Annotated in this window: 58 protein-coding genes and 2 pseudogenes (1 of these 60 cut by a window edge); 36 read left to right on the forward strand and 24 right to left on the reverse strand. The window is 38.0% G+C overall.

Annotation, left to right across the window (positions count from 1 at the left end):
• The first annotated feature begins 82 nt into the window (after positions 1-82).
• The 6 genes from AC07M3_RS08135 (at position 83) to AC07M3_RS08160 (ending at position 5696) form a co-directional block, all read left to right on the forward strand.
• Entirely contained in the window at positions 83-673 is a 591-nt protein-coding gene (locus AC07M3_RS08135; RefSeq protein WP_003653797.1) for a LemA family protein, read from the forward strand.
• 24 nt (positions 674-697) lie between these two features.
• Positions 698-1777, forward strand: coding sequence for a TPM domain-containing protein (locus AC07M3_RS08140; protein WP_494566982.1), 1080 nt, complete (start codon positions 698-700; stop codon positions 1775-1777).
• Positions 1771-2331 carry a TPM domain-containing protein gene (locus AC07M3_RS08145; RefSeq protein WP_005044019.1) on the forward strand — a complete coding sequence of 187 codons (561 nt, stop codon included), beginning with the start codon at positions 1771-1773 and terminating at the stop codon, positions 2329-2331. Before AC07M3_RS08140 ends, AC07M3_RS08145 begins: the two co-directional genes overlap by 7 nt.
• Before the next feature lie 341 nt (positions 2332-2672).
• Positions 2673-3158, forward strand: coding sequence for a pilin (locus tag AC07M3_RS08150; protein ID WP_307012272.1), 486 nt, complete (start codon positions 2673-2675; stop codon positions 3156-3158).
• 77 nt (positions 3159-3235) lie between these two features.
• Positions 3236-3970, forward strand: coding sequence for a TfpX/TfpZ family type IV pilin accessory protein (gene tfpZ, locus AC07M3_RS08155; RefSeq protein WP_307012270.1), 735 nt, complete (start codon positions 3236-3238; stop codon positions 3968-3970).
• Between the two features lie 97 nt (positions 3971-4067).
• Positions 4068-5696 (forward strand): PglL family O-oligosaccharyltransferase, encoded by a 1629-nt coding sequence (locus tag AC07M3_RS08160; protein ID WP_307012268.1) that lies wholly within the window; start codon positions 4068-4070, stop codon positions 5694-5696.
• A gap of 44 nt (positions 5697-5740) precedes the next feature.
• On the opposite strand, the gene bfr is transcribed toward AC07M3_RS08160, so the two are convergent.
• The 7 genes and pseudogenes from bfr to gmk all read right to left on the reverse strand — a co-directional run bounded on the left by bfr (position 5741) and on the right by gmk (position 10687).
• Positions 5741-6205: a heteropolymeric bacterioferritin subunit Bfr gene (gene bfr / locus AC07M3_RS08165; protein ID WP_005038304.1), complete on the reverse strand. Its 465-nt coding sequence runs from the start codon at positions 6203-6205 to the stop codon at positions 5741-5743.
• 245 nt (positions 6206-6450) lie between these two features.
• Entirely contained in the window at positions 6451-6645 is a 195-nt protein-coding gene (locus tag AC07M3_RS08170) for a bacterioferritin-associated ferredoxin (RefSeq protein ID WP_004639703.1), read from the reverse strand.
• A gap of 219 nt (positions 6646-6864) precedes the next feature.
• Complete coding sequence (locus AC07M3_RS08175) at positions 6865-7248, reverse strand: RidA family protein (protein ID WP_002116996.1); 384 nt, start codon at positions 7246-7248, stop codon at positions 6865-6867.
• A gap of 143 nt (positions 7249-7391) precedes the next feature.
• Positions 7392-9497, reverse strand: coding sequence for a RelA/SpoT family protein (locus AC07M3_RS08180; RefSeq protein ID WP_004639700.1), 2106 nt, complete (start codon positions 9495-9497; stop codon positions 7392-7394).
• Positions 9498-9536: 39 nt separating this feature from the next.
• A pseudogene (locus AC07M3_RS08185) lies at positions 9537-9626 on the reverse strand (hypothetical protein); the annotation flags it as partial.
• 80 nt (positions 9627-9706) lie between these two features.
• Complete coding sequence (gene rpoZ / locus AC07M3_RS08190; protein WP_002116990.1) at positions 9707-9985, reverse strand: DNA-directed RNA polymerase subunit omega; 279 nt, start codon at positions 9983-9985, stop codon at positions 9707-9709.
• Between the two features lie 72 nt (positions 9986-10057).
• Positions 10058-10687 carry a guanylate kinase gene (gene gmk / locus AC07M3_RS08195; RefSeq protein ID WP_003653783.1) on the reverse strand — a complete coding sequence of 210 codons (630 nt, stop codon included), beginning with the start codon at positions 10685-10687 and terminating at the stop codon, positions 10058-10060.
• 122 nt (positions 10688-10809) lie between these two features.
• Here gmk and ispH point away from each other — a divergent pair, with 122 nt between their 5' ends.
• Entirely contained in the window at positions 10810-11760 is a 951-nt protein-coding gene (gene ispH, locus AC07M3_RS08200; protein ID WP_003653781.1) for a 4-hydroxy-3-methylbut-2-enyl diphosphate reductase, read from the forward strand.
• Here ispH and AC07M3_RS08205 read toward each other — a convergent pair.
• Positions 11726-12026 (reverse strand): annotated as a pseudogene (locus AC07M3_RS08205) (hypothetical protein); the annotation flags it as partial. The gene ispH and the pseudogene AC07M3_RS08205 sit on opposite strands and share 35 nt — an antisense overlap.
• Here AC07M3_RS08205 and AC07M3_RS08210 point away from each other — a divergent pair.
• The 11 genes from AC07M3_RS08210 (at position 11932) to rplS (ending at position 21686) form a co-directional block, all read left to right on the forward strand.
• Positions 11932-12378 (forward strand): pilus assembly FimT family protein, encoded by a 447-nt coding sequence (locus AC07M3_RS08210; RefSeq protein ID WP_494566981.1) that lies wholly within the window; start codon positions 11932-11934, stop codon positions 12376-12378. The pseudogene AC07M3_RS08205 and the gene AC07M3_RS08210 overlap by 95 nt on opposite strands.
• Complete coding sequence (pilV, locus tag AC07M3_RS08215; RefSeq protein WP_419296081.1) at positions 12375-12896, forward strand: type IV pilus modification protein PilV; 522 nt, start codon at positions 12375-12377, stop codon at positions 12894-12896. Before AC07M3_RS08210 ends, pilV begins: the two co-directional genes overlap by 4 nt.
• A 1-nt stretch (position 12897) precedes the next feature.
• Positions 12898-13926, forward strand: a complete 1029-nt coding sequence (locus tag AC07M3_RS08220; RefSeq protein ID WP_494566980.1) for a PilW family protein — start codon at positions 12898-12900, stop codon at positions 13924-13926.
• Complete coding sequence (locus AC07M3_RS08225) at positions 13926-14672, forward strand: PilX N-terminal domain-containing pilus assembly protein (RefSeq protein ID WP_494566979.1); 747 nt, start codon at positions 13926-13928, stop codon at positions 14670-14672. The genes AC07M3_RS08220 and AC07M3_RS08225 overlap by 1 nt, the downstream gene beginning before the upstream one ends.
• A gap of 24 nt (positions 14673-14696) precedes the next feature.
• Positions 14697-18389: a PilC/PilY family type IV pilus protein gene (locus tag AC07M3_RS08230; RefSeq protein ID WP_494566978.1), complete on the forward strand. Its 3693-nt coding sequence runs from the start codon at positions 14697-14699 to the stop codon at positions 18387-18389.
• A 9-nt stretch (positions 18390-18398) separates the two neighbouring features.
• Positions 18399-18899 (forward strand): type IV pilin protein, encoded by a 501-nt coding sequence (locus AC07M3_RS08235; RefSeq protein WP_494566977.1) that lies wholly within the window; start codon positions 18399-18401, stop codon positions 18897-18899.
• Positions 18883-19332 (forward strand): type IV pilin protein, encoded by a 450-nt coding sequence (locus AC07M3_RS08240; protein ID WP_494566976.1) that lies wholly within the window; start codon positions 18883-18885, stop codon positions 19330-19332. Before AC07M3_RS08235 ends, AC07M3_RS08240 begins: the two co-directional genes overlap by 17 nt.
• Positions 19333-19478: 146 nt before the next feature.
• The gene (rpsP, locus tag AC07M3_RS08245) at positions 19479-19730 is read left to right on the forward strand and encodes a 30S ribosomal protein S16 (protein ID WP_000260334.1); all 252 of its coding nucleotides are present in this window, start codon (positions 19479-19481) and stop codon (positions 19728-19730) included.
• A 21-nt stretch (positions 19731-19751) separates the two neighbouring features.
• Positions 19752-20300 (forward strand): ribosome maturation factor RimM, encoded by a 549-nt coding sequence (gene rimM / locus AC07M3_RS08250; protein ID WP_003653772.1) that lies wholly within the window; start codon positions 19752-19754, stop codon positions 20298-20300.
• Between the two features lie 42 nt (positions 20301-20342).
• The gene (gene trmD / locus AC07M3_RS08255) at positions 20343-21098 is read left to right on the forward strand and encodes a tRNA (guanosine(37)-N1)-methyltransferase TrmD (RefSeq protein ID WP_494566975.1); all 756 of its coding nucleotides are present in this window, start codon (positions 20343-20345) and stop codon (positions 21096-21098) included.
• 219 nt (positions 21099-21317) lie between these two features.
• On the forward strand, positions 21318-21686 hold the full coding sequence (rplS, locus tag AC07M3_RS08260) for a 50S ribosomal protein L19 (protein ID WP_003653770.1): 369 nt from the start codon (positions 21318-21320) through the stop codon (positions 21684-21686).
• Positions 21687-21737: 51 nt separating this feature from the next.
• On the opposite strand, the gene AC07M3_RS08265 is transcribed toward rplS, so the two are convergent.
• Both AC07M3_RS08265 and AC07M3_RS08270 read right to left on the reverse strand, forming a co-directional pair.
• On the reverse strand, positions 21738-22679 hold the full coding sequence (locus AC07M3_RS08265; protein ID WP_209734529.1) for a lipase family alpha/beta hydrolase: 942 nt from the start codon (positions 22677-22679) through the stop codon (positions 21738-21740).
• A 115-nt stretch (positions 22680-22794) separates the two neighbouring features.
• Entirely contained in the window at positions 22795-23826 is a 1032-nt protein-coding gene (locus AC07M3_RS08270; RefSeq protein ID WP_494566974.1) for a lipase secretion chaperone, read from the reverse strand.
• Positions 23827-23979: 153 nt separating this feature from the next.
• Here AC07M3_RS08270 and truB point away from each other — a divergent pair, with 153 nt between their 5' ends.
• The 3 genes from truB to AC07M3_RS08285 all read left to right on the forward strand — a co-directional run bounded on the left by truB (position 23980) and on the right by AC07M3_RS08285 (position 26337).
• Positions 23980-24885 carry a tRNA pseudouridine(55) synthase TruB gene (gene truB, locus AC07M3_RS08275; protein WP_494566973.1) on the forward strand — a complete coding sequence of 302 codons (906 nt, stop codon included), beginning with the start codon at positions 23980-23982 and terminating at the stop codon, positions 24883-24885.
• A gap of 19 nt (positions 24886-24904) precedes the next feature.
• Positions 24905-25681, forward strand: coding sequence for a sulfite exporter TauE/SafE family protein (locus AC07M3_RS08280; protein WP_133747429.1), 777 nt, complete (start codon positions 24905-24907; stop codon positions 25679-25681).
• Positions 25682-25893: 212 nt separating this feature from the next.
• Positions 25894-26337, forward strand: coding sequence for a hemerythrin domain-containing protein (locus AC07M3_RS08285; RefSeq protein WP_003653765.1), 444 nt, complete (start codon positions 25894-25896; stop codon positions 26335-26337).
• Between the two features lie 7 nt (positions 26338-26344).
• Here the strand turns inward: AC07M3_RS08285 and AC07M3_RS08290 are convergent, their stop codons facing one another.
• The 3 genes from AC07M3_RS08290 to serA all read right to left on the reverse strand — a co-directional run bounded on the left by AC07M3_RS08290 (position 26345) and on the right by serA (position 29516).
• Positions 26345-27208, reverse strand: a complete 864-nt coding sequence (locus AC07M3_RS08290; RefSeq protein ID WP_005038341.1) for an EamA family transporter — start codon at positions 27206-27208, stop codon at positions 26345-26347.
• A 92-nt stretch (positions 27209-27300) separates the two neighbouring features.
• Complete coding sequence (locus AC07M3_RS08295) at positions 27301-28185, reverse strand: EamA family transporter (RefSeq protein ID WP_198078151.1); 885 nt, start codon at positions 28183-28185, stop codon at positions 27301-27303.
• Positions 28186-28283: 98 nt separating this feature from the next.
• Positions 28284-29516 (reverse strand): phosphoglycerate dehydrogenase, encoded by a 1233-nt coding sequence (gene serA / locus AC07M3_RS08300; RefSeq protein WP_042895382.1) that lies wholly within the window; start codon positions 29514-29516, stop codon positions 28284-28286.
• A gap of 365 nt (positions 29517-29881) precedes the next feature.
• On the opposite strand from serA, the gene AC07M3_RS08305 reads away from it, so the two are divergent.
• Positions 29882-31291, forward strand: a complete 1410-nt coding sequence (locus AC07M3_RS08305; RefSeq protein ID WP_375037622.1) for an FAD-binding oxidoreductase — start codon at positions 29882-29884, stop codon at positions 31289-31291.
• A gap of 64 nt (positions 31292-31355) precedes the next feature.
• Here the strand turns inward: AC07M3_RS08305 and AC07M3_RS08310 are convergent, their stop codons facing one another.
• Positions 31356-32144, reverse strand: coding sequence for a xanthine permease (locus AC07M3_RS08310; RefSeq protein ID WP_494566972.1), 789 nt, complete (start codon positions 32142-32144; stop codon positions 31356-31358).
• A gap of 187 nt (positions 32145-32331) precedes the next feature.
• Between AC07M3_RS08310 and AC07M3_RS08315 the strand changes: the two genes are divergently transcribed.
• Complete coding sequence (locus AC07M3_RS08315; protein WP_209734346.1) at positions 32332-32700, forward strand: hypothetical protein; 369 nt, start codon at positions 32332-32334, stop codon at positions 32698-32700.
• Positions 32701-32745: 45 nt separating this feature from the next.
• Here AC07M3_RS08315 and AC07M3_RS08320 read toward each other — a convergent pair whose 3' ends face one another.
• Both AC07M3_RS08320 and AC07M3_RS08325 read right to left on the reverse strand, forming a co-directional pair.
• On the reverse strand, positions 32746-33060 hold the full coding sequence (locus tag AC07M3_RS08320) for a putative quinol monooxygenase (RefSeq protein ID WP_494566971.1): 315 nt from the start codon (positions 33058-33060) through the stop codon (positions 32746-32748).
• A 13-nt stretch (positions 33061-33073) separates the two neighbouring features.
• Complete coding sequence (locus AC07M3_RS08325) at positions 33074-33661, reverse strand: NAD(P)H-dependent oxidoreductase (RefSeq protein WP_494566970.1); 588 nt, start codon at positions 33659-33661, stop codon at positions 33074-33076.
• Positions 33662-33902: 241 nt separating this feature from the next.
• On the opposite strand from AC07M3_RS08325, the gene AC07M3_RS08330 reads away from it, so the two are divergent.
• Both AC07M3_RS08330 and craA read left to right on the forward strand, forming a co-directional pair.
• Complete coding sequence (locus AC07M3_RS08330; protein ID WP_494566969.1) at positions 33903-34268, forward strand: hypothetical protein; 366 nt, start codon at positions 33903-33905, stop codon at positions 34266-34268.
• 362 nt (positions 34269-34630) lie between these two features.
• Positions 34631-35860 (forward strand): chloramphenicol efflux MFS transporter CraA, encoded by a 1230-nt coding sequence (gene craA / locus AC07M3_RS08335; protein ID WP_494566968.1) that lies wholly within the window; start codon positions 34631-34633, stop codon positions 35858-35860.
• 39 nt (positions 35861-35899) lie between these two features.
• Here the strand turns inward: craA and AC07M3_RS08340 are convergent, their stop codons facing one another.
• The 5 genes from AC07M3_RS08340 to AC07M3_RS08360 all read right to left on the reverse strand — a co-directional run bounded on the left by AC07M3_RS08340 (position 35900) and on the right by AC07M3_RS08360 (position 41402).
• On the reverse strand, positions 35900-36436 hold the full coding sequence (locus AC07M3_RS08340; protein ID WP_494566967.1) for a hypothetical protein: 537 nt from the start codon (positions 36434-36436) through the stop codon (positions 35900-35902).
• Between the two features lie 25 nt (positions 36437-36461).
• Positions 36462-38612 (reverse strand): YccS family putative transporter, encoded by a 2151-nt coding sequence (gene yccS, locus AC07M3_RS08345; protein ID WP_198497010.1) that lies wholly within the window; start codon positions 38610-38612, stop codon positions 36462-36464.
• A gap of 203 nt (positions 38613-38815) precedes the next feature.
• Complete coding sequence (gene sodC, locus AC07M3_RS08350) at positions 38816-39391, reverse strand: superoxide dismutase [Cu-Zn] SodC (RefSeq protein WP_494566966.1); 576 nt, start codon at positions 39389-39391, stop codon at positions 38816-38818.
• 123 nt (positions 39392-39514) lie between these two features.
• A complete protein-coding gene (locus tag AC07M3_RS08355) occupies positions 39515-40633 on the reverse strand; it encodes an AI-2E family transporter (protein ID WP_494566965.1) in 1119 nt (372 codons plus the stop codon).
• Between the two features lie 124 nt (positions 40634-40757).
• Entirely contained in the window at positions 40758-41402 is a 645-nt protein-coding gene (locus tag AC07M3_RS08360; protein ID WP_017390979.1) for a ParA family protein, read from the reverse strand.
• Positions 41403-41561: 159 nt separating this feature from the next.
• Between AC07M3_RS08360 and AC07M3_RS08365 the strand changes: the two genes are divergently transcribed.
• On the forward strand, positions 41562-42029 hold the full coding sequence (locus tag AC07M3_RS08365) for a Holliday junction resolvase-like protein (RefSeq protein WP_003653742.1): 468 nt from the start codon (positions 41562-41564) through the stop codon (positions 42027-42029).
• A gap of 138 nt (positions 42030-42167) precedes the next feature.
• Positions 42168-42731 (forward strand): hypothetical protein, encoded by a 564-nt coding sequence (locus tag AC07M3_RS08370; RefSeq protein ID WP_133747439.1) that lies wholly within the window; start codon positions 42168-42170, stop codon positions 42729-42731.
• Positions 42732-42781: 50 nt separating this feature from the next.
• Here AC07M3_RS08370 and AC07M3_RS08375 read toward each other — a convergent pair whose 3' ends face one another.
• Complete coding sequence (locus tag AC07M3_RS08375; protein WP_133747440.1) at positions 42782-43315, reverse strand: hypothetical protein; 534 nt, start codon at positions 43313-43315, stop codon at positions 42782-42784.
• A gap of 25 nt (positions 43316-43340) precedes the next feature.
• Positions 43341-44129, reverse strand: a complete 789-nt coding sequence (locus AC07M3_RS08380) for a class I SAM-dependent methyltransferase (RefSeq protein WP_494566964.1) — start codon at positions 44127-44129, stop codon at positions 43341-43343.
• Between the two features lie 127 nt (positions 44130-44256).
• Here AC07M3_RS08380 and AC07M3_RS08385 point away from each other — a divergent pair, with 127 nt between their 5' ends.
• From AC07M3_RS08385 to astE, 8 genes are all read left to right on the forward strand, one after another.
• On the forward strand, positions 44257-45534 hold the full coding sequence (locus AC07M3_RS08385; protein WP_494566963.1) for a hypothetical protein: 1278 nt from the start codon (positions 44257-44259) through the stop codon (positions 45532-45534).
• Between the two features lie 413 nt (positions 45535-45947).
• Entirely contained in the window at positions 45948-47381 is a 1434-nt protein-coding gene (locus tag AC07M3_RS08390; protein WP_494566962.1) for an amino acid permease, read from the forward strand.
• A gap of 1032 nt (positions 47382-48413) precedes the next feature.
• Positions 48414-49685 carry a Glu/Leu/Phe/Val family dehydrogenase gene (locus AC07M3_RS08395; protein ID WP_004639628.1) on the forward strand — a complete coding sequence of 424 codons (1272 nt, stop codon included), beginning with the start codon at positions 48414-48416 and terminating at the stop codon, positions 49683-49685.
• A 136-nt stretch (positions 49686-49821) separates the two neighbouring features.
• Positions 49822-51036: an aspartate aminotransferase family protein gene (locus AC07M3_RS08400; RefSeq protein ID WP_494566961.1), complete on the forward strand. Its 1215-nt coding sequence runs from the start codon at positions 49822-49824 to the stop codon at positions 51034-51036.
• Between the two features lie 17 nt (positions 51037-51053).
• Entirely contained in the window at positions 51054-52085 is a 1032-nt protein-coding gene (gene astA / locus AC07M3_RS08405) for an arginine N-succinyltransferase (RefSeq protein WP_494566960.1), read from the forward strand.
• Positions 52085-53554, forward strand: a complete 1470-nt coding sequence (astD, locus tag AC07M3_RS08410) for a succinylglutamate-semialdehyde dehydrogenase (protein WP_494566959.1) — start codon at positions 52085-52087, stop codon at positions 53552-53554. The genes astA and astD overlap by 1 nt, the downstream gene beginning before the upstream one ends.
• 17 nt (positions 53555-53571) lie before the next feature.
• Positions 53572-54915, forward strand: a complete 1344-nt coding sequence (gene astB / locus AC07M3_RS08415; protein WP_016140063.1) for an N-succinylarginine dihydrolase — start codon at positions 53572-53574, stop codon at positions 54913-54915.
• Positions 54916-54927: 12 nt separating this feature from the next.
• Positions 54928-55902 (forward strand): succinylglutamate desuccinylase, encoded by a 975-nt coding sequence (astE, locus tag AC07M3_RS08420; protein ID WP_494566958.1) that lies wholly within the window; start codon positions 54928-54930, stop codon positions 55900-55902.
• Positions 55903-55962: 60 nt separating this feature from the next.
• Here the strand turns inward: astE and AC07M3_RS08425 are convergent, their stop codons facing one another.
• Positions 55963-56787, reverse strand: coding sequence for a hypothetical protein (locus AC07M3_RS08425; RefSeq protein ID WP_494566957.1), 825 nt, complete (start codon positions 56785-56787; stop codon positions 55963-55965).
• Between the two features lie 593 nt (positions 56788-57380).
• On the opposite strand from AC07M3_RS08425, the gene AC07M3_RS08430 reads away from it, so the two are divergent.
• Positions 57381-57671: the 5' portion of a hypothetical protein gene (locus AC07M3_RS08430; protein WP_494567119.1), read on the forward strand. It continues 18 nt past the right edge of the window; the window shows 291 of its 309 coding nt (coding positions 1-291); it begins with the start codon at positions 57381-57383; its stop codon lies off the right edge, out of view.

Raw genomic sequence — 57671 nt, forward strand, 5'->3', positions numbered from 1 at the left:
AGCAACACAATAATGCCAAAATCATCATACAATCGAGGAAAGAGGTTAAAAATATAAAGAAAAACTTGAGGATAATGTGACGATGAAAACATTGAAACAACTCGCGATCGCGACGACACTTGCCAGTACCTTATTGTTTTCAGGGTGTGGCTATAACACTTTACAAGTCAAAGATGAAGCAGTAACGGCAGCTTGGTCTGAAGTTCAAAACCAATATCAACGTCGATCAGATTTAGTACCAAACCTTGTGAATGTTGTAAAAGGTTATGCTAAGCATGAAGAACAAGTATTAACCGAGGTTACACAGGCACGTTCGAATGTTGCTGGTTTGAAGGTTGATAAAGAAGTTCTAGAAGACCCAGCTTTACTTGAAAAATACCAACAGGCTCAAAGTCAATTAACAGGGGCTTTATCTCGTCTAATTGCTGTTTCTGAAAATTATCCAGATTTAAAAGCCAATACCCAATTCCAAGAACTGCAAGTTCAACTTGAAGGAACAGAAAACCGTATTGCGGTGGCTCGTAATCGTTATATTACAACAGTGCAAGATTACAACGGATATGTACGCCAGTTCCCGCAAGCAGTGACTGCAAAAGTAATTGGTATGCATCCAAAAGCCAATTTCTCTGCAGAAGCATCTGCACAGCAGGCACCAAAAGTTTCTTTTGATTAATTTTAAGAATCAAAGGAGTGCTGCATGAGAAATAATATATTGCTTCAGCTTAAGCAAATTAAGGTATTTGTTATTACCTTAATTTTGCTCTGTTGCGGTGTTCTTTTTCAGAATGCGGCATGGAGTGAAACTAATATTGCAACCGCTACTGATGAAACTGACACCATCGTAACGGGCAAAATTATTCAGAAGCAGCAGGCTCAAGCTTCCGCTTCTAAAAGTGAGCAGTCTGCTTCTGGCGTAGCTCCCCAAGCTCAAGTCGCCAACGATATGGCAGATGGTGAATCGATTCGTGGTTTGCCAACCTTAAATCAGCCTGTTATTGATCAAGCAAATATATTAAGCGAAGCAGAGAAGCAGCAGCTCGACCAAAAAATTCTAAGTTTATATCAACAAGGCAAAGCACAAATCGGTATTGTTATTGTTCCTACAACAGGGCAAGAAGATATCTTTGATTATGCATTGCGTGTAGGTGAAAAATGGCAACTTGGTTCAGCGAAGCGCGATAATGGATTGCTCATTGCGGTTGCGGTAAATGACCGCCGTATACAAATTTTAACCGGATATGGCTTAGAGGGCGTATTACCAGATATTGTCTCGAGTCGAATTATTAGAAACCAAATTACACCCTATTTTAAACAAGCCCAATATGCTAAAGGTTTAAATGCAGGCGTTGATGAAATCGGAAGAATTCTTAATCTTGATCCAGAAGTTGCTCAGCAAGCTGCTCAAGATTTAAAAGAACGACAACACCAAGCCGCAGAAGAACAACAGGCCAAACAGACAACGCTCACAATGGCTCTATTTATTCTTGTTGCCGGAATTGTGGGGTCATTTATTGTAGGGCGACCTCTTAGTGCATCTACTGCGGGCGTTGCTGCTGCGGTAGCAGGTTTTGTAAATGGTGCAGGTCTAGTGACTAGCTTATTACTTGGTTTTGGAATCTTCTTTTTACTCATTACCTCAATTGCTCAACTTATTTTACAGGCCATTCTGAGTGGCTCTGGTGGTGGTGGACGTGGAGGAGGCTTCGGTGGTGGCGGCGGAGGCTATGGAGGCGGTGGAGGTCGTTTTGGCGGTGGAGGTGCTTCAGGCTCATGGTAACAACATCAGAAACAACACAAATTATTACTCAGCCAAAAATTGAGGAATCTGTAGAGCCAAGTCTAAAACGCTGGTTTAAACATTTCTGTTACTTGCCAGCCAGTAGCCGTTATTTTTCAAAACAAGATAAGCAGACGATTGCTGATGCGGTACAACAAGCAGAACATGGACATGTTGGTGAAATACAGGTTGTAATTGAAGGCCATATTCCATGTTCACAGGCCTATAGACAAAATACCCGATTGAGAGCGCAACAATTGTTTGCAGAGTTAGGGGTCTGGGACACCGCGTTAAATAGTGGAGTACTACTTTATTTAAACTTATGTGAACGTACAGTAGAAATTATATTTGACCGCGGTATTAGAAATGCCACTAATGATCAAGTCTGGCAACAGATTTGTGATTCTATCGTGCAACAACTTAAACAAAAACAATATCAGCAAGCTGTAGTGATTGGTGTTCATCAAATTGGAGAGGTAATGTCACATTTTTATGATGAAAACATGCCAGATCAATCCAATGAATTGGGAAATGCTCCAATTATTATAAATTAAGTTATTGTCTAAAATTTCTATATCTCATAGTTTTTATTTTTTAAAGGTGATTGACAAAAAATGTCACCTATTTATTTATTTTTAAAGAGAATTTGTTCACAAAAACAAATATAAACTTTGATAAGTTTGGTTTACTTTTTTTGATGTGTGATGTGTTGTAGTGAAAAGATATATGACAATTTTTGTCAGTTATTTACAGCGATTTTATATTTATTAAATTGAAAAATTAATATAAGTTTTTGTTTTATAAGTAAAATAAAAGTTGGCATGGTTGCTGCAATATAGTTGATAGCTGAAAAAGCTTATATAAAAACATACATACAATCTTTGGGGAAAAGGCTATGAATGCACAAAAAGGTTTTACATTAATTGAACTTATGATCGTGGTTGCGATTATTGGTATTTTGGCGGCAGTTGCTTTACCTGCATATCAAAACTATACAGTTAAAGCGCGTGTTTCTGAGGTTATTTTAGCTGCATCATCATGCCGTAGTACAATTACAGATATTGTTCAAAATTCACCAGTTGCAAACTTGGGTACAGCTTTATCTACAAGTTGTACAATTTCTCCGACTAAAATGGTGACAGGTGGTTCCGCTGATGCTAATGGTGTTATCACTGTTGTTGGAAATGCAACAAGTTTAGGCGGGGAGACATCTGATACTGCGAATTCTATTATTTTAACCCCTATGATGAGCGCTACTGCTGAATTAACAGCGAATAATGCTGGTGGTCAAACGATTCAAGGTTGGAAATGTGGTCCTAAGACTGGTACTAACCCTATGCCAAACAAATATTTGCCAGGTTCTTGCCAAGGTACTTATTAATAAATAGGTAATTTAAAAAAGACTGGTTAGCCAGTCTTTTTTATTTAAACTATAAAAATCAGCATGAGTTTCTCAAGATGAACAAACGCTTTATATTTTTTTTAAGTCATTTCTCTATTTCTATTTTACTGGCTTTAATAATTATTGCTTGGGTTTTTCTTATTTGGTATCCGCAACCATTAGCTCAAGCGGTTGGTGTTACTCATATTTTTTTAATGATGGTTGCCATAGATGTTGTATTGGGTCCTATTCTTGGATTTTTTGTCTATAAAGAAGGCAAAAAAACACTTAAATTTGATCTCTCGGTTATCATTTTAATTCAACTTTCTGCATTGGGTTATGGTTTGTATAGTATTGCACAAGGCCGTCCTGTATGGTTGGTGTATAATGTAGATCGATTTGAACTAGTGCGCAATAATGAAATTATTGATACTAATACTCAAAAAGTTCAAGCACAATTTAGGAATCCTTCATGGTTTAAACCAAAGTTTGCAGCTGTCCAAATAGCTAAAAATAGTGAAGAGCGTAGCAAGAACATGTTTGAAGAGCTACTTGGTGGTGTTTCTTTAGCACAACGACCAGAGCGTTACGTAGGCTTAGCTCAAGTTAAACCACAAATACAAAAACGTGCTCAAAACTTAAATGAACTAGAAAAATATAATTCTAAGCAGCAAGTAAAAACAGTCCTAAAAGAATATCCATCAGCCGATGCATGGGTTCCTTTAAAAGCGAATGCTATAGATATGGTCGTGTTGATGAATAAGAACTCAGCTCAGGTTGTTAAAATTGTAGATTTAAGACCTTGGAAGTAAAAGTCAGAGATGTGGTGAGAGGATACAGATAGAACTTAATTCTTATTATCCTCTTCCATGTATAATTCTCTCAAGTTCTAGTCTCTAACCTTTTACTATGCAAGTATTCTTCCTATTCCTCGCTGCAATCCTGTTAGGTTTTGCATGGTTGTCTCCATTTCACTATAGCCCTTGGGTCATGTTTTCGAGTGAAGTGAGTACTTTTGGGGCTGGATTATGCGTATTAGCTGCTCTAATTCAGCAAAATATTAAAATTCCTAGGGCGCAACTATTGTTGCTGCCATTTACTTTAATTCCAATAGTGCAGTGGGGTTTTGGTTTAGTTTTTGATTTGAGCACAGCCTTATTGAGTTCATTTTACTTATTAGGTTTTTGGTTTATGGTATTGGCTGGCTACAACCTGTCTTTAGATCAACAAAAGCGAGATCAAATCTTTTCTGGTTTTAGCCTACTTGTAATTATTGTATCGCTTATTACTAGTTTCATTGCAATTTGCCAATGGTTGAATATCGAGTCTCATATTCCTTATGTGCTTAAGTTGCTGGGTAATCGTCCTTACGGTAATTTTGGTCAACCCAATAATATGGCGACCTTTTTAATTATTGGATTATTAGGGTGTTTGTATTTATATGAAAAGAACAAAGTAACTATCTGGTTGTTATTACCTTCAGCGCTCATTATTTTATTTACGGTCGCATTGAGTCAGTCAAGAACTTCATGGATAGTTTTTCCATTTTTACTCATCTATTGGGTGATTAAGCAGTTTAAAAAGCAAAAAAGATTTGGACTTGCTCAAGGCTTTTTGTGGTGCTTAACATTTTTTTTAATTGCTGGCTTAATCTTACCCTATATCACTCAATTCATCGAATTCTCTACAAATACAGAGATTACTGAAACGAGTACGTTTGTTGCTCGGGCAGGTTCAGGGCATGAGCGTGTAGGTATGTGGATACAAATATTGCATGCTATAGCTCAGCAACCATGGGCTGGGTATGGGTGGAGCCAAACTAGTGTTGCTGTAGTCGATAGTATTCAATATGGAACTGTACATGTATGGTTTAATAGCGCCCATAATGTATTGCTTGATTTAATTATCTGGAATGGTATTCCATTAGCTGCTGTAATCATTGCTTACTTTGCGTGTTGGTTCCTTTGGTTAAATCAACAGGCTAAAGAAACCATCTCAATTATAGCGATTATGATGGTGTGTGCGGTGTTTATTCATGCCATGTTCGAGTTCCCACAACGCTATGCTTATTTCTTGCTTACCTGTGGTTTTTTACTTGGTATTGTTCAGGCGCAGACTCCAGTACTCAAAGGAGTTGTACTTAATAAGCAACTTTTTCGCTTAATATGGATAGTTAGTTTACTGCTTATTATTGCGATTTTACGTGATTACAATGTCTATGTTCTGAATAGTAATTTACTTTATAAGAATAAAAAGCCAAATGCAGAGTTCATGGGAAGCAGTAAAATTTTTGTTTTAACGCAGTTTGAAGAGCGTTTAAAATGGATTGAACTTAATCCAGAAACTAAATTACCTGAAGCTGATTTAGTTGAGTGGGGAAATTCAGTAAAGAATAAAGCGACTCCCTATAATTTACGTAAATATGCAAAATTGCTGGCTTATAATGGAAAAATAGAGCAGGCGCAGCGCCAAATATTAATTTTAAAGCATCTCTATAAGCAAAAAATAACGCTACCAGATTTATTAAAAGAAAAGTAATAAAAAAATCCCCTTATACTTAAGGGGATTTTTTTTATGAGAAATTACATCTGACTCTGGATGTAATTTTCAATGCCAACGTTGCCGATAAGGTCAATCTGAGTATCTAACCAGTCCCAATATTCTTCTTCTTTTTCTAAAATTTCTTGAACGAGATCACGAGTCACATAGTCTTGCTCAGTTTCAGCTAAAGCTACTGCTTGCTGAATCGCTTCTATATTTTCTTTCACTTTACGAATGTCACAGTGTAGAACTTCTTCTGTGTGTTGACCAATGTAAAGTTTACCTAAATGCTGAAGATTAGGTAGGCCTTCTAAAAACAAAATACGTTCAATAATTTTGTCTGCATGCTTCATTTGACGAATTGATTCTTTATATTCGGCAGAACCTAGCTGCTCAATTCCCCAATCATTAAACATGCGTGAATGCAAAAAGTATTGATTAATTGCAGTTAAATGATGATACAGCACTTGGTTAAGCTGATTAATGACATCACGATTGCCTTTCATTGTAGCTACTCCAAAACAATTTCTGCCTTAATCCAATTAAGGCAATCTATAAAAACATTTTAGTGAACAATCATGGATATGGCGAGTAGTTTATGGAACAGCAAATGAAAATCGCAATCAAAAACAACACAATATTAGGAAAGAAGAGTTTCTAACCAAAAAAAACCGCTTGAATGAGGAACTATTAACGTTCCGCAAAAAGCGGTGGAGGAGCTAATAAATACGGTTAAATGTTTATAATTCTTTTACGCAGCTACGGAAATACGAGCAGCGATTTCTGATAATTCTTCACTAATAATAGCACGTGCTTCTGGTGCACAGCGTCCACAGCAAGTACCGAGATCAAGCAAGTCGCGAATTTCGCGATAGCTTTCAGCGCCATTTTCAACAGCGTCTTTAATATCTTGATCGGTAATGCCACGACACAAGCAAACGTACATGGGAGTGATCCCCAAATATAAATGCGATAATTGATATTATTGATAATTATTATCGTTTGTCAATGAAATTCATTTAAAATCTTATTTATTATTATTGGGATTTTGGATAAAAAAATACCACCTAAGCGGAAATCTGAGTGGTGTTCAGATTTTACGCAAGGGTGGTACCTAATTTAGAGCTAAATATTTTTTAATTTCGAGTGTTTAATATTTTGTATCTTATTGATTGATAATAACAATACCATCCATTTCTACTAGTGCACCTTTAGGTAGACTAGCTACACCTAATGCTGCACGGGCTGGGTAGGGTTGAGCAAAATATTCACCCATAATTTGGTTTACAAGTTGGAAATTTGATAAATCGGTTAGGAAAATATTAAGTTTGGCAATGTCTGCAAGTGAACCACCAGCAGCTTCACAAACCGCTTTTAAATTATCAAATACACGGCGAATTTGAGCTTCGATACCTTCTACAAGTTCCATACTGTATGGGTCTAAACCAATCTGCCCTGAGAGATATAGCGTATTGTCTACTAAAATAGCTTGAGAGTATGTGCCGATAGCAGCAGGGGCATTTTCAGTATGAATCACTTGGCGGGACATTTGGTTCTCCTTGATTAAATCTCTTTCCATCATAATCGATGATAGGTTTGGACAAAAGTATCATCGATTTAATTGATTAAGTGAATTTGGAAAGTTTGATTTTGTTAAAGAAACATAAACCTGACCAATAGCTCTTGTAAAGATTAGCTTACTTTTGAAACTTCCATTTGGGGATTAGGAGCATCCAAACGTTCAATACGCGGGAAACCATAATGCATACGTAAGTCACGGATGACTTTTGCAATATGTTTACGGTTGTTGACTACAATATTAACAAAAGTTCTTTGCTCATTTGAATGAACCATCTCTACCCCAGCATTATTTTTACGACATTGATAGATCAGGTCTGATACCTGTTCATCATTCATTGCCATATCTATAGCGAGGTAGGCGGTAAAACGTACATCATCTACATCATCTGCTTTCCATTGAAGCGGCATAATATTTTCAGGATGTAGATGTTGTTCATGTAGCAAGTTATGGCAGCGGATGCGATGCACAATTAACCCACGACGTGTTAAGTGTCCCTGAATTGGGTCACCTAAAACTGGATTGCAGCAATGCGCATATTTAACGTCGATCCCTTCGGTACTCTGAATAAGTCGATCTGAGTTTTCTACTTGAGGGTGTTTGTCATGAGCAAATAGGTGATTAGCCACAAGTTGAGGAAGTAAGTCACCAACCGCAATTTGTTCAAACAATGTATTCTTGTTATCGATGTGACGCCACTGCAGTAAATCTAACCAGTCAGCATCAGAGAGATCACTGATTGAACGATTGAAAAGTTTTAATGCACGGGAAAGTGCTTGCTCACCGACAAGACGCTGTTCTTCAATTTCTTGATCTTTAAGAACATGTTGTAAAGCACGACGGGCTTTTTGCGTATTAATAAAGCTTAACCAGTCTGGATTTGGTGTTGCTAAAACATCCGTAATAACTTCGATAACCTGACCGCTAATTAATGGTGTAGATAATGGTTTAATCTCACCGTCCACTTTTGCACCAACTGCATGGTTACCTAAAAATAAACTTGCTGAATAAGCAAAATCAACTACGGTAGCACCTTGTGGTAACTCATGGAGTTGACCATGTGGTGTGTAAACCCAAATTTTTTCTTGATGTAAGTAATCTAATAAATCATTGAAGGTTGTTTTTGCACATTCTCCATCGATAAGCGTATTCAGGTTTTGCATAGAGGCTTGAATGGCTGAGCGACAAGTTTGTGGTGCATTTTCACCGAGCACTACCCCGAAACGGGCGGCTTTACGCATAAGTTCGGTTTGAATAGTAAGGGATAGTGTGGTTTTTTCGCCTTTAAGTTTAATCAGTAAAGATTGGTTGCCTCCAGGTAACGGACGACGGATATGGTCCTGATATTGAATCACCTGAAAATTTTCTCTTAAGGCATCAACTAAGCGGTCACAGTCAGCAATTGTTTGTAAAACGATTTCAAAGGCATGACTATGGGTAAGCTCTTGTAGATCCATCTCATTTTTAACGAAATGTCGTAATAATTCGATATTGTTATTTTTCTTTTTAATGCGGCCTTGAATATGATAGTTGTGGAGAAGTTCAGCGAGGTTTTGTTCCCAGATACTTTGATATTTACATCGCTCTGGTTTGGTTTGACGTAGTGCATTTTGCACATTATCAAACATATCGAGATCAAGATTTTGATAACAAAGATTTTCTAGATTATCACCCATTTCATTCATGCCGACTAATCTTGCCATTGGCACAAAGATATCAAGAGTTTCTTGAGCAATGCGGGCTCGTTTATCTGGACGTAAAGCACCTAGAGTTGTCATATTATGATAGCGATCGGCTAATTTAATAATAATGACACGTGGGTCCTGTAGGGTCGCTTGCAAGATTTTTCGGAATGAGGCGGCCTTGTTATATTCTTTATCACTTGACTGGCTAAGTTTGGTTACACCGTCAACCAGCTCAGCAACTGTCAGACCGAACTTTTCAGTAATATCTTCTTTTGTATATTGAGTGTCTTCAATAACATCATGCAAAAGTGCTGCCATTAAAGTTTCAGCATCTAAACGCATGTTCGCAAGAATGCAGCTGACAGCGATTGGATGCAGAATGTAGGGTTCACCACTTTTACGTGTAATGCCAGTATGCGCTAGATCGGCAAAATCACAGGCAGCAAGCACTTTCTCGACCTCACTTACCGATAAGTAAGGGTCGATAATCAATTTAAGCTGTTGCTTGGCTTGGCTGACCTCTTCGCCTGGCATAAATCACCCTTTTTCCTAATGCTGAGAAACTAAATCTATCTACTTCTTAATGAAAAGCATATTGCGGAACTTGTCAATTTTTTCATTTGAAAAAGTGTATTTTTTTTTCAATGAAAATAATTGCTTTTTTCAATATCTTTAAATTCAAGACAAAGCCAAATAAAAAACCACCGCAGAAAAACGATGGTTTTTTTATGGAACAGAGTTAATTAGAAAGAAAAACCTTCTAAATTCAAGCTGTTTGTAGAAAGAGCAAGATCAAGACTAGAAGTTTGATAATCTTGTTCACGTTGTTTAAGAATTTCTTTCGTAACGTGTCCTGCCGCGATTTCGCGCAAAGAAACTACAGTCGGTTTGTCGTTATCCCATTCTACAGTTGGCTCCATGCCTTGACGTGCCAATTGACGAGCACGTTTACTTGCAACGAGCACAAGCTCAAAACGGTTGTCTACATGATCTAAACAATCTTCAACGGTGACGCGTGCCATAAAAGTTCTCGTTTTGGAATGGTGAATTTGAACAGACTAAACAGTATAAAAGGCTTTCGATCCAGACTCAAGTTATTCCTGTTTTGGTTGAGGAGTAATCAAGTCTTGAATTAATGTTTGATGACGTTTTGCTTGCTGGGATAACACTAAACGGTTTGCTGTAATCACAGCTTCAAGCTCATGTAAGGCTTTATTAAAATCATCATTAATAATGATGTAATCAAAGTTCGTGTAATGCTGCATATCTTCAACTGCACAGCTTAAACGATGTTCAATGACGTCAACTGAGTCAGTGCCGCGATTAGATAAACGCTGACGTAGGTCAAACTGTGTTGGCGGTAAAATAAATATTTGCTTGGATTCAGGAAAAAGTTTGCGTACTTGCTCTGCACCTTGCCAATCAATTTCAAGTAGAACATCGTGTCCTTGAGCTAACTGTTGTTTTACAGTTGCTTGAGAAGTGCCATAGTAATTACCAAATACTTCAGCGTATTCGATAAAGCCTTCATGGTTTACTTGGTCTAGAAAGTCATCTTTAGTAGTGAAGTGATAGTGAACACCATCTAACTCACCAGGACGTTGACCTCGGGTAGTATGCGAGACTGAAACATGTAAATTGCTTACACGGTCAAGCAAGGCTTTCACCAAAGATGTTTTGCCTGTTCCTGATGCAGCAGAAACGACAAACAATAGACCCGACATGATATTTTTCCTGATATGATAAAATATCTTCGCTATTGTAGTGTACCGTGCGTTTAAACTGAATAGTTTTAATTGCAAATATTCAAGAGAAATTCCCCTGTTTTATTAATTTTGAGGCTGTTATGGAAATTGTGTTAGCTAATCCGCGTGGTTTTTGTGCCGGTGTTGATCGAGCCATAGCAATCGTCAATCGGGCTTTAGAATGTTTTAATCCTCCTATTTATGTACGTCATGAAGTTGTACACAATAAATTTGTGGTAGATGACTTACGTCAAAGAGGGGCAGTTTTTGTTGATGAACTAGATCAGGTTCCGGATGACTCAATTGTAATTTTTAGTGCGCACGGTGTTTCAAAAGCCGTTCAACAAGAAGCGGAGCGCCGAGGCTTAAAAGTGTTTGATGCGACTTGCCCTTTAGTTACCAAAGTTCATATTGAAGTGACTAAATATGCGCGTGAAGGTACTGAAGCAATTTTAATTGGTCATGAAGGACACCCTGAAGTTGAAGGAACAATGGGCCAATATGACAAATTGAAAGGTGGGGATATTTATTTGGTTGAGGATGAAGCTGATGTTGCTGCACTTGCAGTAAGACATCCTGAAAAACTTGCATTTGTAACTCAAACAACTTTATCAATTGATGATACGGCTAAGGTTATTGATGCTTTGCGTGCAAAATTTCCTCATATTCAAGGGCCACGTAAAGACGATATTTGCTACGCAACTCAAAACAGACAAGATGCTGTACGTGATTTGGCCGAACAGTGTGATGTGGTATTGGTCGTAGGTTCACCTAACTCATCAAATTCAAATCGTTTACGCGAGCTTGCAGAGCGTATGGGCAAAGCCGCTTACCTTGTAGATAATGCTGATCAGTTAGAACAGTCATGGTTCAATGATACTTGCAAAATTGGTGTGACAGCGGGTGCGTCAGCGCCAGAAATTCTAATTAAGCAAGTGATTCAACGTTTACAAGACTGGGGCGCGCAAGCACCTAAAGAATTAGATGGACGTGAAGAGAACATAACCTTTAGTCTTCCTAAAGAATTACGCATTCACGTGACTCAAGCATAAAGTGTGACTTATTTAACATACTGATTTTAAAATAGTAAAACAGATAATTGTTGACATGACAGTTATCTGTTTTTTTATACCCTTTATCTGCTTTGTGTTTTTTTTGTAAATATAAAAAGTAAAATTTAAATAATAAATAAAAATTTTTAAGTTTATTTGGGGTTTCTGGGGATGAGGGGAATTATTCCGCAAGACGGGTTCACCTTGGTTGAGCTCATGGTGACGATTGCGGTAATGGCTATTATCGCAATGATGGCTGCGCCGTCTTTTACTCAACTCATGGCAAAACAAAGATTAAATGCGAATACGAGAGAGTTGATCTCAACCTTATCTCAAGGGCGTAGCCAAGCTGTTTTATTAAGAAGAAATGTTACCGTTCATTTAGTTGATGGAACCAATACAAATACAGATTTTTATTGGGAACTCACTTCAGGAAATCGAGTAACTGCTCCAACATCAATAAGTAGTATTACTTTTGGTAGAGATGGAGCGTTAGTTTTAGGTATTTCTGCTGACACGGATTTTGTAATTTGTAACTCAATAGCTAAAACTCAAAAATCCTTTGCGTTAACTCGGATGGGAACTGTTTATTTAAAAAATGACGGAACTTGCTCATGAATAAATACAATCAAAAGGGCATAGGGATGATGGAAGTATTAGTTGCTTTACTGATTCTTGCGATAGGAGTTCTAGGATTTACTGCATTGCAGTTAAGAGCCGTTGATGCCACAGATGAGGCTATGAGCAAAATTCAAGCTATGAATCTTGCAAGGGATTTAGCTGAACGTATTCGTGTAAATAGGGCTGCATTTAGTACTTATGACAATAATTTAAATGCAACCACACAAAGTACAACAGCGACTCCAGAATGTATTCAAACTACAAATACGACACCATGTACTACGTCTGTTCAAATGGGAAATTATGATACTGCGCAGGTTGTTAGTCAGGCAAATGATCTAGGAATGAAGATTCGCTTACCCGACTGTCAAGTGAGTGGTACTCAAAGCCGCAAGTGTGTCTATGTCGCATGGGGGAAAACAAAAGCAATAAATAGTTCTACCGACTCAGATGCTTGTACGAATGGTGGTGCATATTTGCCCCAAGCTAAATGTGTCGTCATGGAGTTATATTGAGATGAATAAAATATATATTCAGCAGGGATTCACACTTGTCGAATTCATGATAGCAATTGTTTTGGGGCTATTGATTACAGCTGCTGCAACCCAGCTATTTCTTACGGGGCAAATTTCTTTAAATACTCAACGAGCGATGGCTGATCTGCAGGAAAGTGGAAACTTCGGATTACGCTATATCTCGAATGATATTCGCAAGAGTAATTATGGAAATAATAACATCATAAATGATCGACTAGCTAACGGTGGAATTGTAATAACAACAAGACAAACTTCCCGCTTTCCAACAGTAGCAGGCCCAACTTATACGGCAGATACGATTCCAACGAATATCCCAGACACGATTCCTTCAACAGTAGCTGTACCAGTCACAAGTTTTGCTACCAATGCAAGTAATGTGCAGGTTTCGGCTGTACCTCCTGCCACAGGAAAAACAAATCAAGGCAGCGATCAATTGGTTGTTCAATTCTTTGCAGAGCAGGCAGGCATCGATTGTGAAGGCAATAATTATGAGGCCAATAGATACATTGTAGAGCGTTTCTTTTTGAGATCAGATTCAAATGCCATATCAAATGAACCTAATACTGCATTAGCACTTGCATGTGAAGCAGGTTCATATGTATCGGATGACACCACGATTTTAAAAAATCCTTCAACATCTACGGCTGTATTTGGTACGACAGCAGGAGAAATCTTGGTAAGACGTGTAGATCATTTGCACTTCCTGTTAGGCATTTCCGATGATACCAATACAACAAATTTTCGTTATATCTCGATTGGACAATATCTTGCTTTGAATGCAAATCCGCGTCCGCGAGTTAATTCTATTCAAGTAGGTTTGCTTGTACGTTCTAATGAAAGCATTCGTGAGAATGGTTTGGTTTCAAATAGCCAAACTTATAAAGTGCTTGATCAAAATGTATCTATTAAGGTGCCGACGGGAAACCCTCCAAAATATTTGCGTACAGTTATTACTCAAACTATCGCCTTGCGTAATGGTTTGTTTTCTCAAGATACGGCGGTAATGTAATGAAAGTACAAAAGGGTTCAACATTAATCGTTGTTTTAATTTTACTGCTAGTGATTACAGTAATTGGGACGTTGGCTGTTCGTCAGAGTCTAACAAGTTTAAATATTGCAACAAACAGTCAAGCGCAACAGTTACTCATGCAGTCATCTGATTCTGTACTTTACCGATTAGGTGCCGAAGGCTTCGCTAGTACGAGTGGTAATCCCACAAGTTTGCTTGGCTTTGCATTGCAAAATCAGGGAAAAGAAGTAGTTTTTTGTTTTAGAAGCCAGACCTCTCCTGCAACGTCTTTTTCTGTCGCAAATACAAGTACCTTGCAGTGGAATGAAGCAAATACAGACATTACTGTAAATGGTGTATCTGGGTTTTGTGATTTAAGTGCAGTTAATGATTATGCTAGCCGTCGTAAAGCACAAATGACACAAGTTGCTATTATTGTAAATCCACCGCTAAGCACACCTGCACGCCCATTACAAATTGTCACTTTAGGGAGCGATCTTGAAAGTTTGGGGAAATTGGATAATGAGCAAACAAAAAGAATAAGAGTATATGTGACATCTATTTTACCCAATTTATCCGATGCTTCTCAGGCTGATATTACAAATTGTCTGAAACGTCCAAATAGCCAGCCATTATCCGGTTCAAACTCAACAGTATCGAGTTGTTTACAAGATTTGAATGTTCCATTTAATACGCAGTTTCAGGATTTTATGTTGAGTACATATCAACGTCAGAACTCGGTTTAATTGGATTATTGGGGAATAGATGAAATGAAAATATTAAAGACAAAAAAAGCTAAAGTTTTAAAGTATAAACTACTCGTCATGGCGCTATCTGCCATTATGACTGGTACAGTAACAACATCAGTTGTTCGTGCAAGTGATGTGCAAATTTATCAAAATCCAACAGCGACAAACTATCCAATTATTATGTTGGCGATTGATAACTCACCAAGTATGACTGCTCAAGATGTCCAATATAATGGCATTAATACATCACGTATTAATGCTTTAAAAAGTTCACTAAAAGATGCCTTAACTGCTAAAAATGTGGATGGAACTTATAAGATTCCTGATAGAACTTATATTGGTTTAGCTGTTTTTGCAGATGCGGGAAGATCTAAAATTTTAGTGGCAGCAAAACGTTTAGATTCAATTGTCAGTGGTACAACAACACATAGACAAGATTTAGTAAATACAAAAATTGATTCCATTTCTACAAGTGGAACTAGTACCCCAACAGTTACTTTATTTGCCGAGGCTTATGCTTATTTATTAGGAAGCAGAACAGATAGTACAAATAATGTAAGTACAATGACTGATTATACTCAATCAAATATACAAGGAATGGATTTAGCATCCTCCGATATTATGGATAGTTCTACCAAACGGTATAAAGCACCTATTGAAAAACTATCTACAGAATCAGATAAACAATGTTCTACTCAGGGCGTTTTCTTTCTGACCGATGGTGCCCCAACTAGGATTGTTCCACCACAAAGTGCGTTATTACTTAAAAACGTTATTTCAAATGCTAATTTACCCAATTCAGATAATACAGCTATTTTAACTTCAAATATAATTAATGGAATAGATAGTGATATTCCTGCAGTTTATTACAATTATGACAATGCATATAACAAGGATGTAGGAAATGGTGAATTTTATGAAATGAAATTAGGATCTGCTTTAAGGCAATCAGATATTTCGACAAATTATACAATAGCAGAAAAATATCAGGATCGAAGTAGTTGGCCTTATATTGCTAATTTAGTTAGAGCTACAGCAAATGCGCCTAAAACATCCAAAAAAAGAATTTATCTCTCAACAGTAGGGTATAGTCCAATGCTGACTGGCTCAACTGGTGAGATTTGCACTAAGGATGGAAGTGGTCGTGAAGAGGCTTGTATTATTCCTCAATTAATTAAAAATGCAGATAGTTCAAAAACACAATATTTTAAAAGATATGCAAATACTTTAAATGCAAATGCATTAAAAATGTTGGGAGATAAAGTTGGTGAAGGAGATACTTATGGAACCGATAAACCTATTGGTGGCTATACCTATGCAGATACAGGTGAAAAAGTACAAAATGCTTTGTTAAGGTTTGTTGGAGCAATTAACCAAGGTTCTTTTGAGGCAGCTAGCTTCGGCACCTATGTGGTACCTGCTGATCCAATGGCAACCAGTGCATCTTATTCTTATGTTTTTGCACCACAATTTCAACCTAAAGTAAGTGGATCGGGTGGGACAATAGTCTCTACGCAACAGTTATGGTTAGGTAACCTTAAAAAATATACCTTAAACTCATCTGGTACTATGGTTGATGTGAGTGGTAATACCGTATTAAAAAATACAGGTGGTATTAATACTTTAACTCAGGATTTTTGGAATGCTGAGAATATTAATGATGGAGACGATGCTCTCAAAGGTGGGGCGTGGTCACAACTATCAGTTCCAAATACGACTTCAGGTACGCTGAGCACGGTAACTAATGCTTCAGATATTCAAACCCGGCCTCTCTACATTAATGCAACTATTCCGACAGCTTTAACTGATACAAATAAAAATAAAGTTGTAGCTGCAAATAGTTTAACTCAACTGAGTACGCAAAATGTTCTGACTGCTAGCTATATTGACAGTACAGCAGGTTCAGGAACGACGGCATGGCGACAAAACGTTTACCAACCTTATCTATTATCTGCACTAGGTTATAAGCTTACAAAAACTGAATTAGAAGCCAAAACAGCAGGCTATAAGTGGGATACTGTTGATAAAGTAAAAAACTTAAACGTTATGCAGCAAATGGGTGGCGTATTACATTCTGACCCATTACTAGTGACTTTAGAAGCCAAATATGACCCAACTACAGGTGCAATTTTAAGTAATACTCAAAGTACAGTAAACCGTAAAGATTATATTGTGATGGGATCAATACAAGGTTTACTACATATACTGAATCAAGCCACTGGTAAAGAAGAAATGGCTTTTCTTCCCAATGAAATTCTTCAGGATGTTAATCGTCGAGATGCTTTATTAGATGTGAGTAATACAACAACATCTACAACAAATCCATTTTATGGTATCGATGCTCAATGGGGTTCATGGATCGAATATAATGTTGATGCGACGAATAATAAATTTAAAGCCAATATTGCCAATATTTATGGTGGTATGCGTATGGGTGGAAAAAGTTATTATGGCTTAAATATTAAAAATCCAGCAGATCCAAAATTTTTGTTTCAGATTGACCCTGTAAATGGGGTAATTAATAGTGGCACCAGTGGGGTGTCTGCTACAGGGAACCAAGTAACTGCACTTCAGGCAATGGGGCAGAGTTGGTCCAAACCAACACTTGCAAAAATTCGTCTCAATAATCAAGTTAAAAATGTCATGATTGTAGGAGGTGGATATGATCCAGCTTATGAGACGGATGGTTATCAGCCGACTTCAACCACTGTAAATGCTGGCGCTGGTATTTATATTTTTGATGCGACTACAGGTGCTTTATTGTGGGATGCTCGTTACGGTAATAGTAATAGCACTAGTACGGTTGATGTCAAGGATAGTAATTTAAAATATAGCGTAGTGAGCCAAATCAAAGCTTTTGATCGAGATGCAGATGGTTTGGTTGATAATTTATATTTTGGTGATTTAGGTGGGCAAATCTTTCGCGTTGACTTGAATAATGGTTATGGAACATCAACAACAAATTTTGGTCGAGTAAATCGACTCGCGAACTTTTCAGCACTTAACCAGCGTTTCTATGAAATGCCGACTTTAAGTATTCATGATCGTAACGGTAGCCGTTTTGGTGTGCTTGGCATTGCTTCTGGTAATCGAAGTTTTCCTTTGAACAAAGCCAATAGCAATGATAATCGAATTTATGCCTTATATGATTATGATATTGCTTCATCTAATTTATACAGTTCAACATTCTCTAAAACCAGTAATTTAACAGAATCAGATTTATATGATTGGAGTGCTATTGCCAGTACAAATGTAGCAAATCTGATGAACAATACTAAAAAGGGTTGGTACTATGTTTTGCGTGAAACTGATGGAACAGCCCAAACTGCAAATACGGGTACAGTAAAAGCACTTAATGGATACCTTGTGGTTGCAAATACCGCTCAATTTTCAGATTTCTACGTATCTTTATATAACCCCAATCATGCTTCAACCAAACAGCCAAATGCGTGTACAGGGGGCATTACAGGTTCAAGTGTAATCCGCCGTTTATGTTTACCTTATGGGGTTTGCGGGGATGCAACCGATGCTACTAATTTTAATGCAAATAAGATTGGTGGCAATGTCGGTAATGCTTCTGATGGCATTAGTAAAATTAATGCGGGAGGATTTTCAAATGGCGTAAATAATTTGATTAAACTCCTACCAGAAGTTGGGCGAAATTATAAAACGACAAAAATATTTCAAAGTACAAATTGGTATGAACGACAATAGGAGATCTCTATGAAAAAAAATACGGGATTTACCCTGATTGAGCTAATGGTTGTCGTCATGATTATCGCTATTTTTGCAGCAATTGCGATTCCATCTTATCAAGCCCAAATTCGTCGTGCAGATACCGCAGCAGTACAGCAGGAATTGTTAAAACTTGCTGGACAATTAGAAAGATATAAAAGCCAGAATTTTTCTTATCATGGTTTTGATCCTAAATACTTATATGGACAATCCTTAGCAATGAGTAGTGTAGATTTTCCAAGCAGTACCAATAAAAAGTACACGATTACTTTAGTCGATATTAGTGAAACAGGACGCACTACTTTATTAGCGAGTAGTGCTGGATTAGGCCAAAGATGGGCTATTAGCGCAATACCAGAAACGACTGGGTATGATGCGCTGTTAGTTACCAGTACAGGGATTAAATGTAAATCTAAGTATTTAGTGGCAAATGATCTAACTAATATCAACAATTACACAGGGTGTGCTACAAATGCTGAAAAATGGTAGTCATCAAGGATTTACCTTAATTGAGCTGATGATTGTGGTGGTGATCATTGCCATTTTGGCAGCAATTGCTTATCCGTCTTATACCCAATATAAAATTCGTACTAACCGTACTGATGTACAAGCTGAGATGCTGCGTATTAATCAACGATTACAAAGCTATAAAGTGGTTAATCATAGTTTTAATAATGCTACTTTAGATAATGGTACAGCATTACAAAGTTATCCTTTAACAGGAACTGCTTTTTATACTGTAACTTTAGCCATTGATGCTGATAATCAGGGATATTTACTCAAAGCTACTCCAATTATTACATCTATACAAAATGGTAATGGTGAGGTCTGCGTAAATCAGGATCAACAGCGCTATTGGTTTAAAGGTGGAATCTGCTCATCAGCAAACTTGTCAAATACTTCAAATTGGGATGGACGCTAAATTAAATTCAAAACTGCGGATAACTCAAAATTTAATCTTTCTTTCATGGTGAAAATCACGTAGAATGTTGCCCTCTATGAAAGGGGTTTGAAGTGTTGCCGATGGTCGGCGCAGGGATAATCCGTAAGAATTATAAGGCTTTTATCATGGTTGTTATTCGTTTAGCACGTGGCGGCGCAAAAAAACGTCCATTCTATCAAATCGTTGTGACTGATAGCCGCAATGCACGTGATGGTCGTTTCATCGAGCGTATCGGTTTCTTTAACCCGACTGCACAAGGTCAAGCAGAAAAACTTCGTTTAGATGCAGACCGTTTTGCTCACTGGGTTTCTCAAGGTGCTCAACCTTCTGAACGTGTTGCTTCTTTAGCTGCTCAAGCTAAAAAAGCTACTGCATAATTTTTTTGTAGTAGGTAACCCATGACATCAACACAGAATGTTCCCGAAGATCGTATTCAGATTGGACAGTTACGTTCAGCTTATGGATTGAATGGGTGGCTCTGGGTGTATTCAAATACAGAACCTATGAGCAATATGTTTGACTACCTGCCTTGGTACATTGAGACCAAGGCCGGTTGGCAAACAATAGATGTAAAACGTTGGAAACCACATGGCAAAGGTTTAGTTGTTGCTTTGAAAGGTGTGAGTGATCGCACTGGAGCAGAAAACTTGGTTGGCGCTAATATCTGGGTTGCTAAGTCTCAACTGCCAAAAGCAGATGTAGATGAGTACTACTGGTCAGATTTAAAAGGCTTAACAGTGTTAGGTCTGGATGATGAAGAACAGGAAGTAAACTTAGGTAAAATTCATGAGTTGTTTGAAACTGGAGCCAATGATGTAATGGTGGTACATGCTACCCCAGACAGTATTGATTCAGAAGAACGCATGATTCCTTGGCATAAAGATGTAGTACAACGTGTTGATCTTGAAGCTGGTCGTATTTACGTCAATTGGGGCGTAGATTATTAATCCTTTTAGGATTAATACAGCAGGAAAATAGAGGAGTCTGTGATGTTTTTTGCAGTCATTACGCTTTTTCCTGAAATGTTTGAAGCGATTACAGCCTACGGCATCAGCGGACGTGCGGCAAAACGAGATATTGTGCAAGTTACTTGTATTAATCCTCGTGATTTTGCCGAGGGAAACTACAGAAGAGTGGATGAACGTCCATTTGGTGGTGGCCCTGGAATGGTGATGATGGCTGAGCCTTTGGCGAAAGCAATTGCACATGCCAAACAGCTTGCCTCACAAGCAGGACATGTTCATGTTCCTGTGGTGTATATGTCTCCACAAGGCAAAACCTTAAATGAACAGGCAGTACAGCAGTTTGTTGATTACGACGGCTTAATTGTACTGTGTGGACGTTATGAAGGAGTGGATGAACGTTTGATCCAGCAATATGTTGATCAGGAATGGTCAATTGGTGATTATGTTTTATCTGGTGGTGAACTGCCCGCTATGGTGTTACTTGACAGTATTATTCGCCGTTTGCCGAATGTAATGTCAGATGAACAGTCAGCAGTACAAGATTCTTTTGTTGATGGTCTTTTAGATTGTCCACAATATACAAAGCCAGACCATTTTGAGGGGCTGGATGTACCAGAAGTTTTAAAATCTGGACATCATGGCAATATCGAAAAATGGCGCTTTTTGCAGCGGTATCAACGAACTTTAGAACGTCGACCAGAGTTGGCTGAAAAAGTAGAGTTGAATAAGCAGCAGAAAAAATGGCTAAAAGATGCAAAAGGGAATGGTAGTACTTCTTAACCGCTATTCTCAGGAACGAAAGTTCTGCAAAAATACGAGAAGCAATGCTTCGAGTTAAAGCATGATTCTATTTAATTAATAGTTTTATGTATATTCTAAGGCTCTTTATAGACATATTGTCATAAAGGGAAAGATAAACGGGTTGATATGCGTTTTAGCCTCTATCCCCAGCGGAACCTCAGACCTCTTCTGACTCCGCACATATTGGAGATTCCCACAATGAGTGGTAAACATCCTTTAGTTCAAATTATTGAAAATGCACAGTTAAAAACTGATATTCCTGCTTTTGCTCCTGGTGACACTGTTATTGTCCAAGTTAAAGTAAAAGAAGGTGAGCGTGAGCGTCTTCAGGCATTTGAAGGTGTTGTAATCGCGAAGAAAAACCGTGGTTTAAACTCTGCATTTACAGTTCGTAAAATTTCTAGCGGTGTTGGTGTTGAGCGTGTATTCCAAACTCACTCTCCAATCGTTGCTAAAATCGAAGTGAAACGTCGTGGTGACGTTCGTCGTGCTAAACTTTACTACCTCCGTGACTTGTCTGGTAAAGCTGCACGTATTCGTGAAAAATTACCAGCTCGTAAAGCGTAAGCTTATACCGAGTAAAAAAATGCGCCTTTTGGCGCATTTTTTGTTTAAAAATTATAGTCCTTGAAGTTTTAATCGGTTTGCATGTTGACGGTAAACCGAGACAGGATCTGAAGCAAAAATAGAGCGTATCCCAAGCACTTGGTTCACCTCATCTAAATGATTCCAGTTGTAATCATCACGAATGGTTTTACCAAATTTGGCGCTGCATCGTGAAACAAGCCCATCATTATCACCAAACGGATCGACTACTAGACTACTGCCTGTAAGGGCAATATCAAATGGATCTAATGGATTTGTTAAAGCTTTATTTCCAGAGAAAGAATACATATAAATGCCCTTCTCTTGATATGCCCCCTCACCACAAGAAGTAGTTGGCATACCCATAGGAAATTGAGTATTAAACTGAGCTGAACCTTTAGTTGATAAGCTATGAGCACCTGCTAAAGAGTCATGCGGATAGCTTGTCGGATCTAGACCTCCTGCCCAAGTAATGGCTGCTGAAAACCAGTTTACTAAAGTTGCCACGCCTGCTAGAGGAGTACCCTCAACATTCAGAATGACATCTGCCATTGGTGATCCCTTGTGAGGTGCGCCAATCGTCGTGAGTGATGCCACTTTTTCTGGCATGATACCAGCCACATAGCGAACTGTTGGCCCCCCGTGGCTATGACCGATTAAATTGACTTTGGGCTTACCGGTAATGGCAATAATCTCTTCAACTTGCTGTGCAAGTTGTTCTCCACGCACTTCTGTTGAGTTAAATGGTGAGACTCTTGTTGCCCAGACATTTCCTCCATTACGGGCAAGATCAGGAAGAATTTGGTACCAATAATCAAGACCAAGCGTATCTGTTCCAACTCGGCTAAAGCCTGCCATACCGTGGTTAAAAACCAGTGGGTATTTTGTTTGTGCGTAAGATGAATATACGAACGAGCTTTTAACTTGTTCAGCATTTGTTGCATGGGCCACTGAAATACTCAGTCCTGAGAGCATTGCAGCGCAGAAAAACATTAACTTCCTTTTCATTTTTTACTCACTATTTTTATTTTGTATGAAAAGCAGCTTCTTGCTGCTAGTAAATGTTAGCCAGTTCCCAAAAAGGAAAGGCTTAGTAATTAAATGGTAGTTCACCTCCCTGATCATGGACCGTTTCAAAAGTTCGAAGTCTTAGTTGTTCTTGTGATGAATTGAATTGTTGTTGGCGTAACTGCTGAATCGCTTGGTTTTTGGCACTATCGCTCATGTTACTTTTAATAATTTCATCTCGACCATCGAGGTAACTTGTGACCCTTTGTTGCCAAGCATTCCGTTGAGTATCTAAAGTTTCTAATCTTTGAGTTGCCTCGGCTCCAACAAGTGCTGTACGCATCTGCCGAAGTTCTTCTGCTGAACCATTGCGTGCTTTAATTTGTTTGGTTAGCGTATGTAAATCATCAAGTTTGGAGAGTTCTTGTAGGTTTTGTTGCCAGTCTTCTGGAAGTTCTTCAAAACGCTCTTTAAGCTTTCGTGCTTTTTCAATTTCGCTTAAAGAAGAGTCCTCAAGTATTTGCATTCGATCTAGCGTATAGTTCTGATAGATATCTTCGCTAGAGAAGAGTCCTTCAATTTCAGAAGCAGAAAAGAAGCGTTTTCTTATATCTTGGATCGAGTTAAAAATCTTTTGAAAATAATTTTTATCTTGTTGTTTTGCTGAAGGTGCTTGGATTTGAGCAAGCTGTTCACGATATTTTAAATAACGAGTCCATAAGCCCATAATCTGTGAGCGAGCTGGCTCTAGATATTGTCCTTGAATAAATTTCCCAAAGTGAGTTTTGATTTGTTCTAAATCATTTTCCCCATATTGGGTAATAAAATATTCAAAGCAGTCACGGGTTTGACTATTCACGACCAAATGTTGAGAACTATCAATTTTTAACTGACAGTTAACTTCGGTGTCTTGCTGACTTTTACTATGGTACGCATCTTCGTTTAGCGACGAATGATGTGTATGAGGAGATGATGCTAAGTTTTGAGCTTTATTTTCACTCATCTGAGCTGATGTGTTTTTTGAGTCAGGACTTAACCAATATACACATGCAATGAGGCCCAAAATAAAAAATCCGAGCACACACCACAATACCTTCTTCTGCATCCCTTGCATAAAGATATCTTCCTTAAGTTTTAATTTGTTGTTTTTTTACTCGATTATTAATGTGCCATAAAATAAGTGAAAAGGCACCTAAATATTGTGAAAATATCTTGCCGAATTTGCTAACATGTCGGCACTTTTTTCTAGCTTTGTGTTCCAGTAAAAATGACGACAAAAAATCAAAAAATTTCTCGTCGCCATATCAGTGGTGTATTTCTATTAAATAAACCATTAGGGCTCAGTTCAAATGCGGCTTTGCAAAAAGTGCGTTGGTTATATCGCGCCCAAAAAGCAGGTCATACTGGAGCTTTAGATCCTTTGGCGACAGGGTTGCTTCCTATTTGTTTAGGAGAGGCCACCAAGTTCTCACATTATTTGCTGGACTCAACAAAGCGCTACCAAACCACTGTTCGGTTGGGGCAAACCACAACGACAGGTGATGTGGAAGGGGAGATTCTACAAGAACGCCCTATTCCTGTTCTGAACCGAGAGCTTATTGAACAAACCTTAGAAAAATTTAGAGGTGATATTCAACAAATTCCGCCAATGTACTCGGCTTTGAAAAAAGAAGGCAGGCCGTTATATGAGCTTGCTCGAAAAGGTATTGAGATTGAGCGTGAAGCACGTCCAATCACGATTTATGCTTTGGAGCTCATTGAATTTACCGAAAATAGTATCACTCTGGATGTAACTTGTTCTAAAGGAACATACATTCGGGTATTGGGTGAAGATATTGGCGAAGCACTTGGCTGTGGTGGGCATTTAACGATGCTAAACCGGACTCAAACTGGACATTTTGAGCTTATTCCGAGTTATACAATTGAATATCTGGAAAGTCTGACAGAAGAGCAAAGAGAAGCTTTGTTACTTCCAGTTTATGCTCCCGTTGACCATTTCTTAAAAATTCAGGTTCCAGAAGGGCGTGAAAAATATTTTTGCAACGGTTTAGAAAGCAATATTGAGCATTCTGCAGAAGCAGAAGTTTTAGTTTTTTCGGAAGAGCGCTGTCTAGGCCTAGCCGAGATTACCGATAAAAAACGGTTGGTACCTAAACGTATCTTAAATTTGTAGTAAATGTAGAGTATAGAGCATGGGTATGGAATGGGATGTTATCCTGAGTTTGATCTTTTTTGCATTTACTGCGGGAGCAATTGATGCTGCTGTTGGGGGCGGCGGACTTATCCAGATTCCAGGCCTTATGAGTACTTTCCCGACCATGCAGACTGCAACGGTGATTGGTACTAATAAGCTTTCTTCAATTTTTGGTACAGCATCGGCTGCTTATACTTTTGCGAAAAGAGTGAAGTTGCAATGGAAGCTTTTAGCAGTCATTGCCATTTGTGCTTTGATTAGCTCTTTTGCTGGTGCTGCTTGTTTATCCTTAATTCCTCAATCTGTATTGCGTCCTTTCATATTTGTGATGTTGATTGTGATAGCAGTTTATACCTTGGTTAAAAAGAACTTTGGACAGGTTCATACTGAACAAAAAATTACTAACAAAATGCTAATTTTGGCAGGGATTGGTAGTTTGGCGATTGGTTTTTACGACGGAATTTTTGGGCCGGGAACGGGAAGTTTCTTTATCTTTTTCTTTATCCGCTTTTTACAAGTCGACTTCTTGCATGCTTCTGCCTTATCCAAAATTGGTAATTTTATGACCAACTTGGCAGCATTGAGTTTCTTCATTCCGACAGGACACGCTATTTTGCACATTGGCTTAATGATGGCAGTCGCGAATGTATTGGGTTCTATTGTTGGGGTGCGTACCGCGCTTAAATACGGTAGTGGTTTTGTCCGTATTATCTTTTTAATTTTAGTCAGTGTTTTAATTTGCCGTTTGGGCTATCAAATGTTTGTAACAGGCTAAATATTTCGAAAAGTATGAACTGATTAGGAGGCGAAGTTCATACTTTTATGTGAGCATTTAAAATCATAAATATAAAAATAATTACAGAAGTTTACTAGAAAGAAAACTGTGTAAAAAATAGTCTCATTTTAAGCTACTTAAACATTATAAATTTCAACGTATGATAAGCCTTGAAATAAAAAAGATTTTTTAGCTAAAAAATGAGGAAGAGAATGAATATTTTCGAAGCATTAAGAGAAAGCCATGAAAATCAACGAAACCTTTCTGAACAATTAGTTCAGACACATGGTTTAACCGAAGAAAGAAAAGAATTATTTGATGCATTAAAAAATGAACTTTATGCTCACTCTGTTGCCGAAGACCGTTATTTATATATCCCTTTAATGTTTGATGATGTTGGTTTAGATATTACGAGACATGCTTTATCTGAGCACCATGAAATGGATGAGTTGGTCGAACAGCTCGAAAAAACAGATATGAGTAGCCCAAGCTGGTTAGCAACCGCCAAACAGTTGAGTGAAAAAGTCCATCATCATTTAAAGGAAGAAGAGCATAAGTTTTTTCAACAGGCGGGAAAAATTCTTAAAGACAGTGAAAAAGAAACGCTGGGTAATAAATATTTAAAGGAATATAAAAAGTATAAAAAGCAGCAATAGGATTTAACTATGCTACTTTTTTAGTACTTCTTAAAGTAACCCCAATCGACGCTAGCATTACACAAGCTAAAGCTACCCATTGCAGCATGCTGATTTCTTCGTGAAGTAATAAGAAACCCGTTAATGCTGCCAATGCGGGTGCTAAACTCGTGAGTGTACCGTAAGTTAATTTATTAAGTTGTTTGAGTGCCATCAAATCAAGAGCGTATGGAATAGCGGTCGCTAAAATAGCAATGAGTAATGCTTTACCCCAGTACTGCGTTTCAAGTAATGCGGGAGCATTATGCCAGATGCCAATTGGTAGTAAGGTCAGTGCAGATAATCCAATTCCGATAGTTAAAGCATGCATACCGATATTCTGGGTCACAACTTTCTGACCAAAATAAATATAGAAGGCCCAGCAAAATCCAGCACCTAGCGCACATGCCGCACCTACATAGGAAAAGTGGTGTTGCGTTGGGTCTTGCCAAGGTACCATCAGCGCAATACCTAACATCGCAAGTGCGACCCAAATGTAGTCACTCTTTTGTTTAATAGAAAGTAGAGCAAGACCTAATGGTCCAATAAATTCTAAGCCAACTGCGATGCCTTGAGGTAATTTTCCAAGCGACGTATAAAATAAAATATTCATGAGACCTAAAGATGCGCAGTACATCAATAAATCACGCCATTTTAAATAGGGTAAACGCGACCAGATTTTCCACGAACGGAACATGATAGCGACAATAACCGTTGCAAAGCTCAGCCTTAAAATTGTAACGGTCAGAGGGTCTAATATTGCAATGAGCTGCTTAGCAAATGAAGCACTGATTTGATATGAGACCATCGACAGAATCATATAGAGCACAGCAATAATGGGAATATTCTGCATGGAAAATACCCGAGGGCCTCATCTAATATTACTTAAAATAACAATGTTCAATTATAGCGAATACCATGTTCCAACTCGCAGATTGAGTCGATTTAACTGACTGTTTTTTCACGTTCCTGACGTGCTTTTTGGGTGGTTATGGTACAACCAACGGAAGCTGCAATAATTGTTGCAAGTGCTAGCCATTGATTCCATAACAAATATTCACCTAAAAAGATAAAGCCAGAAAGTGCAGCAACTGCGGGTTCTAGGCTCATCAATGTTCCAAAACTTAACGGCGTTAAATTACGTAGTGCTAGCATTTCTAAAGAGAATGGTAAGGCACTGGCTAAAATTGCTAAGCCAATAAAATAAAAAAGATAGGGGAGCTCTATAACTTGGCCCATTGACCCTGAAAAAAAAGTAATCGGCAGTAATACACATGCCCCTACAGTCATTCCTAAACACACTGTGTGGTTACCTGAAATGCCAGAAGGTTTTTGACCCGCAATAATATAAAGCGCCCAACATGCACCCGCACTAACCGCAAATAATACTCCGATCCAATCCAGACTATGAGCCTGATTGAAAGGGAAAAGTAAAATGAGACCAATAATTGCGAAACTGACCCAGACAAAATCATATTTTTGGCGTGCATGATATAGGGCCACACTTAAGGGACCAATAAATTCAAAAGCAACTGCAATACCAATCGGTAAGCGTTCAATCGACAGGTAAAAAAGTGCATTCATTCCTGCAAGAGCAAATCCATAAGCCAAGATTGCTTTCCAACGAACCTGACTAAAATTAATTCGCCAAATTTGGAAAATAAAGGCAAGAATCATTGCACCTAAACATAGGCGCATTGCGGAGACAGTGAGCACAGGAAAGTTCTGAAACAGAATTTTAGCTAAAGATGCACTGCTTTGTACGCTTAGCATAGCGAGAATGAGAAAGCCCAAAGCATGTAGCTGAGATTTCTGGTTCGAACTGGACATTTTATTATTTGATCGATTGGTATACTTTTCACATGATAATGTAAATGCCCATAAAAAAGCCACAGACAATGCTGTGGCTTTTAAATTTACAGTTCGTATTAGAACAATACGCGCACGCGAATTGTACCTTCAACTTCATGCAACATATCTAAAGCTTCATGAGAAGCAGAAGCGTCAACGTCCATTACGAGGTAACCGATGTCACCTTTAGTCATGAGTGATTGACCAGAAATGTTGATGCCTTGTTCAGCAAACAAGTTGTTGATTTTAGACAATACGCCCGGTACGTTTTTGTGGATGTGCAATAAACGGTGTTGGCCAGCAGTAAGTGGTAACGCGATTTCTGGGAAGTTCACCGCAGAAAGCGTCATACCCTTGTCAGAGTAAGCAACAAATTTCTCTGCAACTTCTAAACCGATGTTTGCTTGCGCTTCCATGGTTGAACCGCCAACGTGAGGAGTTAAAATCACATTGTCTAAGCCACGAAGTGGAGAAACAAACTCTTCACCATTTGCTTTTGGTTCTTTAGGAAATACGTCAACTGCTGCACCAGCAATATGACCAGATTTGATTGCATCTGCTAAATCTTCAATTACTACACATGTACCACGTGCAGCATTTAGGAAGATTGCGCCTTCTTTCATTTTTGCAAATTGTGCTTTAGTGAAGAAGTTGCGTGTAGATGGAACATCAGGCACATGTAATGTAACTACATCAGCAGTCGCTAAGAGTTCGTCTAACGAACCAACTTGGCGAGCATTACCCATTGGTAATTTAGTCACTGCATCGTAATAAATCACATGCATACCTAAGCTTTCAGCAAGAACAGAAAGCTGAGAACCGATGGAACCGTAACCTACAATACCTAAAGTTTTGCCACGAGTTTCGAAAGAACCGACAGCAGACTTATCCCAACCACCACGATGACAAGCCGCTGACTTTTCAGGAACACGGCGAAGAAGAAGAATCGTTTGAGCAAGTACAAGTTCTGCAACCGAACGCGTATTTGAATACGGTGCGTTAAATACAGGAATACCACGTGCCATTGCTGCTTTAAGATCAACTTGGTTTGTTCCGATACAGAAACAGCCCACTGCGATCAATTTATTTGCAGCTTCGAAAATTTCTTCAGTCAATTGGGTACGCGAACGAATACCAATAAAGTGAGCATCTTTAACAGCTTCTTTTAGCGCTTCGCCTTCAAGAGCAGTTTTACGATAGTCAATATTGGTGTAACCCGCAGCGTTTAAAGTATCGACTGCGTTTTGGTGAACGCCTTCTAACAAAAGGAAACGGATTTTATCTTTAGGTAGTGAAAGATGTTGGCTCATTACGGCTCCGCTACAAAGGCCAAATTTGGTGGCGCTATCATAACATAATGGGCGGTGCTATAGATATTTCGTTTACGCCATCATCTTATGGCAATTTTATCTATATCTAATCACTTCTGTTTATGGCTTGTTGACAGTTTTAAAATGTGCTTGTCATTTGAACTTAAAAAATATTGATGCTTTGACGGTTCATAAGTCATTTATGAAGGTTAAACATGTTTTGTAGTGGCAGTATCTCTATTCTGAACTTTATCGCTTGTGCGGTTACATGTAGAATATAGCTTATGGCTTTGCTCAGTGGAAAACTCTGAGAAATATTACGCCATAGTCCCACCACAGTTTACTTCTTGCTAGGTCTGCAAACGATGAATGCTCCAGTCGCTTTAACACCTGAGTTACTTACCCAATTAACGGCAATCGTCGGTGAAAACCGTATTAAAACCGATGCTGATAGTCTCGAAAACTGGGGTAAAGATCATACTAAGCATTTTAATCCGAACCCATCGGTCATCGTTTTTCCATCGACCACGGAGCAAGTTCAAGCTGTTGTGAAGCTTGCGAACCAGTTTAATATCGCAATTACCCCTTCAGGCGGCCGTACTGGTCTCTCTGCTGGTGCTGTAGCAACGAATGGTGAAATTGTCATTAGCATGGACAAGATGAACCAGATTCTTGAATTCTTTCCAGCAGATCGTATGGTTCGAGTGCAAGCTGGTGTTGTGACTGAACAATTGCAGAATTATGCTGAAGAACAGGGTATGTATTATCCGGTTGACTTTGCGTCAGCGGGTTCTAGCCAGATTGGCGGTAATATCGGAACCAATGCCGGTGGTATTAAAGTCATTAAATACGGCATGACACGTAATTGGGTGCTTGGTTTAACCGTTGTCACTGGTAAAGGTGATATTTTACGTTTAAACAAAGGCATGGTTAAAAATGCAACTGGTTATGCATTACAGCACTTGTTTATTGGTGGCGAAGGCACATTAGGTTTAGTGACTGAAGCGGAAATTAAACTTGAGCGTCAACCGCAAAACTTACAAGTTTTAGTTTTAGGTGTTCCTGATTTTGATGCAGTAATGCCTGTCTTACATGCTTTCCAAAAAGATATCGACTTGACTGCATTTGAGTTCTTTGGTGAACTTGCAATGCAAAAAGTTTTAGATCATGGACATGTACAACGCCCATTTGAAACTCAATGTCCGTTCTATGTATTACTTGAGTTTGAAGCACCATATGAGCCGATTCTCGATAAAGCAATGGAAATTTTCGAGCATTGTATGGAGCAGGGTTGGGTACTTGATGGTGTAATGAGCCAGAGCCTAGACCAAGTAGAAAGCTTGTGGCGCTTACGCGAGGATATTTCTGAATCAATCGCGCCGTTCACTCCATATAAAAATGATATTTCAGTATTAATTACTCACGTACCTGCATTTATTCGTGAGATTGATACAATTGTTCAAGAGAACTATCCTGACTTTGAAATTTGCTGGTTTGGTCATATTGGTGACGGTAACTTGCACTTAAATATTTTAAAACCTGAAAACTTAACCAAAGATGAGTTCTTTGCGAAGTGTCAGGTCGTCAATAAATATGTGTTCGATACCGTGAAAAAATATGATGGTTCAATCTCTGCCGAGCATGGCGTAGGCATGACGAAAAAACCGTATTTGGAATATTCACGTTCGCCTGAAGAAATTGAATATATGAAAGCTTTGAAGAAAGTATTCGACCCGAATGGTTTGATGAATCCAGGTAAATTATTTGATCTTTAATGCCTGATTAGACAAAAGAATCTCTGTTAAAAGCGTATCGAAAGATGCGCTTTTTTTAAATCTATTATTTTTTATAAGCTTTCCAACCCGTCAAAATATGATAAATCAGCGGTAAAAGACAAAGAGCAAAGAAGCTACAAAGTCCAATGGCCCACACAGGCAAATTACGTGGATTAGCTAAGAAAAAATAGGCAAAAATAGAATAAGACAACATTGCAAACATCGCCGTTGTAGCTAACGGAAGCACCACTCTAAAAATTAAAATGCTAGCAAAGGTTTTATAGGGTTCCATGTCGCGCTTTAGACTATAGGCAATAATCATGAGCAACACATAACCTAAAATAAACAGCATAAATAAAGCGGCTGCAAACAATAGAATTGTTCGCCAGCTTTTTTCTTGTGCGGTGTGATCACCAGATTCATAAACAACAGTAATATGTTCACCAACTATAGGTACATCACCAGAGAGAACTGAATTATCTAAAGTTAGAGTTCTGTTTTGATTATCTTTAAATTGAACCTGAGCAGTATGCATGAGTGTTTTAGTTTTATATTTACGCCCATTTGAGTCGGTACGTTCAGTATCGACCCATTCAGAAGTATAACTCACTACAGTTGCATCGTAAGTTGGTTTGGTTACTAAGCCGTAGACTGCTTGAGAAACCCAATAAGTAAATGGGAAAAATAAAGCACTAGTACTAAAAACCACGGCAAATAAATAAGCAAATTCAAACTTACTACTTTTACGATTTTTAGCTAAACGCTTGACCCAAAACTTGGTGAGTACAAATGACCAAATCATCAAAACTGCAACGACCACCAAGAAAACTTGCCCCGCATAAGTCAGTTGCATAACGATCCTATTTGTTATGTGCAATAGAAATTAATTTTATCAAACGATTGTCATTAAAGTTACGTGAGCAAGAACAATTATTTGGTCTGTAAAAGAGTAGCCATCCTTAGAACTACATAGTTTCTACAGAGTAACCGAGCAAGGCATAGCATCATAAAGCTATGCCTTTTGTTTTTTGGTGATAAAAATGCAACGTTTATTTTTAATTTCAGCTCTCTGTGCTGGACTTTTCACTGGGTGTGCGACAACCAGTAAATTCATACCTTTTGTGGGTTCAGAAACCCCAATGCAACAAGTACTCAAAGCTCAACCTGAGATTGCAAAAGAGCACAATAATACCTCAGTTCAGCAAGTGTTTAACCGTGTGGAATCACCAACTGTTTCTCGTATTACTGTCATTCAAACAGGTTTAATGGACGATTCTGTTTCTGCAATCCGAACAGAATATGCATTTAAATTGGTTGATGAAAAGTGGCAATTGCAAAATAAGCAAAAGAGCTATCAATGTGCGAGAGGTAAAGGCTCTAGAGGTTTCCAAACACAACTTTGTTCTTAAGCAAAAAAAAGACGATAAATATATCGTCTTTTTTTATGGGCTAAATTATACGCCACTTTCTAAAATTTTAATTTTCACATCAATTACATCATCTTTAACTGCTGCATGATGGGCTTGCATATGAGGTGTAGCCAAATGTGCTTCAAGATGGGTAACGCTTGCCCATTTTTCTAACATCACAATCGTATCGGGCTCTTTGGTTTGGAAACTGGCATTTGATATATGATCAATCAAAGGCTCATAGCCATGGCAACCATCTTCTGCTAAAACAGTTGGAATGATTTTTTGAAATGCATCCAATACGTTTTGGCGATGCTGTCCACCCGATTTAGTACGAATTTCCGCAATAATAGTAAGCATGGATTTTTCCTTATTAAGCTGCTGCAAATACAGAATTTAAGTGGGTTTTATATTCTTCAACATAACTATCAACGTCAGGCATTTTAATCACATCATTGACAATAAAAGTCGGAAGTGTGCTCATGCCTAAGAACTGATTCGCTTTATGAAATGGTAAATAAACACCATCAACACCTACCCCATGGAAAAACTGATCTGCATCATCAAATGCTTCCATTGGTGCATTCCATGTTAATGACAACATATATTTTTTGTCATGAATTAAACCGCCTGAACCGTATTTTTTTGATGTATCGGAACGGCTACGACCATCGTTTGCATAGAGTGAACCGTGACCCACAGTAAATACGTCATCAATATATTTTTTTACAGTCCAAGGAGCACCCATCCACCATCCCGGCATTTGATAGATCACCACGTCAGCCCATAAGAATTTTTCAACTTCATTTTCTGCATCGTAATCGCTATCGGCACGGGTCACTTGAACTTCATGTCCGAGTTCAGTGAGGTGTGAGGTTGCCAGTGTGGTTAATGTGTCATTTAATTCACCATTTGAATGTGCAAATTGTTTGGCGCCGTTAATGACTAAAATCTTACTCATGGGAGTTACTCTAATTAAATTCCTAAATTTGAAATCTACTCTACGGAATTTACTCTTATAGAAAAATGCATGAATTGGAAAAATATTCTTGATTAAAAATCAACAATTAAATAGGAATTCGAATTGTGAAATAAATTTAGATGAATAATATCAATAACTTTAATCTTATTTTACAAAGTGCTACGGAAAAACTTGTTGGTGAGCTTTAGCATTAAGTTTGAGTAGAGCTAAGAGATTACATATGAAAAAAATGAGTTTGCTGATTGTTTGTAGCTTAGCAGTGCTAACAGCTTGTGCTCCAGCTAAAAATTCTTCTGCTCAACTTGCTGATAGCCCGATTCAAGCAGTATTACTTGATCAACCAGATCTTCTAAATGATGCAAGTAATTTAGACATTTCACAGCAAATGAATGCTGCCGATGATCCCTCTAATGCTCAAGTTACTATTTTACAGATAGATCCTAGCGAAGATGCGATAACAAAAGTTCGTACGGAATATTTATTAAAGCGAGACCAGCAAGTCTGGAAAATTGTGAATAAAAAGCAAACTTATCAATGTACGAAAGGGCAGGAAACCCCAGATTTCCAAGTTAATCCTTGTCCTTAATGATTAATTTTTATTATAGATGTGGATAACTTTAAGGTTATTCACAATAAAAAAGCGTGACTATGGGTAAAAAAATAAGATTTAAACTTCTTATAATTGTCCGATTGCTGAGCAATTCAAAAAATGCTATTGTTGCGCTCGGTAATTATGCCAACTGGTAAAAATTATCAAATCTCACGCCATATAATTTTTCTATTCTTAGACACCCTGTGAATACGGTGTTTCACATTCTAAACATGCACTCTCACGGCATATAAAAACTTAATTAAAGATTGATTGACCATACTGTCATCATCATGACTACATCCTATTTTATATGTAGTTGTAGAGACATATGGCCGCTATTTTGAAGTGTACAACTCATGAAAAATATTCAAACGACAACGTTGAACCGTACAACGTTGATGTTTCCTTTGGCCTTAGTGCTATTTGAATTTGCGGTTTATATTGGTAATGACCTGATTCAGCCAGCAATGTTGGCAATCACTGAAGATTTTGGTGTAAGTGCAACTTGGGCACCGTCTTCAATGTCATTTTATCTATTAGGCGGTGCCTCGGTTGCATGGTTACTTGGGCCTTTGTCAGATCGTCTTGGGCGTAAAAAAGTACTTTTGACTGGTGTCTTATTTTTCGCCTTATGCTGTTTTTTAATTTTACTAACCCGACAAATGGAACACTTTCTGACATTACGCTTTTTACAAGGTATTGGTTTAAGTGTAATTTCAGCAGTGGGTTATGCTGCTATTCAAGAGAGTTTTGCTGAACGTGATGCAATTAAAGTCATGGCACTCATGGCAAATATTTCATTGCTTGCACCTTTGTTGGGACCCGTACTCGGTGCTTTCTTAATTGATTATGTGTCTTGGCACTGGGGCTTTGTAGCCATCGCTGTATTGGCATTACTCAGTTGGGTAGGTTTAAAAAAACAAATGCCAAATCAGCAGGTCAGTGTTACCAAGCAACCTTTTAGCTATCTTTTTGATGATTTTAAAAAGGTATTTGGTAATCACCGCTTTTTAGGTTTAAGCCTTGCTTTGCCTTTGGTGGGTATGCCTTTAATGCTTTGGATTGCCTTATCTCCAATTATTTTGGTAGATGAATTGAAGCTAACGAGTGTGCAATATGGTTTAGCTCAATTTCCGGTATTTCTAGGTCTAATTATCGGGAATATTGTTTTAATTAAAATTATTGATCGCCTGTCTTTAGGTAAAACGGTCATGATCGGTTTACCTATCATGCTGATTGGCACACTCATTTTAATATTAGGTGTAGTGTGGCAAACCTATTTAATTCCTTGTTTGCTTACAGGCATGACACTCATCTGTTTTGGTGAAGGAATTAGCTTTTCAGTCCTATACCGTTTTGCACTGATGTCATCTGAAGTATCAAAAGGAACTGTTGCGGCAGCCGTTTCGATGCTACTGATGATGAGTTTCTTTGCCATGATTGAGTTGGTACGTTATCTCTATACTCAATTTCATTTGTGGGCCTTTGCATTATCTGCCTTTACATTTATTGCGCTCTGGTTTACCCAACCACGAAATGTTTTAAAGCAAGAAATGCAAGAAAGAAAGCTCCAAGGAAATGATTAAATTAAAAATACCGGAATTTATATTCCGGTATTTTTTTAACTATTCTTTTAACATTTTTTCCATTTCTTCGCGGTCTGTTTCATAGGTACAACCTAATAATGTCATCGGACTTTTTCCGGTCATTTCTGATAAGTTGAGATTATGATAAACAGTAAAAGAATCTGCTGTTGCTGGTTCTGTCTTGACGGTGCGAAAACCTCTAAAAAAAGGTAATGTTTTAAAGTCTGGATGTTGAGGTATATCAAATTTTTTCGAAAGTTGATTAACATTTGCATTTCGGAAAACGGCTACTATGCCTTGACCTGCTAAAGCAATTTCATGAGTTTTAATACCAAATAATTGAATGGGCTGAGCTGCTTTATATAAATAGATGAACGGTTGCTCAGGATCATCAACTTTTTTAAAACCAAGTGCTGATAAATTTTCATCATATTCAGAAGCAAAATTGGTATAAGTTTCTTGATCTGATTGACACTCTATAATCTTTTTTAAATCATTTATTTCAAATGCATATGAAGTGCTACTTAGCAATAAAAAAGTGGCAGAAAGAAATTTATATATCTTTGGAAAGTACATTTTTATCCTCAATAAAGTGTTATAGCTATTTAATTTCTTGCTCTAAAAGTTTGTCTTTAAGCATCAGCAATTCTGGTAATGTTTCTAATAATAAACTGATTTGTTTCAAGACTAATGTATATTTCTCGGAAAGTTGTTCATGAGTGGTTAGTCCTCGAATTTCTTGCAATGTTTGCTCAATGTGTGTGTTGTCGGGTAGTGACTGCCCAAGTACGCTTTGACTAAGAATTTGCTGGCAACGCAGTAATAATTGTAAAACTTGTTCTTCATCAATTTTTTGTCGTTGACTGCCTAACGCTGCCACATAGCTGAGTTGACTGTGACTATAAACCAAATAACGAAAAGCATAATGAATGAGCTCGGGATTAGGATTGGGCTCGGCACTTAAGCTTGAAATCATGTTCGATAGCTCAATTTGAGCATTATGGGCCGCACGACGAATTCGACGGTACTCTATATCTTGATTTTTGCCATATTGGTATTGCTCAACAATTACATTGAAATAGTCGAGTGTCGCTTTGCTGCTTTTCTTAATATTGTTAGGAATATTGCGAAAATTCCAATCAGGCCATATAAAACTTACAGCAAGCCATGCAATAAAACAGCCTAATAGCGTATCTATCAGGCGAGGTAAAATAATGCTGTAGCCTGCACCCTTTAAATTAAAAATTAATAGCACCATGAGGGTAGCCATAAGAGTGGCCAAGGCATATTTCTTTTGCCGTAAGTAAAAAAAGCATACTCCACAAATAATCGTAATGATTAACTGGCCTTCAATACTCGGTACAAAATATAAGATTGGTATTCCTAATAAAACACCGATTAATGTCCCAATTGTTCGAAGCTTAAGGCGGCTTTTAGTCGCAAAATAAGTAATCTGACAAACAAATAAACTGGTCAGTAAAATCCAGTAGCCATGCTGAGCAAAGGGTAATAATGAAATGGCATAGCCCGCGGCGAAAACGACTGCAATTCTTATCGCATGTCTGAACAATGCAGATTGAGGGGTAAGCTGTTGCCGAAGTTTCAAGATCAGATCTGAAAATCCTTGAATATCATCATCAAGTAAATTTAAGTGCTCTTGCCTTGTCTGGGTATTATTTTCAGGGAAGGGCTGAGCATATTGCAGTTGTTCAAACTGTTCATGCATTCCTTTTAAATTATCAAAAATGAGTTTTAAATTTTTAACTTCAAAATTTTGTGGATGCTGTTGTATCCAGTCTTTTAAAGAACTCTCTAGGTGATTTAATCCTGTCTGGCTTTCTTGCGAAGGCTGAGATGGCCGATTATATAAAATACATTGGGCTAAGTCCTGACAAGCTTGTGCTTGTAGACGTAGATTTTTTTGGAAACGGAAAATAAGATCACTACGGCTAAAGTTCTGTTGAATATGTTCGTAATGTAAGTAATTAGAGGTGGCTTGTTCGTGAATATCTCGTGCAAAAAAATACAGGTTTAGCCAATAAATACTTTTATTACTCACTCGTGAAGCCTTTAGCCGAGTGAGTAGGGAGCTGCGTATTTGATTCAGACTTTGAGCAACTTGTGTATTTTGTAAGGACAGTTCATATAAGAGTTGTTCTACATTCTCTTTATTGTCTGGATCAAATAAACGTGCTTTTGCCTGTAGTAGAACAGAAATTTCTTTAAAAATTTGTGAGAGTTTATCTTGTAAGGGAAGTGTAGGTTTAATAATAAAAAATAAAATAGAGGTGAAACCGTACCACAAAGCTCCATAAACAAAGTAGGTGGGCTGCTGATACCAATGAGCATATTCTCCTAAACCAAACATGCTATAAATGGAAAGCAAAATAGTGCCAAACGAAATCGTGGCATAACGTTGCCCTAAGGCACCTAATAAAATGAAAAAAGCGCTAGAAATTGAGAGATAGAGAATAAAGAAAATTTTGTAGGGAGCGAGAAATCCAAGAATGCTACTGACTGTAAAAAATAGCAGGCAGACATAGACTAAGTTGCGTAATCGAATGCTTAAACGGTCATCAAAGTCGGTTAGCGCTGCTGCAATTGCCCCTAAAGTCACAGGAACAATCAGCTCGTTATGACCTAGTGAAAGCAAACCTAAAGTTGTGCCTGTGAGTACAATCAGAATTTGCAGGCAGTAAATTAAAATCGAGTTTGTCTTAAAACTATTAAATATCTGGGTCAAATAATTCACGGCTTTTGTTCTAAATTAGAGAATACGTGAGAAAGCAGTATGTAACTTTAAATTTTTATTACTTCAAAAATATTATTCTTTTTATCTACAAAAGTCAGTCACTTTTTAAGATTTTATTAGGCTTAAACCAAGTTATAGCGATCAATAAATTAACAAAATTGTGGATATCTTTTTAGATACCCACAATTTAATAAACAGATAAATTATTTAATCACGCCACATGCAATTCGTGCTCCGCCACCGCCGAGAGGCAGAGGAGAGTCTGAGTAATTGTCGCCACCCGCATGAATCATGATCGCTCGACCTTGAATATCAGCAAATTTCAATCGAGGTGCGATCACAGCAGTTATTGCAACACCAGTATTATCGACCACCAAAGCAGGTAGATCACCTAAATGGCCAGTCGTTGGTGTACCGTGATGAGGAGCTTGATTTGGGTTGTAGTGACTACCAGCAGCTAAAGCAGCACCAGGTTTTCCATCTTTCTCAGCAGGGGCACAAGAGGCATTTTCGTGAATATGGAAACCACGAGTACCGCTAGGTAAGTCAGCTAAAGCAGGAGTAATAATTAAACCTTTGTCGCTATCTTGAAAGCTAATGGTACCTATTTTTTTACCAATACCATTTGCGGTAACTTCATTTACATCAACCACTTTCTTCGTATGCATTGTGGTTAATGAGTGAGCCGTGTCGGATACAGTTTTTGTGACTGAACTACAGCCGACTGCAAAAAAAGCTGTAAGCGCAAAGACTGCGCCAATTTTATTAAAAGTCTGCATGGTTGGATGCCCTTATAAATATATATGTCTGATTATTAGATTCAAACAAAGGAAGGCTTAGCCTACAAGTTAATTTAAATAGTCACTTTGTATCTTGAAACATTTTTAAATTAAATACGTATGTCACTCTTTATGATTGGATGATTCATTATCAGAGTCATAAATCATGGAAGTTTTAGGCATAGGTTCAGGCTCAATAGTTTCATGTAACCATTCACGCCAAATCGCCAGTAAAATAGCCAAAATTACAGGTCCAATAAATAATCCCACCAAACCGAAACTCGCAATACCACCTAACACACCAAACATAATTAATAGGAATGGAATTTTAGTGGCACCGGAAATAACAAGCGGGCGAATCACATTATCTGAGCTACTAACAATCACCACACCCCATACAATTACACCAATTGCTTCCATGGTTTGTCCCTGAGAGAACAACCATAAGCCGACGCCTAAATAGGAGATTGGAGTACCAAATGGGATTAGAGCCAATAAGAAAGTAGCAATGGTGAGTACCATTGGGTTTGGTACACCCGCTACGAAATAACTTAATCCAGCTAAAACAGCTTGAGCAATTGCAGTTAAACCTACACCATAGACTACGGCACGAGTCGTTTCAGAAATCGTATCAAGATAGTGATGAACACGAAGGCCTATCACCATTTCTAAAGCTTTGCTCACCTGAGACAAAATCAGTTGTCCATCACGGTAGAAGAAAAAGAGGCTAAATACGGCAAAGCCAAGTTTGACAATATTTTTACTAATTTCACCGAGCAGCACACGGCCATAACTTAAATGGCTTTGTACCCAAGCTGCAATGTTCTGAATGGTACTATTAGGATCATTATTTAACTCATTGAGTGTGCGAGAAATTTCTTTTCCAACAAAAGGAAGATCGCGAATAAAATCAGGAACGCTTAAATGACCCGAAAAAACCTGACGTTGTAAATCAAAATATAAGTTGCGGCCTTCATGCTGCAAAATAAAGATAGCGCATGTAAAAGGTATGCCAACAACCAAAATGACCAGACTAATCATTAGTGTTGCATTTAAAGTATTACGGGTTTCTCCAAAAAAACGCTGAATTCTTAAATAAATAGGCCAAGTCATATAAGCAATGATGGCAGCCCAAAGAACAGGAACAATAAAGTATTTCAGGATATTAAATCCTAAAAAAATCAAAATAAAAAACAGCCCAAACAATAAAACGCGCTGTAAAGTAGGAGCGTATGGATGCACGAACAATATTTCTCTAATTTTCTACGTAGAATAAAGTCATATTAACTGAAAAATAACCTGAGGCAAATTTTAAGGTCGTAATGTAAAGAACCTTATACAACTCTTTTTAGAGGCTAAAATTCACTTAAAACCACTCAGCTTTGTCTTCAACTAACTTGTTTAGAACGGGTTGCCATTGATCTTGAATACTAATAAAGTTTTTTTGTGGTTTATCAAAAACACTTAAACCTTGCATAGCGAGGCTACCATAAGCACTGCGTTCAGAAATCCATGCAACAGGTTCTTGTTCAATTTTTTCAAAAAACTGTTGAATATCTTTTGAACTTGCACTGTTCGGTTTTACACGATTAGCAAGAAGTAAAATCTGTACTTTGCCTTTACGAATACGTTTAATATCTTGTAAATGCTTTAAAAAGCGGCGAGTACTGTCTATATCAAAAAATGAAGGCTGAAGTGGAGTAATAATGGCATGAGCTTCGCTGATGAGTTGTTCAGCGTGTTCACCTGAAAGTGCACCAGGTGCATCAATAATTAAATAGTCCAGATGTTTAGGCGCATCACCAATTGATTTTTCATGACGCCAGTCTAAGCTCTGAATCGTTGCGACGGTATCAGGGCGTTGTTTTAACCACTGTAAAGCCGATTTTTGGTTATCGGAATCTGCTAATGCTACTTTATATCCTTTTTGTGCCAATGCTGTTGCCAACGTAATGGCCGTCATGGTTTTTCCGCATCCGCCCTTTTGATTTGCAATAAGTATCGTTTTCATAAATCCAATTATTTTCAGCAGCACATTTTGTTTATGTTTTATACCTTAGCATCTTTTTATGTGAAGGAGATGACCGCATTTGACAAAAGTTTAAGCTGTTTCGTTATTTTAGATATGATTAGATCTGCAATGTTGATTTGTGCTTGTTAAGGAATGTTTATGTCTGTATGGCTTGCCATGCTAATTGGAGCGGGTATTGGTATTATTATCACTACTATTATTTTATCAAATACTCGCAATGGCCGAATTAAGGCTGAATATGAGCAATATATTGCTGAACTTGAATTGGAGCACCAACAAGCTCTGACTCAAGCACAAAAGAGAAGCGTGAATACAAGTCGTGCGGTGTTGAAAGGGAAAATGGCAGAACAATTCGCTCCAATTTTGCCAGAATTTCAGTATCTACCAAGCGATGCAAAATTCATGGGCGATCCGGTGGATTATATTATTTTTGATGGATACACCGATTTTCGAGATGGTGATGGAACGGCAGAAGATATTAATATTATTTTACTTGATGTAAAAAGCGGTGGGGCAAGGCTAACCAAAGGCCAACAGGCAATTGCACAAGCTGTGCAACAAGGAAAGGTTCGTTTTGAAACTTTAAGAGTGGATTTTGAAGATTAAATTTTAATTTTGAGTGCACAAAAATAGACGAAATTAATCTGTATTGTTACTAAATTCCGATATTTTTTTCATGGCTTGCGACTACTATAAATTGAAGATCTATTTAATTTGATCTAGCAATATTCGAGGTATAAAGCGATGAAAAAACAACGTTTAATGATGGGCTTGCTGGCTGCTATTAGTATGGGTTCAGCATTTGCATCGACCTCAAGTGAATATAATATTGCCCAAGGTTTGAACCCTGTTGAAAAGGACCAGTCTATTTCAGTATTACAGCCTTTTCAGGGGAATTTCAGAATCTTGGGTTCAAAAGTTTATCAAAATGATGAACAAGCTAAATTTTCACCTATTGACTATGCAGTAAGCTGGGGATTGTTTGCTCAGCCTGAAATTGCACGCCATATTTCAGTAAAACAATATGACCGTTATTTAAACTGGAAAATTCCTAAATTACCTGTTCCAGCAGAGCAGGCGATGCAAATGGTGTCTAATATGCACATCATTCCTGCGAACCCGCAAATCGCCCAACAAATTAAACAGGTAAAACGTGGAGATCTGGTCTATCTCAAAGGTGACCTTGTCGAAATTAAAGATAAAAACCTAGTCTGGAAATCGTCGCTTACACCAACTGATACAGGTGATGGTGCTTGTGAACTATTTCGTGTGCAATCTATTCATTGGGTTGAAAAGCAAAATATATAATTTAAAAAGCCTTCATAAATATGAAGGCTTTTTATTAAGGAATGTAGTACTTATTTCTGTTGCGATGCTTTCCAATATTTTAATTGATTTTGTGCTTGTAAATAGTCGGCAAGATCGTTGATCTGCTCATCTTTATTGGCTTGCTTATCACTCAAGTGTTTTTCTTGGTTTTCCCAATATTGGTAGAGTAGGCCTTGTACATAACGGCCTTGCTCAGTTTTTAAATCTAAATCTTTTAACATGGTCAGAGAAGAGCGCACATTATCAAGAGTACGTTGTTGCTCAAACTCTGTAGTGAGGGTTCCAGCTTCATGCATTTTTGCTAATTCGCTTTCCATCTCATCACTCATTTCTGTAAAGCGGCGGTCATAATCCTCTAGTAGCGCAATATCGTGTGCATCCTCAGCAGTTGCTGGAAAAGTCTTAATAGGTCTTTCATTCAGTTTTTCTAAAACCTGATCGGTAGATGAGGTAGCAGAAGGTTGCTCCGTCTTAGCAGGCTCATCCGCTTTTTTACAAGCAGTAAGAAATAGGCTAGAGCAAAGCAAAGACATTAATATGACCTGAGGTGTTTTCTTCTTCATAACTTTCAACCAAACCTATTCACTATTATTTAACGGGTAACGTACTTTTCTGAAAGTGATATGCATACGTAACATATGGAAAATCAATCTGATCTTGAGGACCTAATCCCGTAAAATCATAAACAATTTTTTCAAACTGTGCTTTGAGTTGCAATTGATCTTTTTCAGTCATTGCAGCAATAAAGCTCGTAGACAGTAAACGTTTACTTACGACTTGTTCGACGCTACCACGTTGTGACTGTGTAAACGTTTGTAGGCTATCAAACACAAATAAATCTTGTTGTTCAAATACACGTTTCCACTTTTCACTATGATAACGGGGTGTATCTCCTTCAAGTGGAAGTAGAAAATCAGCTAAAGCTTTGACCCAATCCGTACGCTCATCGCGTTGATTCCAAACCAGTCCTAAATGTCCTTGTGGTTTTAATATCCTATACATTTCTGTTAGGGTATCTATATTGTCAAACCAATGAAAAGATTGCGCACAAATAATGGCATCAATTTTATGATCTGCTACAGGAATAGAATGGCTAAAAGCCTGTAATGTTTTGATATCACGATAAGCGTGTTGAAGCTGCTGTAACATCTCGCCAATTGGCTCAACTGCAATAATATCTGCATGTGTTTGTTTTAAGTAGGGTAAGAATTTGCCAGTACCCGATCCAAGATCGATAACAGTAGAGTTTTCCTGTATTTGGAGGCAATTTTGCAGCCAACTCACTATTTCTGCGGGATAATTAGGCCTAACTTGCTGATACAGTTCAGCAGCTGAGCTGAAGCCTTTTTGAGCGGCAGGATGTAAGGATTGTGTCATATTTTGCGCTTTTTAATCTGACTGGCATCTATAAAATAAGATACTCCGCAATCATAAATTGGCAAAACACCTATTTTGTTTCATTTTTGACGTTGTATGTGGGAGCAAATTTTCTTTCGGTGTGAGCATGGATAAGCAAATTATTTTTGAAGACGAACACATTAGAGCCATTTTTTTACCAGGCGATTCTAATACATTGGTTCTCTCTTTTGGCGATTTGATTACCCGAGCGAGTGGCTTATCTATCAATGCTGAAAAGTCCCTAATTAAATACCAATACAATGTTATTGGGATAATGCCAAAACAAAAATCATGGTTTCCTCAAGCGAGCATGATTGAGCTGGCGAAAACAATTTCGCCTGTTCTTCAGGGTTTTAAAAATATTGTGGGTTATGGCGGTTCGATGGGCGGCTATGCAGCAATCAAATATTCTAATTTATTGAATATGAACCGTGTGATTGCATTTGTGCCTCAATATTCAATTGATCCTGACCATGTTGAAGATCGACGCTATGCTGAGTTTTTTGATGCGGTAGCAAACAAAGACATGCAGATCCAGCTGCAAGATGTGGATGCAGCGCGTGAATACGTCATTGTTTATGACCCTTATTTCTCGATTGACCGCGAACATTACTTAAAAATAAAAGAGCTATTGCCAAGCCTACATACGATTCATTTGCCATTTACTGGTCATGAAGCATTGTCAGTATTAGCAAGTTCAAGTTTATTACATGATTTTATTGAGCATGAGTTTGACGAAATTTATTTCTATCAACAGGTTCGTAAGGTCAAAAAACAAAGTAAATTTTATTTCCGTAATGTACTTGCACATGTTCTTTCGCATCATGACGACATGTTGTTAAAGATATTACGCCAAAATGATTTTCAGCTAGATGAACGTTATTTCGATAATCCACTTAAACAGGCTATTACCCGTAGCCTTATGAAAGCAAAGCAGGCAACTGAGTTAGACTTCCAAAAACTGGGTATTAAGGTACAACAAACTCAGCAAGAGGTGAGTTATAAAGAGGGATTACAGAATAGCTTTAATTCAATTTTGGTATTCAACCTCATTAATTCAAAGTTTGAGAGTTATGCTCTAGATGTTCTGTTGGCAAATAAATCTTATTTGATTCCAATTGTGGCTGAGCACACTGGTGTAGTGCACATTGAATTAAATAATGAAACTTATTTGTTAGGGATGAATGATCGCAAAGTCATTAAATTGTTCAAGAGCAAAGAGCCTTTAACATCTGACATGAGTCCGTTTGTAATCAAAAAATATTCCGACTTTTTTGCAATTAGCTATAAACAATTAAATTTATCTTGTGATGAACATGGCATATGTGAATTTATAGAAGGTTCAATCAAGCCTACTGAACAACTGATCTCAATCGCCTATTAAACCTTTCTGGTGGTTAAATAAAGCTCAAGTCTAAAGATTTGGGCTTTATTTTTTGCTTAAAAAATATTTTTTCATTAATTTATTTGTATATTAAATTCAAAGTCATTATTTAAATAAATGATGTGTTTGTTTTGTGAATATCTGGCGTATTAAATACAAGCATTATAAATTAGGTGAAAAAATATCATGCTTTAAAGTAAATGATCTTTGTATATATATAAAGTAAATAAATGATTGGAGGCTAATTAAAATACAACTATAACTTTAAATTTCAGTAAGTATTTGTTTTTTATTTATATGTTATTTATGTGGTGATGAGTTGTTTAAAATAAGTTCACTATTCAAAGATAATTGCATATTTATTTTTTTATCCTAAAATGATTTTTTACTAAATTGTCGTTACAGTTTTTTATATGCAATCATTAAATTATCGGAATAATGATGCATCGCAACATGGAAGTTCTGCACCTTTGAAACGAGCAATGAGTACTCGACATTTGGTGATGATCTCCCTTGGCGGTGCCATAGGTACAGGTCTTTTTTTAGGTTCTGGTGACGTAATTTCTCAAGCAGGCCCAATTGGCGCAATTATTTCTTATTTTTTGGGTGGTTTAATCGCCTACACCGTAATGCTATGTCTCGGTGAACTTGCAGTTCATGTACCTGAATCGGGTTCTTTTGGAGAATACGCCCGCCGTTATATCGGTCCCGGTACGGGCTATATGATTACTTGGCTGTACTGGTTAACTTGGACTGCCACTTTGGGGACTGAGTTTACTGCTGCGGCTTTACTGGTTCAGGAGTGGTTTCCAACTACTTCGGTTTGGGCTTGGACTCTGTGTTTTGGTGCTCTAGTTTTTATTCTGAATGTGAGTTCAACTCGATTGTTTGCCGAGTCTGAATTTTGGTTGGCACTTGTCAAAGTTATCACGATTATCTGTTTCATTGGTTTAGGGCTGTTGGCAATTTTTGGTTTTATCCCTTACCACGGGCATGAGACAGCGCCATTATTTAGTAATTTGATAGCACATGGTTGGTTCCCTCACGGTTTATTTCCAATTTTTGCAACTATGCTGATCGTTAATTTTGCATTTTCGGGTACAGAGTTAATTGGTGTGGCGGCTGGTGAGACTGAAAACCCTGCAAAGACCGTCCCAAAAGCGATTAATGCAGCCATTTGGCGTCTACTAATTTTCTTTGTTGGTACCATTGTTGTGATTACTTCACTATTGCCATTCGAGCTTGCAGGTTTGAATGCAAACGAAGTAAGTAATAGCCCCTTTGTGACTGTGTTTAATTACATTGGTATTCCTTATGCGGAAGATATTATCCGCTTTGTAATCATTACGGCTTTACTCTCAGCTGCCAATTCTGGTTTATTTGCTGCTTCACGTATGATGTGGTCACTTTCAGTAAAAAACCAATTACCAAAAATATTTTCAAAGCTTACTCCTTCAGGAACACCGATTGTTGCCATTACTGTGACGATGTTTGGTGCAATACCTGGGTTGCTTTCAGAGCAGTTTGCGCCTGAGACAATCTTTAAAAATTTATTGGGTGTTGCAGCATTTACCATGGTGGTTGTGTGGATTGCAATTTGCGTATCTCAATTTAATTTCCGTAGACAGTGGTATAAATCTGGGAAAACTGCAAAAGATTTACGTTTTGCTGCTCCTTTATTTCCTTTGACTCCAATTGTGGGTGGTCTGTTCTGTGCTGTTACTTGCATTAGTATGGTGGTTGATCCTTCGATGCAAGTTGGCTTTATCTGTTGTATTGTTTTTATTCTTTTATGTTATGCGAGCTACTTCATTTTTTATCACAAGAAAGATGTGGTACAGAGCTAAGCGTTGTATACTTTCACAAGCGTAGTCTAAAGGTCCCATTTGGGGCCTTTTTTATGGTTTGTAGGAAATTAAAAAGGATGGATTCTATATATTTTTTTTAAAAATGAATTTTTATTTTTAATCATGGAAACAAATGTTGTTTTGTAAATTCACCATTTATCGGATTTTTATTAATATTTATTTATTATAAATATTTGATTAAGTCTATGTTTAGTCTTGTTATTTAATAAGGTGGTGTTTTTAGTTTTTTGGAATAGCGGGGTGGAATAGGATTAATATGGATTTAATGTGGAGAATAGATAATTTTTTGATGGTTTTGTAAAAAGTTAAATTTATTAAGTTGCTGTTATATAAAGTGAAAAATATTTACATTTTTTATATTTATGGAAGTTTATTTTCTATAAGTTTTTTTTATTAGAGTTAAGGTTTTTTTAATATTTGTTGTTTTTTTATTATAAAAGTCAGTGCGATTTGATTATTTTTTCTCTGCTTATTTATTTTAAAATGTTCTAAATGAGCGTGCTCTGTGCTATATTTATTGGAAGATTTTATATCTATGTTTCGGCTTAATTTTAAGCAGTATGTATGGAAATAATTAATCTGTAGCATTATTGAACAAAGTTTATTTTTAAAAAGACTAATGGAGGGATCTATCGATTAGTCAAAAATAATTTTATGGACTCATGATTTTTGTAAATCATGGTTCTTTTTAACTCCCAAACGGTTATGTCACTTCTTTTGTATTCATATTTCAGCCGGCTGGTTTTAGTAGGTTGTGGTTAGTTTTTGCTTTTATAAAGCTATCTTTATAAACAGTAATTTAGACAAAAGAAAACTTGTAAAAGATATCGATATATAAAAGTAGATCATACTTTTAGTATCAACAAATGGAATTTAAAAAGTCTGATGCTTTAGAAGGGCAGAAGATTTGGTAAATAAACTAAGACATTGTTATTGCAAAGTTTTAGTTGCTAAATAATAAAGATTGCAGATTTATCAAATCTGAATCTATGAAGGTATATAGGAAAAAAGATGGCAGATCTTTCATACGTAAATGAACACAGCGATGCTTGGCAAACTTACTTGGCACAAATTGACCGTGTTGCCCCATATTTAGGTCACTTGGAAGAGTATATCGATACTTTAAAACGCCCAAAACGTGCGCTTATTGTAGACGTGCCAATTGTAATGGACGACGGTTCTATCCAGCACTTTGAAGGCTACCGTGTACAACACAACTTGTCTCGTGGCCCTGGTAAAGGCGGTGTTCGTTACCATCCAAATGTTGATTTGAATGAAGTGATGGCGTTGTCTGCATGGATGACAATTAAAACTGCTGTTTTGAACTTGCCATTTGGCGGTGCAAAAGGTGGTATCCGTGTTGATCCGCGTAAATTATCAAATCGTGAATTAGAGCGTTTGACTCGTCGTTATACGACTGAAATCGGTCACATTATCGGGCCTCAAAAAGATATCCCTGCTCCAGACGTTGGTACAAATGCCAATATTATGGGATGGATGATGGATACTTATTCTACAAGCCAAGGTTACACAGTAACAGGTGTTGTAACTGGTAAACCAGTTCACTTAGGCGGTTCTTTAGGTCGCGTAAAAGCGACTGGTCGCGGTGTATTTGTTACAGGCCGCGAAGTAGCTGCAAAAATCAATTTACCAATTGAAGGTGCAAAAATCGCTATTCAAGGTTTTGGTAACGTTGGTAGTGAAGCTGCGTTCTTGTTTGTTGAATCAAAAGCGAAAGTTACACACGTTCAAGACCATACAGGCACTATTTTCAATGCTGACGGTATTGATCTTGAAGCGTTACGTGATCACGTAAATGCAAATCAAGGTGTTGGTGGCTTCGCTGGTGCGCAATCAATTGCTGATGAAGATTTCTGGACAGCAGAAGTTGACATTATTGTTCCTGCTGCATTGGAAGGTCAAATCACTGTTGAACGTGCTGAAAAACTTAAAGCTAAGTTGATTTTAGAAGGCGCAAACGGCCCGACTTATCCTAAAGCTGAAGATGTGTTAGTTGAGCGTGGCATTGTTGTAGTACCTGACGTTGTATGTAACGCCGGCGGTGTAACTGTAAGTTACTTCGAGTGGGTTCAAGACATGGCGAGCTACTTCTGGACCGAAGAAGAAATCAATGAGCGTTTAGACAAATTGATGGTTCAAGCTATGGATGACGTTTGGAATGCAGCGAACAGCAACGCTTGTACTTTACGTACAGCAGCTTACATCTTGGCATGTGAGCGTATTTTAAAAGCTCGTAAAGAGCGCGGTATTTTCCCAGGCTAATCTGCGGAAATTACTTTTAGAAAAGGTGGTCTGAGCAAATACAAAGGATGTTATAGGGTTTATTTGTTCAGTCCCTTTTTCTGAATTATTAAAATTTAAGTGATATCGAATATATTAAATAAATACTGAGGTAAGCATGGAACAGCCAATTTCTGTAACTCGAAGCAACTTTAACGACTGGATGGTTCCAGTTTTTGCACCGGCAAATTTCATTCCTGTACGTGGTGAAGGTTCACGTATCTGGGATCAAGAAAATAAAGAATATATTGATTTTGCAGGCGGGATTGCAGTAAACGCATTAGGTCATGCGCATCCAGTGGCAGTAAATGCTTTAACAGAACAAGCAAAAAAACTTTGGCATGTGGGCAATGGTTATACAAATGAACCAGTTCTACGTCTTGCAAAACAACTCACTGAAAATACATTTGCAGACAAGGTGTTCTTCTGTAACTCAGGTGCAGAAGCCAATGAAGCTGCATTAAAACTAGCACGTAAAGTGGGTTTAGACAGTGGTGTTGCTGGCAAAAGTGGCATTGTGGCATTTAAAAATGCTTTTCATGGTCGTACTTTATTTACCGTTTCAGCAGGCGGTCAACCTAAATATTCACAAGACTTTGCACCGCTTCCAAATGGAATTAACCATGTTGCCTTTAATGATTTAGAAGCAGCAAAAGCAGTTATTAATGAGCAAACATGTGCGGTTATTGTTGAGCCGATACAAGGTGAAGGCGGCGTTATTCCGGCTGACATTGAATTTTTAAAAGGGTTACGTGCGCTATGTGATGAGTTTGGTGCCTTACTTATTTTTGATGAAGTACAAACTGGTGTAGGCCGTACAGGTTCACTTTATGCCTACATGAACACTGGTGTTATTCCAGATGTTCTTACAACTGCAAAAGCACTAGGTGGTGGTTTTCCAGTTGGTGCAATGTTAACAACAGATAAGTTTGCGCCACATTTTTCAGTCGGTACCCACGGTACGACTTACGGTGGTAACCCGTTAGCAAGTGCAGTTGCGGGTGCAGTATTCGAATTTATTAATACGCCAGAAGTCCTTGAGGGTGTGAAGCATCGTCATCAGTATTTCCTTGATGCCTTGAATACTTTAAATGCTGAGCATCAGATTTTTGAAGAAATTCGTGGTCAAGGTTTACTCATTGGTTGCGTATTAAAAGCTGCATATGCAGGAAAAGCTAAAGATATTACGACTTGGGCTGGTGAGGAAGGATTACTTGCTTTAATTGCAGGTCCGGATGTCGTTCGTTTTACTCCGTCTCTCATTATTCCTGAACAAGATATTGATGAAGGGATTGCTCGTTTAAAAAGAGCATTGGCAAAATTGGCTAAATAAAAAAAAGGAAGCTAGCCATGATGATTGTCCGTCATGCCGAGTTTCGAGACCTTGAAGATATTTATAAGTTAGCAGGTAAGTCGGGTGTAGGCCTGACTTCCTTGCCACAAAATATGGATACACTTTCGGCTCGAATTTCACGTACTCGCAATACTTTAAATGGCAATGTCCATAAAAGTGAACAAGGCTATTTATTCGTTCTTGAAGATACAGAAGCTCAACGTGTTATTGGTTTAAGTGCAATTGAGGTTGCTGTAGGACTCATGGAACCTTGGTACAACTTTCATGTTGGAACACAAGTACACGCTTCAAAAGCATTAAATGTATATAAGTCATTACCAACCTTATTTTTAAGTAATGACAGAACAGGTAGCAGTGAACTCTGTACATTATTTTTAGATCCAGAGCGTCGTGAAAACCAAAACGGTAAATTCTTATCGAAAATCCGTTTTATGTTTATCGCTGCCTTTAAGCAATATTTCGAGAAAAAATTAATTGCCGAAATGCGTGGTTTCTCAGACGAAAATGGATGTTCTCCATTTTGGGATGCGATTGGTCACCATTTCTTTAATATGGATTTCTCAACTGCCGACTACTTAAGCGGAATTGGGCAAAAAGTATTTATTGCAGAGCTTATGCCACGTTTTCCGGTCTATGTAGATCTCTTGCCAAAAGATGCGCAAGAGGTGATTGGAAAAATGCATCCACAAACTTTGCCTGCCTATCATGTGCTTGAGTCGGAAGGTTTACGCTATCAAGGGTATGTCGATATTTTTGATGCTGGCCCAACGGTTGAAGCCAATATTGATGAATTACGCGCAGTAAAAGAAAGTCAGTTCTTAAACGTCAAAATTACAAGTGAAGCTGCGGTCGGTAAGACCCAATATCTCGTTGCCAATGATAATTATCATGACTATCGCGCAATGTTGATGAAGCTTGATCTTGTTGATAACACTATAAATTTAACGCATGAACAAGCTGAAAACCTCGGTGTACAAGAAGGTCATGTTGTTCGTGTGCTATCACTCAATCCAATGGAAGTATCCTGATGTCAAACTCTTTATTTATAAACGGTGTCTGGTTACAAGGCAGCGGCACAACATTTGAAAAAACAAATCCAGTTGATAACCAAACTGTCTGGTCGGGTGCTGAAGCTACTGCTGCTGATGTTGAGCAAGCTTGCCAAGCAGCACGCACTGCATTTCCAGCATGGGCACGTTTACCTTTTGTAGAGCGTGTAGCGATTGTTGAAAAATTTGCAGCTTTGCTTGAAGAAAATAAAAAGCACTTAGCGGAAGTCATTAGCCAAGAAACTAGTAAACCATTTTGGGAAACGTTAACTGAAGTTCAATCAATGATTGGCAAGGTTGCTATTTCAATTCGTGCTTATCACCAGCGTACAGGTGAAAGCTCAACTGAAATGGCTGATGGCGTGGCATCTTTACGCCACCGTCCGCATGGTGTGCTTGCAGTTTTCGGTCCATATAACTTTCCGGGCCATTTACCAAATGGACATATTGTTCCTGCATTACTTGCAGGGAATGCTGTGGTATTTAAGCCAAGTGAATTAACGCCTTGGACTGCTGAAGAAACTGTAAAACTTTGGCAACAAGCGGGTTTGCCAAATGGTGTGATGAACTTAGTGCAAGGTGGTCGTACCACGGGTGAAGCGTTAGCTGCTTCACATGAAATTGACGGTTTATTATTTACCGGAAGTGCGAACACAGGTTATCACTTGCATAAACAAATGGCGGGTGCTCCTGAGAAAATTCTTGCGCTTGAAATGGGCGGCAATAATGCATTGATTATTGATGAAATTATCGATATTGATGCTGTGGTTAATCTCACTATTCAATCTGCTTTTGTTTCGGCGGGTCAGCGTTGTACATGTGCACGTCGCATCTTGGTAAAAAATGGTCCAGAAGGCGATGCATTTATTCAACGTTTTGTTGAGGTTGCTAAAAACTTAAAAGTTGGTCGTTGGAACGACGAACAACAACCATTTATGGGTGGTGTGATCTCATCAGTTGCCGCATCAAACATGATGCTTGCTCAGCAAAAATTGCTTGAGCTTGGCACAAAAAGTTTATTGCCAATGACGCGTCCGCAAGAAGACAGTTCGCTACTTACGCCAGGTATTGTTGATGTAACAGGTGTGACAGATATTCCAGATGAAGAATATTTTGGTCCACTTACGACGATTCAACGTTATGACAACTTTGATGAAGCATTGAAAATTGCAAATGCAACTCGCTTTGGTTTGTCTGTTGGTCTGGTTTCTCCAAAACGTGAATTGTTTGATCAAGTACTTATTGAAGCGCGTGCCGGTATTGTGAACTGGAACAAACCATTAACAGGTGCTTCAAGTGCTGCGCCATTTGGTGGTGTAGGGGCATCGGGTAACCATCGTGCGAGCGCCTTTTATGCCGCTGATTATTGTGCTTGGCCAATGGCTTCACTTGAAAGTGAAAGCTTAACCTTACCAGAAAAATTATCTCCAGGGATTGTGTTGCCTTAAACACTAGGGAAAGAAAAATGAAAGGATATGAAGTAAATTTCGATGGTTTAGTGGGACCAACACATCACTACGCGGGCTTGTCGTTTGGTAATGAAGCATCGACAAAAAACCGTAATAATGCCTCTAATCCAAAATTAGCAGCCAAACAAGGTTTGCTAAAGATGAAAGCTTTAGCTGATTTGGGCATGAAACAAGGTGTACTTGTTCCCCATGAGCGTCCCCATGTTCCAATGTTACGCCGTTTGGGTTTTACAGGAGATGACATTAGTGTTGTTGCTCAAGCAATGCGTCATTCACCTGAACTCTTATCATCGTTAAGTTCAGCTTCGCCAATGTGGACTGCAAATGCGGCAACAGTTTCACCTTCGGCAGATAGCCAGGATGAACGTGTGCATTTTACCGCAGCGAACCTGAACAATAAGTTTCACCGTTCGATTGAAGCGGAAACAACAAGCCAAGTTCTACAAGCAATCTTTAAAAATGAACGTCATTTTGTACACCATGAAGCATTGCCGCAAGTGGCTTTGTTTGGTGATGAAGGCGCAGCAAATCACAATCGTTTAGGTGGTGATTATGCTAAGCGTGGGGTTCAAGTTTTTGTTTACGGTCAACAACATTTAAATAATGGGTTGCCGGGACCAAAACGTTATCCTGCTCGTCAGACGCGTGAGGCAAGTGAAGCAATCGCGCGTTTGCATCGTTTAGATGATGCACATACAGTTTTTGTTCAACAAAATCCGGATGTGATTGATCAAGGCGTTTTTCATAATGATGTAATCGCGGTCAGCAACCAACAGGTTTTATTCCATCATCAGCATGCCTTTTTAAATCAGGATCAGGCTTTTGCTGAAATTCGTCAAAAAATGGCAAGCATCGGTGAAGACTTTATCTCCATTGAAGTTCCTGAAAACCGCGTTACCGTTGATGATGCAGTAGCAACATATTTATTTAATAGCCAGATTTTGACTCGCCCAGATGGTGGAATGACCATTGTTGTACCAGAAGAGTCGCGCCAGAATAAGGCAGTGTGGGGTTATTTGAACGATATGGTTCAGATGGGTACACCAATTGATGCTATTCAGGTTTATGACTTACGTGAAAGTATGCGTAATGGCGGTGGGCCAGCATGTTTACGTTTACGCGTAGCTTTAAATGAAACCGAGTTAAATGCTGTAAATCCAAAAGTATTAATGAATGATCAATTGTTTGGCACACTCAATCAATGGGTAGATAAACATTATCGTGATCGTTTAGCTCAAGAAGATTTAGCTGATCCGCATTTATTGATGGAAAGCCGTATGGCGCTTGATGAGCTGACCAAAATTCTAGGTTTGGGTTCAGTTTATCCTTTCCAAAAATAAGGAGGAGGTGACATGCAAGATTTTCTAGCATTAACCTTACAAGGTGAGCAGCCTACAACACGTGAAGGAAAACAAGATAATTTTTCTTGGCGTTGGTTAGGTGAGGGAATTCTTGAATGTACGCCACATGCACAGTACGACAAAGCTGTCGTACTGTCAGCTGGGGTACATGGTAATGAAACAGCACCAATTGAATTGTTGTCTCATCTTTGCACAGATTTATTTGCTGGACGCTTAAACCTTGCTGTGAGGTTGCTGTTTGTATTGGGTAACCCATATGCAATGCGTCAATGTAAACGTTATGTGCATGACGATGTGAACCGAATGTTTTGTGGTGGATATAAAACTCTGTCAGTGACTGAAGAATCAAAGCGAGCTGAGGTTTTAGAGCAAGTTGTCACGACTTTCTTTCATGAAAGTTCTAGCCAAGCAAAACGTTATCACTATGATTTGCACACCGCAATTCGTGCTTCTTTATTGCCTACTTTCGCGTTATTTCCATATCAAACACATGCTTATGATGCTGATTTGACTGCAAGCCTTGAAGCGGCCGATTTAGATGCTTTGGTGTATCACAATGCGGTAGGTAAAACGTTTACGCATTTTACCAGTGAGAATTTTAAAGCAGCGAGTGCAACTTTAGAGTTGGGCAAAGCTTTGCCATTTGGACAAAATGACTTGAGCCAGTTTGCGGCAATTGATGAAGTCATTCGTCATGTCGTTTCTGAGCAAGCTTTACCAGCACGCAATAAAGCGAAAATTCGAGTGTTTAAAGTATCGGACTCTTTAATTAAAAAAGATGAAGATTTTCAGATGAACTTATCTGCTGAAGCTCCGAATTTTTCGACTTTTACAAAAGGTGAGATTATTGCGACACAACCTTCTGGTAATTATGTTGTTGAGCAAGATCAGGTCTGGATTTTATTTCCAAATCCAAATGTGAAGCTCGGTTTACGTGCAGGTTTAGTTTTAACTGAAACGAGCTGAATGATTGATTCTAAATAAATAAAAAAGGGCGATTAATCGCCCTTTTTTGTGCATCACGTATTAGTTAGTACCGAAAAGACCTTTAATCCAAGATTTCTTTTCTGCTTTTTGTGTAGACGCTTGCGCATCTGCATTTACACTTGCATTAATTCCGACAGGAGCAACGTTAACACCAACATTTACACCAGTATTAGCATTGATTGCCGCTGGTTGAGCTGCATTTAACTTTGCCTGAGCATCCGCTTTAGTGTCTGCAACAAACTCTTTTTGCTCAGCTTGAGTTTGAGCTACGCGAGTTTTTACAGCATCTACATGCGCTTGAGCATCAGCTTGTTTTTCAGCAGTAAATTCTTTTTGATCAGCTTGTTTTTCTGTAACTTTAGTCTTTACAGCATCAAAACCTGCTTTTGTATCGGCTTTAGCTTCAACTGCTAGGTTTTTAGTGCCATTTGCAGCTTTAGTTGCTACATTTTTAGTACCTGTTACTGCTTCGGTAGCAAAATGTTTAGTACCATTTGCAGCTTTAGTCGCTACATTTTTAGTTCCTGTCGCAGCTTCGGTAGCAAAGTGTTTGGTACCTGTTGCAGCTTCAGTCGCTAAGTGTTTAGTCCCTGTTGCTGCTTTAGAAGAAAGTTCAGTCACTTTACCAGTTGTTTTTTTAGTCGCTTTAACCGTAGTGTCAGCAGCAACATGGCCTGCATGTTTTGCTGTGCTACCTACAGTATGTGCAGTATTTTTGACTGTGTTGGCTACGCCACTAACAAGACCGCCTGGTTGTACATTTACTTGGGCAGAAGCACCTGCATTAACGCCCGCACTTTGTGCAAAAATAGAGGCAGAAGCAAGAACACTTGCAGTAACGATAGCTGTTTTCATCATTTTCATTGCGATATCCTTCAAAGAATATACCTTTTTAGTGAGGTATTTCATAAACGCAAACGAATCATAGCTAACGCACTATGGGTTGGGAACTGACTTCATCAAAACGTTACAACAGTGTTACGTTGAGTAAACAGACTAGGGATAAATTGTGAAGATTAATAAAAATTAATAATAAAGTGAAAAAGGATGTTTATTTGTTAGTTATTCTAATTAAGCTGGTCTAATTTTATCTTTTTATTTTCAAAAAATTAAATTTCAAATTTTCTGAAAGTTCCTCTTTTTTCCTTAGGTACTTATATCTCTAATTATGATTTGAGTCTCATTATTTGTTAGTGGAAACGGCATAGTTATTGCTTATTATGAGAATAAGATGCTTTTTAGCACTTTTTTGAACCACCTTCTGCCAGAAATATAAATGTACAGGGCAGAACAACATTTTTGCTTATTCGGGTGTGGATATTTCTACTTCTCTTGTGAGTATATATTTCATTAATTAGATTTTTCACATGAAATATATTTTAAGAAATACCTCTTTATTTCGAATAATCATAAATAAAAATAGATGTCTATAAACAAAAGAACAGAGATCTTAAATGATGAAAATTATTGCTTCCTTTCTTGTATTGGTCGGCTTGGTCGCCGTTGTTCTCTATTTTAAGCCAACAAGTAGTGCATCTGATGTGTTCAATTCGGTTTTACATGAATCGAATTCGCCACAACCAGACACTTCATCTTTTCTTTCTAAACTTAAGGAGCCTACTCAAGCTAAAAATCTATCTCAACATTCAAATCATCCTCAATCGGTATCAGCTGATACCGTTCCTTTTTACAACACAAAAAGTGATCTTTCTATTCAACCGATTGATCCAGAAAAAGATCCAGCAAAT

Source organism: Acinetobacter sp. GW821-FHT09D10 (assembly GCF_059416285.1).

Bases quoted from the DNA above. Each gene is read 5' to 3' on its own strand.
- AC07M3_RS08135 (WP_003653797.1), top strand. From the start codon at position 83: ATGAAAACATTGAAACAACTCGCGATCGCGACGACACTTGCCAGTACC.
- AC07M3_RS08140 (WP_494566982.1), top strand. From the start codon at position 698: ATGAGAAATAATATATTGCTTCAGCTTAAGCAAATTAAGGTATTTGTT.
- AC07M3_RS08145 (WP_005044019.1), top strand. From the start codon at position 1,771: ATGGTAACAACATCAGAAACAACACAAATTATTACTCAGCCAAAAATT.
- AC07M3_RS08150 (WP_307012272.1), top strand. From the start codon at position 2,673: ATGAATGCACAAAAAGGTTTTACATTAATTGAACTTATGATCGTGGTT.
- tfpZ (WP_307012270.1), top strand. From the start codon at position 3,236: ATGAACAAACGCTTTATATTTTTTTTAAGTCATTTCTCTATTTCTATT.
- AC07M3_RS08160 (WP_307012268.1), top strand. From the start codon at position 4,068: ATGCAAGTATTCTTCCTATTCCTCGCTGCAATCCTGTTAGGTTTTGCA.
- bfr (WP_005038304.1), bottom strand. From the start codon at position 6,205: ATGAAAGGCAATCGTGATGTCATTAATCAGCTTAACCAAGTGCTGTAT.
- AC07M3_RS08170 (WP_004639703.1), bottom strand. From the start codon at position 6,645: ATGTACGTTTGCTTGTGTCGTGGCATTACCGATCAAGATATTAAAGAC.
- AC07M3_RS08175 (WP_002116996.1), bottom strand. From the start codon at position 7,248: ATGTCCCGCCAAGTGATTCATACTGAAAATGCCCCTGCTGCTATCGGC.
- AC07M3_RS08180 (WP_004639700.1), bottom strand. From the start codon at position 9,497: ATGCCAGGCGAAGAGGTCAGCCAAGCCAAGCAACAGCTTAAATTGATT.
- rpoZ (WP_002116990.1), bottom strand. From the start codon at position 9,985: ATGGCACGCGTCACCGTTGAAGATTGTTTAGATCATGTAGACAACCGT.
- gmk (WP_003653783.1), bottom strand. From the start codon at position 10,687: ATGTCGGGTCTATTGTTTGTCGTTTCTGCTGCATCAGGAACAGGCAAA.
- ispH (WP_003653781.1), top strand. From the start codon at position 10,810: ATGGAAATTGTGTTAGCTAATCCGCGTGGTTTTTGTGCCGGTGTTGAT.
- AC07M3_RS08210 (WP_494566981.1), top strand. From the start codon at position 11,932: ATGAGGGGAATTATTCCGCAAGACGGGTTCACCTTGGTTGAGCTCATG.
- pilV (WP_419296081.1), top strand. From the start codon at position 12,375: ATGAATAAATACAATCAAAAGGGCATAGGGATGATGGAAGTATTAGTT.
- AC07M3_RS08220 (WP_494566980.1), top strand. From the start codon at position 12,898: ATGAATAAAATATATATTCAGCAGGGATTCACACTTGTCGAATTCATG.
- AC07M3_RS08225 (WP_494566979.1), top strand. From the start codon at position 13,926: ATGAAAGTACAAAAGGGTTCAACATTAATCGTTGTTTTAATTTTACTG.
- AC07M3_RS08230 (WP_494566978.1), top strand. From the start codon at position 14,697: ATGAAAATATTAAAGACAAAAAAAGCTAAAGTTTTAAAGTATAAACTA.
- AC07M3_RS08235 (WP_494566977.1), top strand. From the start codon at position 18,399: ATGAAAAAAAATACGGGATTTACCCTGATTGAGCTAATGGTTGTCGTC.
- AC07M3_RS08240 (WP_494566976.1), top strand. From the start codon at position 18,883: ATGCTGAAAAATGGTAGTCATCAAGGATTTACCTTAATTGAGCTGATG.
- rpsP (WP_000260334.1), top strand. From the start codon at position 19,479: ATGGTTGTTATTCGTTTAGCACGTGGCGGCGCAAAAAAACGTCCATTC.
- rimM (WP_003653772.1), top strand. From the start codon at position 19,752: ATGACATCAACACAGAATGTTCCCGAAGATCGTATTCAGATTGGACAG.
- trmD (WP_494566975.1), top strand. From the start codon at position 20,343: ATGTTTTTTGCAGTCATTACGCTTTTTCCTGAAATGTTTGAAGCGATT.
- rplS (WP_003653770.1), top strand. From the start codon at position 21,318: ATGAGTGGTAAACATCCTTTAGTTCAAATTATTGAAAATGCACAGTTA.
- AC07M3_RS08265 (WP_209734529.1), bottom strand. From the start codon at position 22,679: ATGCTCTCAGGACTGAGTATTTCAGTGGCCCATGCAACAAATGCTGAA.
- AC07M3_RS08270 (WP_494566974.1), bottom strand. From the start codon at position 23,826: ATGCAAGGGATGCAGAAGAAGGTATTGTGGTGTGTGCTCGGATTTTTT.
- truB (WP_494566973.1), top strand. From the start codon at position 23,980: ATGACGACAAAAAATCAAAAAATTTCTCGTCGCCATATCAGTGGTGTA.
- AC07M3_RS08280 (WP_133747429.1), top strand. From the start codon at position 24,905: ATGGGTATGGAATGGGATGTTATCCTGAGTTTGATCTTTTTTGCATTT.
- AC07M3_RS08285 (WP_003653765.1), top strand. From the start codon at position 25,894: ATGAATATTTTCGAAGCATTAAGAGAAAGCCATGAAAATCAACGAAAC.
- AC07M3_RS08290 (WP_005038341.1), bottom strand. From the start codon at position 27,208: ATGCAGAATATTCCCATTATTGCTGTGCTCTATATGATTCTGTCGATG.
- AC07M3_RS08295 (WP_198078151.1), bottom strand. From the start codon at position 28,185: ATGTCCAGTTCGAACCAGAAATCTCAGCTACATGCTTTGGGCTTTCTC.
- serA (WP_042895382.1), bottom strand. From the start codon at position 29,516: ATGAGCCAACATCTTTCACTACCTAAAGATAAAATCCGTTTCCTTTTG.
- AC07M3_RS08305 (WP_375037622.1), top strand. From the start codon at position 29,882: ATGAATGCTCCAGTCGCTTTAACACCTGAGTTACTTACCCAATTAACG.
- AC07M3_RS08310 (WP_494566972.1), bottom strand. From the start codon at position 32,144: ATGCAACTGACTTATGCGGGGCAAGTTTTCTTGGTGGTCGTTGCAGTT.
- AC07M3_RS08315 (WP_209734346.1), top strand. From the start codon at position 32,332: ATGCAACGTTTATTTTTAATTTCAGCTCTCTGTGCTGGACTTTTCACT.
- AC07M3_RS08320 (WP_494566971.1), bottom strand. From the start codon at position 33,060: ATGCTTACTATTATTGCGGAAATTCGTACTAAATCGGGTGGACAGCAT.
- AC07M3_RS08325 (WP_494566970.1), bottom strand. From the start codon at position 33,661: ATGAGTAAGATTTTAGTCATTAACGGCGCCAAACAATTTGCACATTCA.
- AC07M3_RS08330 (WP_494566969.1), top strand. From the start codon at position 33,903: ATGAAAAAAATGAGTTTGCTGATTGTTTGTAGCTTAGCAGTGCTAACA.
- craA (WP_494566968.1), top strand. From the start codon at position 34,631: ATGAAAAATATTCAAACGACAACGTTGAACCGTACAACGTTGATGTTT.
- AC07M3_RS08340 (WP_494566967.1), bottom strand. From the start codon at position 36,436: ATGTACTTTCCAAAGATATATAAATTTCTTTCTGCCACTTTTTTATTG.
- sodC (WP_494566966.1), bottom strand. From the start codon at position 39,391: ATGCAGACTTTTAATAAAATTGGCGCAGTCTTTGCGCTTACAGCTTTT.
- AC07M3_RS08360 (WP_017390979.1), bottom strand. From the start codon at position 41,402: ATGAAAACGATACTTATTGCAAATCAAAAGGGCGGATGCGGAAAAACC.
- AC07M3_RS08365 (WP_003653742.1), top strand. From the start codon at position 41,562: ATGTCTGTATGGCTTGCCATGCTAATTGGAGCGGGTATTGGTATTATT.
- AC07M3_RS08370 (WP_133747439.1), top strand. From the start codon at position 42,168: ATGAAAAAACAACGTTTAATGATGGGCTTGCTGGCTGCTATTAGTATG.
- AC07M3_RS08375 (WP_133747440.1), bottom strand. From the start codon at position 43,315: ATGAAGAAGAAAACACCTCAGGTCATATTAATGTCTTTGCTTTGCTCT.
- AC07M3_RS08380 (WP_494566964.1), bottom strand. From the start codon at position 44,129: ATGACACAATCCTTACATCCTGCCGCTCAAAAAGGCTTCAGCTCAGCT.
- AC07M3_RS08385 (WP_494566963.1), top strand. From the start codon at position 44,257: ATGGATAAGCAAATTATTTTTGAAGACGAACACATTAGAGCCATTTTT.
- AC07M3_RS08390 (WP_494566962.1), top strand. From the start codon at position 45,948: ATGCAATCATTAAATTATCGGAATAATGATGCATCGCAACATGGAAGT.
- AC07M3_RS08395 (WP_004639628.1), top strand. From the start codon at position 48,414: ATGGCAGATCTTTCATACGTAAATGAACACAGCGATGCTTGGCAAACT.
- AC07M3_RS08400 (WP_494566961.1), top strand. From the start codon at position 49,822: ATGGAACAGCCAATTTCTGTAACTCGAAGCAACTTTAACGACTGGATG.
- astA (WP_494566960.1), top strand. From the start codon at position 51,054: ATGATGATTGTCCGTCATGCCGAGTTTCGAGACCTTGAAGATATTTAT.
- astD (WP_494566959.1), top strand. From the start codon at position 52,085: ATGTCAAACTCTTTATTTATAAACGGTGTCTGGTTACAAGGCAGCGGC.
- astB (WP_016140063.1), top strand. From the start codon at position 53,572: ATGAAAGGATATGAAGTAAATTTCGATGGTTTAGTGGGACCAACACAT.
- astE (WP_494566958.1), top strand. From the start codon at position 54,928: ATGCAAGATTTTCTAGCATTAACCTTACAAGGTGAGCAGCCTACAACA.
- AC07M3_RS08425 (WP_494566957.1), bottom strand. From the start codon at position 56,787: ATGAAAATGATGAAAACAGCTATCGTTACTGCAAGTGTTCTTGCTTCT.